This is a genomic window from Pseudoclavibacter sp. VKM Ac-2867, from assembly GCF_015351275.1.
In the GTDB taxonomy this organism is placed as follows: Bacteria; Actinomycetota; Actinomycetes; order Actinomycetales; family Microbacteriaceae; genus Pseudoclavibacter.
In genome coordinates, this window is record NZ_JADKSL010000011.1 from 1 (window position 1) to 54,798 (window position 54,798).

Annotated in this window: 55 protein-coding genes and 2 pseudogenes (1 of these 57 only partly in view); 16 read left to right on the plus strand and 41 right to left on the minus strand. The window is 66.8% G+C overall.

Annotated elements, in window-relative coordinates; all coding sequences use genetic code 11:
• Positions 1-673: 673 nt before the first annotated feature.
• From ITJ67_RS11855 to ITJ67_RS20450, 4 genes and pseudogenes are all read left to right on the plus strand, one after another.
• Complete coding sequence (locus ITJ67_RS11855) at positions 674-1,144, plus strand: hypothetical protein (protein WP_194677760.1); 471 nt, start codon at positions 674-676, stop codon at positions 1,142-1,144.
• Positions 1,134-1,454 (plus strand): transcriptional regulator, encoded by a 321-nt coding sequence (locus ITJ67_RS11860; protein ID WP_194677761.1) that lies wholly within the window; start codon positions 1,134-1,136, stop codon positions 1,452-1,454. Before ITJ67_RS11855 ends, ITJ67_RS11860 begins: the two co-directional genes overlap by 11 nt.
• Positions 1,455-1,670: 216 nt before the next feature.
• Positions 1,671-1,877 (plus strand): annotated as a pseudogene (locus ITJ67_RS11865) (IS1380 family transposase); the annotation flags it as partial.
• A 30-nt stretch (positions 1,878-1,907) separates the two neighbouring features.
• On the plus strand, positions 1,908-2,135 hold the full coding sequence (locus ITJ67_RS20450; protein ID WP_194677763.1) for a transposase: 228 nt from the start codon (positions 1,908-1,910) through the stop codon (positions 2,133-2,135).
• 369 nt (positions 2,136-2,504) lie between these two features.
• Here ITJ67_RS20450 and ITJ67_RS11875 read toward each other — a convergent pair whose 3' ends face one another.
• Entirely contained in the window at positions 2,505-2,891 is a 387-nt protein-coding gene (locus ITJ67_RS11875) for a GNAT family N-acetyltransferase (RefSeq protein WP_228502760.1), read from the minus strand.
• A gap of 166 nt (positions 2,892-3,057) precedes the next feature.
• Here ITJ67_RS11875 and ITJ67_RS11880 point away from each other — a divergent pair, with 166 nt between their 5' ends.
• Positions 3,058-3,879, plus strand: a complete 822-nt coding sequence (locus tag ITJ67_RS11880; RefSeq protein ID WP_194677765.1) for an ornithine carbamoyltransferase — start codon at positions 3,058-3,060, stop codon at positions 3,877-3,879.
• A 232-nt stretch (positions 3,880-4,111) separates the two neighbouring features.
• On the opposite strand, the gene ITJ67_RS11885 is transcribed toward ITJ67_RS11880, so the two are convergent.
• The 9 genes from ITJ67_RS11885 to ITJ67_RS11925 form a co-directional block, all read right to left on the minus strand.
• Entirely contained in the window at positions 4,112-4,813 is a 702-nt protein-coding gene (locus ITJ67_RS11885) for a hypothetical protein (protein ID WP_194677766.1), read from the minus strand.
• A 9-nt stretch (positions 4,814-4,822) separates the two neighbouring features.
• Positions 4,823-7,111, minus strand: a complete 2,289-nt coding sequence (locus tag ITJ67_RS11890) for a M23 family metallopeptidase (protein WP_194677767.1) — start codon at positions 7,109-7,111, stop codon at positions 4,823-4,825.
• A 47-nt stretch (positions 7,112-7,158) separates the two neighbouring features.
• A complete protein-coding gene (locus tag ITJ67_RS11895; protein ID WP_194677768.1) occupies positions 7,159-7,608 on the minus strand; it encodes an HNH endonuclease in 450 nt (149 codons plus the stop codon).
• Positions 7,599-8,390 carry a hypothetical protein gene (locus ITJ67_RS11900; protein WP_194677769.1) on the minus strand — a complete coding sequence of 264 codons (792 nt, stop codon included), beginning with the start codon at positions 8,388-8,390 and terminating at the stop codon, positions 7,599-7,601. The genes ITJ67_RS11895 and ITJ67_RS11900 overlap by 10 nt, the downstream gene beginning before the upstream one ends.
• 162 nt (positions 8,391-8,552) lie before the next feature.
• On the minus strand, positions 8,553-9,242 hold the full coding sequence (gene ssb, locus ITJ67_RS11905) for a single-stranded DNA-binding protein (RefSeq protein WP_194677770.1): 690 nt from the start codon (positions 9,240-9,242) through the stop codon (positions 8,553-8,555).
• A 192-nt stretch (positions 9,243-9,434) separates the two neighbouring features.
• Positions 9,435-9,866, minus strand: coding sequence for a hypothetical protein (locus ITJ67_RS11910; protein WP_194677771.1), 432 nt, complete (start codon positions 9,864-9,866; stop codon positions 9,435-9,437).
• A gap of 72 nt (positions 9,867-9,938) precedes the next feature.
• Complete coding sequence (locus ITJ67_RS11915; RefSeq protein WP_194677772.1) at positions 9,939-11,108, minus strand: hypothetical protein; 1,170 nt, start codon at positions 11,106-11,108, stop codon at positions 9,939-9,941.
• Positions 11,105-15,337 carry a DNA polymerase III subunit alpha gene (gene dnaE, locus ITJ67_RS11920; protein WP_194677773.1) on the minus strand — a complete coding sequence of 1,411 codons (4,233 nt, stop codon included), beginning with the start codon at positions 15,335-15,337 and terminating at the stop codon, positions 11,105-11,107. Before dnaE ends, ITJ67_RS11915 begins: the two co-directional genes overlap by 4 nt.
• A 7-nt stretch (positions 15,338-15,344) precedes the next feature.
• Entirely contained in the window at positions 15,345-18,476 is a 3,132-nt protein-coding gene (locus ITJ67_RS11925; RefSeq protein ID WP_194677774.1) for a hypothetical protein, read from the minus strand.
• An 833-nt stretch (positions 18,477-19,309) separates the two neighbouring features.
• Here ITJ67_RS11925 and ITJ67_RS11930 point away from each other — a divergent pair.
• The 5 genes from ITJ67_RS11930 (at position 19,310) to ITJ67_RS11950 (ending at position 23,563) form a co-directional block, all read left to right on the plus strand.
• Positions 19,310-20,968 carry a ParA family protein gene (locus ITJ67_RS11930; protein ID WP_194677775.1) on the plus strand — a complete coding sequence of 553 codons (1,659 nt, stop codon included), beginning with the start codon at positions 19,310-19,312 and terminating at the stop codon, positions 20,966-20,968.
• Between the two features lie 36 nt (positions 20,969-21,004).
• A complete protein-coding gene (locus tag ITJ67_RS11935) occupies positions 21,005-21,877 on the plus strand; it encodes a hypothetical protein (RefSeq protein WP_194677776.1) in 873 nt (290 codons plus the stop codon).
• 6 nt (positions 21,878-21,883) lie between these two features.
• On the plus strand, positions 21,884-22,273 hold the full coding sequence (locus ITJ67_RS11940) for a hypothetical protein (protein WP_194677777.1): 390 nt from the start codon (positions 21,884-21,886) through the stop codon (positions 22,271-22,273).
• A complete protein-coding gene (locus tag ITJ67_RS11945) occupies positions 22,270-23,214 on the plus strand; it encodes a hypothetical protein (RefSeq protein WP_194677778.1) in 945 nt (314 codons plus the stop codon). The genes ITJ67_RS11940 and ITJ67_RS11945 overlap by 4 nt, the downstream gene beginning before the upstream one ends.
• A gap of 94 nt (positions 23,215-23,308) precedes the next feature.
• Positions 23,309-23,563 (plus strand): hypothetical protein, encoded by a 255-nt coding sequence (locus ITJ67_RS11950; protein WP_194677779.1) that lies wholly within the window; start codon positions 23,309-23,311, stop codon positions 23,561-23,563.
• A gap of 84 nt (positions 23,564-23,647) precedes the next feature.
• Here the strand turns inward: ITJ67_RS11950 and ITJ67_RS11955 are convergent, their stop codons facing one another.
• The 9 genes from ITJ67_RS11955 to ITJ67_RS11995 form a co-directional block, all read right to left on the minus strand.
• The gene (locus tag ITJ67_RS11955; RefSeq protein ID WP_194677780.1) at positions 23,648-24,241 is read right to left on the minus strand and encodes a hypothetical protein; all 594 of its coding nucleotides are present in this window, start codon (positions 24,239-24,241) and stop codon (positions 23,648-23,650) included.
• Positions 24,238-25,125: a DUF2637 domain-containing protein gene (locus ITJ67_RS11960; protein WP_194677781.1), complete on the minus strand. Its 888-nt coding sequence runs from the start codon at positions 25,123-25,125 to the stop codon at positions 24,238-24,240. Before ITJ67_RS11960 ends, ITJ67_RS11955 begins: the two co-directional genes overlap by 4 nt.
• Complete coding sequence (locus ITJ67_RS11965; protein WP_194677782.1) at positions 25,122-26,987, minus strand: UvrD-helicase domain-containing protein; 1,866 nt, start codon at positions 26,985-26,987, stop codon at positions 25,122-25,124. The genes ITJ67_RS11960 and ITJ67_RS11965 overlap by 4 nt, the downstream gene beginning before the upstream one ends.
• A gap of 36 nt (positions 26,988-27,023) precedes the next feature.
• The gene (locus ITJ67_RS11970) at positions 27,024-27,374 is read right to left on the minus strand and encodes a WhiB family transcriptional regulator (protein WP_416362324.1); all 351 of its coding nucleotides are present in this window, start codon (positions 27,372-27,374) and stop codon (positions 27,024-27,026) included.
• Positions 27,371-27,706, minus strand: a complete 336-nt coding sequence (locus tag ITJ67_RS11975) for a hypothetical protein (RefSeq protein ID WP_194677783.1) — start codon at positions 27,704-27,706, stop codon at positions 27,371-27,373. The genes ITJ67_RS11970 and ITJ67_RS11975 overlap by 4 nt, the downstream gene beginning before the upstream one ends.
• Positions 27,703-28,119 carry a hypothetical protein gene (locus ITJ67_RS11980; protein WP_194677784.1) on the minus strand — a complete coding sequence of 139 codons (417 nt, stop codon included), beginning with the start codon at positions 28,117-28,119 and terminating at the stop codon, positions 27,703-27,705. The genes ITJ67_RS11975 and ITJ67_RS11980 overlap by 4 nt, the downstream gene beginning before the upstream one ends.
• Before the next feature lie 176 nt (positions 28,120-28,295).
• Entirely contained in the window at positions 28,296-28,601 is a 306-nt protein-coding gene (locus ITJ67_RS11985) for a hypothetical protein (RefSeq protein ID WP_194677785.1), read from the minus strand.
• Between the two features lie 58 nt (positions 28,602-28,659).
• Positions 28,660-29,298: a MucR family transcriptional regulator gene (locus tag ITJ67_RS11990; protein ID WP_194677786.1), complete on the minus strand. Its 639-nt coding sequence runs from the start codon at positions 29,296-29,298 to the stop codon at positions 28,660-28,662.
• Between the two features lie 117 nt (positions 29,299-29,415).
• Complete coding sequence (locus ITJ67_RS11995; protein WP_194677787.1) at positions 29,416-29,835, minus strand: hypothetical protein; 420 nt, start codon at positions 29,833-29,835, stop codon at positions 29,416-29,418.
• Between the two features lie 91 nt (positions 29,836-29,926).
• Here ITJ67_RS11995 and ITJ67_RS12000 point away from each other — a divergent pair, with 91 nt between their 5' ends.
• Both ITJ67_RS12000 and ITJ67_RS12005 read left to right on the plus strand, forming a co-directional pair.
• On the plus strand, positions 29,927-30,094 hold the full coding sequence (locus ITJ67_RS12000; RefSeq protein ID WP_194677788.1) for a hypothetical protein: 168 nt from the start codon (positions 29,927-29,929) through the stop codon (positions 30,092-30,094).
• Between the two features lie 124 nt (positions 30,095-30,218).
• Entirely contained in the window at positions 30,219-31,376 is a 1,158-nt protein-coding gene (locus tag ITJ67_RS12005; protein WP_194677789.1) for a ribonuclease HI, read from the plus strand.
• A 55-nt stretch (positions 31,377-31,431) separates the two neighbouring features.
• On the opposite strand, the gene ITJ67_RS12010 is transcribed toward ITJ67_RS12005, so the two are convergent.
• The 4 genes from ITJ67_RS12010 to ITJ67_RS12025 form a co-directional block, all read right to left on the minus strand.
• A complete protein-coding gene (locus ITJ67_RS12010; RefSeq protein WP_194677790.1) occupies positions 31,432-31,770 on the minus strand; it encodes a hypothetical protein in 339 nt (112 codons plus the stop codon).
• Between the two features lie 3 nt (positions 31,771-31,773).
• Positions 31,774-32,616 (minus strand): hypothetical protein, encoded by an 843-nt coding sequence (locus tag ITJ67_RS12015; protein ID WP_194677791.1) that lies wholly within the window; start codon positions 32,614-32,616, stop codon positions 31,774-31,776.
• Positions 32,617-32,677: 61 nt separating this feature from the next.
• Positions 32,678-33,691, minus strand: coding sequence for a hypothetical protein (locus ITJ67_RS12020; protein WP_194677792.1), 1,014 nt, complete (start codon positions 33,689-33,691; stop codon positions 32,678-32,680).
• A gap of 2 nt (positions 33,692-33,693) precedes the next feature.
• Entirely contained in the window at positions 33,694-34,374 is a 681-nt protein-coding gene (locus tag ITJ67_RS12025) for an SOS response-associated peptidase (RefSeq protein ID WP_194677793.1), read from the minus strand.
• Between the two features lie 77 nt (positions 34,375-34,451).
• Between ITJ67_RS12025 and ITJ67_RS12030 the strand changes: the two genes are divergently transcribed.
• Positions 34,452-34,592 carry a hypothetical protein gene (locus ITJ67_RS12030; protein ID WP_194677794.1) on the plus strand — a complete coding sequence of 47 codons (141 nt, stop codon included), beginning with the start codon at positions 34,452-34,454 and terminating at the stop codon, positions 34,590-34,592.
• Between the two features lie 818 nt (positions 34,593-35,410).
• Here the strand turns inward: ITJ67_RS12030 and ITJ67_RS12035 are convergent.
• Positions 35,411-39,313 carry a hypothetical protein gene (locus ITJ67_RS12035; protein WP_194677795.1) on the minus strand — a complete coding sequence of 1,301 codons (3,903 nt, stop codon included), beginning with the start codon at positions 39,311-39,313 and terminating at the stop codon, positions 35,411-35,413.
• A gap of 431 nt (positions 39,314-39,744) precedes the next feature.
• On the opposite strand from ITJ67_RS12035, the pseudogene ITJ67_RS12040 reads away from it, so the two are divergent.
• Positions 39,745-40,940: pseudogene (locus ITJ67_RS12040) on the plus strand (IS110 family transposase).
• Positions 40,941-41,139: 199 nt separating this feature from the next.
• On the opposite strand, the gene ITJ67_RS12045 reads toward ITJ67_RS12040, so the two are convergent.
• On the minus strand, positions 41,140-41,601 hold the full coding sequence (locus tag ITJ67_RS12045; protein WP_194677796.1) for a hypothetical protein: 462 nt from the start codon (positions 41,599-41,601) through the stop codon (positions 41,140-41,142).
• A gap of 476 nt (positions 41,602-42,077) precedes the next feature.
• Positions 42,078-42,398, minus strand: coding sequence for a hypothetical protein (locus ITJ67_RS12050; protein WP_194677797.1), 321 nt, complete (start codon positions 42,396-42,398; stop codon positions 42,078-42,080).
• Positions 42,399-42,441: 43 nt separating this feature from the next.
• Here ITJ67_RS12050 and ITJ67_RS12055 point away from each other — a divergent pair, with 43 nt between their 5' ends.
• Positions 42,442-43,017 carry a hypothetical protein gene (locus ITJ67_RS12055; protein WP_194677798.1) on the plus strand — a complete coding sequence of 192 codons (576 nt, stop codon included), beginning with the start codon at positions 42,442-42,444 and terminating at the stop codon, positions 43,015-43,017.
• Between the two features lie 232 nt (positions 43,018-43,249).
• On the opposite strand, the gene ITJ67_RS12060 is transcribed toward ITJ67_RS12055, so the two are convergent.
• The 13 genes from ITJ67_RS12060 to ITJ67_RS12120 form a co-directional block, all read right to left on the minus strand.
• Positions 43,250-43,792: a ribonuclease HI gene (locus tag ITJ67_RS12060; RefSeq protein WP_194677799.1), complete on the minus strand. Its 543-nt coding sequence runs from the start codon at positions 43,790-43,792 to the stop codon at positions 43,250-43,252.
• Entirely contained in the window at positions 43,789-44,019 is a 231-nt protein-coding gene (locus ITJ67_RS12065) for a hypothetical protein (protein WP_194677800.1), read from the minus strand. Before ITJ67_RS12065 ends, ITJ67_RS12060 begins: the two co-directional genes overlap by 4 nt.
• Entirely contained in the window at positions 44,016-44,873 is an 858-nt protein-coding gene (locus ITJ67_RS12070; protein WP_194677801.1) for a DUF6378 domain-containing protein, read from the minus strand. Before ITJ67_RS12070 ends, ITJ67_RS12065 begins: the two co-directional genes overlap by 4 nt.
• A gap of 479 nt (positions 44,874-45,352) precedes the next feature.
• Complete coding sequence (locus ITJ67_RS12075) at positions 45,353-47,080, minus strand: ATP-binding protein (protein WP_194677802.1); 1,728 nt, start codon at positions 47,078-47,080, stop codon at positions 45,353-45,355.
• Positions 47,081-47,246: 166 nt separating this feature from the next.
• The gene (locus ITJ67_RS12080; RefSeq protein ID WP_194677803.1) at positions 47,247-47,708 is read right to left on the minus strand and encodes a hypothetical protein; all 462 of its coding nucleotides are present in this window, start codon (positions 47,706-47,708) and stop codon (positions 47,247-47,249) included.
• Between the two features lie 35 nt (positions 47,709-47,743).
• Positions 47,744-47,971, minus strand: coding sequence for a hypothetical protein (locus ITJ67_RS12085; RefSeq protein ID WP_194677804.1), 228 nt, complete (start codon positions 47,969-47,971; stop codon positions 47,744-47,746).
• 75 nt (positions 47,972-48,046) lie between these two features.
• Complete coding sequence (locus tag ITJ67_RS12090) at positions 48,047-48,841, minus strand: hypothetical protein (protein ID WP_194677805.1); 795 nt, start codon at positions 48,839-48,841, stop codon at positions 48,047-48,049.
• A 1-nt stretch (position 48,842) separates the two neighbouring features.
• The gene (locus ITJ67_RS12095) at positions 48,843-49,244 is read right to left on the minus strand and encodes a hypothetical protein (RefSeq protein ID WP_194677806.1); all 402 of its coding nucleotides are present in this window, start codon (positions 49,242-49,244) and stop codon (positions 48,843-48,845) included.
• A 27-nt stretch (positions 49,245-49,271) separates the two neighbouring features.
• Complete coding sequence (locus tag ITJ67_RS12100; protein WP_194677807.1) at positions 49,272-49,859, minus strand: hypothetical protein; 588 nt, start codon at positions 49,857-49,859, stop codon at positions 49,272-49,274.
• Complete coding sequence (locus ITJ67_RS12105) at positions 49,856-50,275, minus strand: hypothetical protein (protein ID WP_194677808.1); 420 nt, start codon at positions 50,273-50,275, stop codon at positions 49,856-49,858. Before ITJ67_RS12105 ends, ITJ67_RS12100 begins: the two co-directional genes overlap by 4 nt.
• 52 nt (positions 50,276-50,327) lie before the next feature.
• Complete coding sequence (locus tag ITJ67_RS12110) at positions 50,328-50,690, minus strand: hypothetical protein (protein ID WP_194677809.1); 363 nt, start codon at positions 50,688-50,690, stop codon at positions 50,328-50,330.
• 34 nt (positions 50,691-50,724) lie between these two features.
• Positions 50,725-50,973 carry a hypothetical protein gene (locus ITJ67_RS12115; protein ID WP_194677810.1) on the minus strand — a complete coding sequence of 83 codons (249 nt, stop codon included), beginning with the start codon at positions 50,971-50,973 and terminating at the stop codon, positions 50,725-50,727.
• Complete coding sequence (locus tag ITJ67_RS12120; protein ID WP_194677811.1) at positions 50,970-51,284, minus strand: hypothetical protein; 315 nt, start codon at positions 51,282-51,284, stop codon at positions 50,970-50,972. Before ITJ67_RS12120 ends, ITJ67_RS12115 begins: the two co-directional genes overlap by 4 nt.
• Positions 51,285-51,573: 289 nt before the next feature.
• Here ITJ67_RS12120 and ITJ67_RS12125 point away from each other — a divergent pair, with 289 nt between their 5' ends.
• Entirely contained in the window at positions 51,574-51,966 is a 393-nt protein-coding gene (locus tag ITJ67_RS12125; protein ID WP_194677812.1) for a VOC family protein, read from the plus strand.
• A gap of 39 nt (positions 51,967-52,005) precedes the next feature.
• On the opposite strand, the gene ligA is transcribed toward ITJ67_RS12125, so the two are convergent.
• On the minus strand, positions 52,006-54,048 hold the full coding sequence (ligA, locus tag ITJ67_RS12130) for an NAD-dependent DNA ligase LigA (protein ID WP_194677813.1): 2,043 nt from the start codon (positions 54,046-54,048) through the stop codon (positions 52,006-52,008).
• Positions 54,049-54,363: 315 nt separating this feature from the next.
• Positions 54,364-54,798: the 3' portion of a hypothetical protein gene (locus tag ITJ67_RS12135; RefSeq protein WP_194677814.1), read on the minus strand. The gene runs 330 nt beyond the window's last position; only the last 435 of its 765 coding nucleotides appear in the window; its start codon lies off the right edge, out of view; its stop codon occupies positions 54,364-54,366.

Below are 54,798 nucleotides of genomic sequence, written 5' to 3' on the forward strand. Positions count from 1 at the left end.
AACACTTCATCGCCGCACGAACGCCCGCCATCAGACAGACGGAACGGGGCTAACCGAGCCTCCAACAAACCCGGGGCGATTCAACCCGCCCCCGCAGCGACACGCGACTCATTATCGTACCCACCCGGCAGAATCAGACCCGAACGAGCGCACCGACGCTCAACTCACCGCCGCAACAAGCCCGATGAAAGATCGAGGCTAAGAGCTGGCGAATCGCAACACCTGTTCTCTGCTCCACTTTCGCGCTCGGGGTGCTGCTCTCTCTGGTCTACGTGGCATCAGAACGGGTGATCATTCCCGCCATCCTCACCCACGTCGCGATCAACCTCGTCATCGAACCCGGGCTTCTCCATCACGCCACGCTGCGCGCCGTACGACCCGCAGCCAGCTGAACGGCAGGGGACGGCTCGCGACGCCAAGGGCCTTCCCTTTCAAGGGTTCGCCTTCAATGGGCGCGACATTCAGCGCAGCCGAGAAGAAGCCCCTCATCGCCGCAACTCACAGCCGAGGGGCCGACCTCGATGTGGAGTTGACCGCTCCGTGGCGGCCTTCTGTGATCGCTCAGTGTCTTATCACCGACGGCTGAGAAACGTCTGAGTGGCCACGATCTGCACGCAGATCTCAAAGACGAGTCGAGTTGCTTAACTGGGAGTCAAGTGTTTCACTCGTTTGTATGGACAGTTCGCACTCAGACTCGCGTGGCGCAGCATCCGCTCGCGAGGCGCTTGGTGCGATCGGTGCGGATCGCCGCCGACTGGCTGAGCGGTTCACTGCTGAAACTTGGTGGGTTGCTCCGGCGCAGGCTTTCGCGGTGGCCGCGATGATCGCCGCGCCGGCCGTAGGCGTTGCCGGTCTGATGAGCGTCGTAACCGGGCTTGCCGCCCTCGCTCTCTTCGGCATCGAGCACCAATTTCGCAAGCGAACCGGGATTTCGACCAACCGTCCAGCCGGCCCGGCAAGTCTGGCGGTGCTCATGGTGCTGTGCACGACGATAGCCGCAGCCTTCGTCGCCTCCCTGGTGCTCGCATCGAACGGCGAACTCTCCTGGATCATCGCCTTGGCGTCCGCCGAGTTCATAGTCATGCTCGTCGGCGTAGCGATCTACGACAGGTCCTACGCCCGGGACCTGCGGCGTGCCAACTGAACCACGCTTCGATGAGGCGATCCATGCTCTGACGCGGTTGCGACTCTGCGCGCTACTCCGACCGTTGGAGGCCGCCAACTTCGGCACCCTCGTCGGTGCCCTCAGAGTGAGTGAAGCGAACCTGTCGAAGACCATCCGCAACCTCATCGAAATCGGCTATGTACAGACCTCGAAGCAGGCATCGCTCGAACGGTCGGACTCCCGTCGCACCACCACCGTTTCACTGACCCCTCGAGGACGAGCGGCATTCGACGGGCACATTGCAGCGTTACGTGATCTCGCTGACGCGGAACCGCTCCAGCGCCCCTGAGGCGGACCCTCGGACGCCGCGAGGTGCACAGCTATCTGTTTCGGCGCTCGCGGCCGGCGCGTCTCGATCTCACCGAGTTGCAAGCCGGGCATAGTCTCGGGCTTCCGCGCTTGTCGGCTCTCTGTCCGCCGCGTGAGTGAGGAAAGTGCTCCTGATCTTGGAGAATAAGGCTTGTCGAGAGGCTTGATCGTCCGCAAAAAAAAGGGCACCTTCAGGGTGAAGAATATCGGAGCGTATCCACGCGTTCACGTCGACGCCGCGCCCATTGCCGCGGTCGGCCAGGCGGGCGGTGTGCTGCTGACAGAAACGGTTCCCGCGACGGGTCTGGATCGGGAGTTGTCGGAAGCGTTGGCGCCGTGGCGCAAACCGTTCGCGATCGACGATCCGGGCAAGATGATCGCGGACCTCGCGATCGCTCTCGCGTAGGGCGACGACGCTCTCGGGGACATCGGCGTGCTCCTCGTCGCCCTCGCCACCGACCTCACCGCACGGATGGGACTGCTCGCCCACCCTCACCAGAAAGCCCTGCGTTGGGAACCGAAACGGCTACGCCTAGGGCTCTTCTCGATCCCCGCCGCGATCGCGCGCACCGCACGCCGCACAATCCTGCACCTCTCCCACCGGGCCGCGTGGGCGGCAACAGCTCTAACCGCGATCAGCAGGCTCCGCGCTCACGCATGAGCCCCCGGCTGACGCCGGGAGCCCTCAGCCCACCCACGACCCGGAACACCACGGCCTGGAAACCCGCCCCCGCAGCGACACGCGACTCATTGTCGTACCCACCCGGCAGAATCAGACCCGAACGAGCGCACCGACGCTCGTCTCGCTGCAGCAACAAGCCCGATGAAAGATCGAGGCTAGCTCCCGGTCAAATGAATGCTCGTTCCAATAACGCACTATTGAGACCGAAGAATCTCCCGGAGACTGCGTTGTTCGGTCGATGCTGACCAACCCGACAAGATCTCCCGACCGGGGAGTGCTGCAAGATAGCGGTGAGCACGCACGGGCGATTGGTGCAGGGCTGGTCGAGACAGGAGTGTTCAGGACAGGCTAGGGCGGCGAGTCTGAGGCCTGCTCCGCGACGCACGCCCATCTGAGCCAGACTGCATCGGTCCCGGGCCACGGGGCCGCAGCCGCGCTGAATCCCTCTCCGAGGTAGAAGCCACGAACGCGTTCATTGCTCGACTCGTACTCCGTCAACAGATTCTTGCCCTGCACGCGCGCGCGGTCCTTCGCGGCGCGGACCAGCATTCTGCCGAGCCCGTGACGCTGTTGGCCTGGAAGGACGTAGAGCTTCCACAGAACCAGGTCGCCACCCAGCTCTTCCACGTGGGCCATGCCAACGATGCCGTCAGCCGACTCCGCCACGTCGACATCGCCAGCTTGGATGGCAGAGCCGATCGCCTCAACGCTCCAGAACTCGTCTAAGCCTGACATCACGTACGCGGCACCTTGACCGGCCCGTAGGTGAAAGGCCAGGTGACGGTCCCCACGTAGCGGACGTCAGGAATGTCCTCTGGCTGAGCAAGGCGGATCGTGATCGTCACACCCGCAGACTAGGTGCAGGTACCCGACAACCTCTAGCTGCACCTACGATCATTCGATGAGCAGCCTGCTACGACTCGACGATTGGTCACGTCCCCAAGTCGACGAGGTTTTCTCCCTCGCGGACGCGTATGAGACAGACTCGGGTCCGTCATTCAAGGGAACGGCCGTCATGTTCTTTCCGCCGTCGAGCCTACGAACACGTGTGACCTTCGAGCGCGGCGCATCCCTGATGGGCTTGCAACCGATCGTGTTCCCGAGCGAAACTCTCGACAAGCCGGAACGCCTCAGCGACGTTGCGCAGTACCTGGCGCTTTGGGCGGACACGCTCGTGGTCCGTCATCCCGATCTCAGTGTGCTGGAAGAGCTGGCGGCGACCCACGCCGTCCCGGTCGTCAATGCCATGACCCGTGAGAATCATCCCTGTGAGGTTCTTTCTGACCTCTACGCGCTTCGTGCAAGACGAGACCTCGATGGTCTTCGGTACCTGTTTGTTGGCGCCGATGGGAACATCGCCCGTGGATGGCAGGAAGCGGCTCGTGCACTCGACTTGGACCTCGTTCAGTGCTGTCCGGCCAACCTCGCGAGCCCAGGTTCCACGCACACAGAGGACCTCCGCGAAGCCATTCGAGCGGCCGATGTGGTTCTCACTGACGCTGTTGGCCAGCATGGCCGCGAACTTGCGCCTTATCGAATCACGGGTGCTCTTCTCGACACGGCTCCCGAGGGTGTCGATTTCCTACCCTGCCCGCCATTCACGCGGGGCAATGAAGTGAGCGCCGATGCCATTGAGCATTCCGCATTCGTCGGGCACCGGTTCAAGAAGCCTCTGCTTCCTGTCCATCAAGCGATCATCGCTTTCTGTCTACTGGCCAGCTAGGTAAAACCGTCGTCAGCCCTCAGCGCACTCAAGTCTTGCCCACTCGAGACACCCGAGTGCACACTCGATGTGCCCGAGGAAGTGGCTGCCTTCGGGCCCGTCAAACGTGCCTTCGGTGCCGTCGCGGCGTCAGATTCCTCCTCGGCAAGGCCCTCGGTCTGTCACCAGCAGATGCACTCGGAAACAAGACCCAAGAGACGCGCACCAGCACAGGACCGAACGCCAAGACGTCCTAGGGCGTGAAGTCGATGTCTGGCTCCCTGACAGACGTGGCTTTCCCGCTGAAGGCCATCGCTCCGCTGCTGAAGTCGACGGGAACGCAGATGATCCAGGAGTTGTCGCCGAACCGGGTCGCGTCGTTGCTGGAGCCGGTGGTCCAGTTGGCGGTGTAGTCGACGACGGTTTTGTAGCAGGCCTCCGTCATGAGGCCGGTCTCGTCTTCGGGTGGCGCGATCAGGGCGGGGTAGGTGACGTCGTGGACGGTGACGGTCGCCTTGTAGCCGGAGTTGGAGATGCCGAGGTCGCTGCGCGCAAGGAGCGGGTCCACGGAGATCTGTTCAGGCGTGAAGTACGGCTCGAGGCGGGCCGCGCGGTCTTCGGCGGCTTCGGTGGAGTCGAACGTCACCCATTCAGGCAGCGCGGAGGTGAGCCACGCGTCGATGCTGGCTTGGTCGGTGCCGGAGAGGAGGTCGCTCTTTGCGGAGTGGTCGTGGTCGTGTCCGGCGTCTCCCCCGGCTTCGGGTTCGACGTGCTCGACAGGTTCCCGGTTCTCATCTACCGGGGCGGCAGTGTCGGTAACGGTCGCGACCGGGGTGGGTACGGCGGTGGGCGGGAGCTGGTTCGCGCTGATCGCCCAGGCGGCGATGGCGGAGATGGTGACGATGAGGACGACGGAGGCGCCGACGATGATGAGGCGGAGTCTGGTGGTGGTCATGGTCGGGTCCTATCCGCAGGTCTGTTTCGAGGAGATGCCGGAGATCTTGTACGCGCACAGGTCGAGCCCCATGCCTTTCAAGGTGGTCACTGGGTTCACCTTTCCTCCCGCTTGGTCGTAGGTCTCGAGGTGCAGGTGCCCGCCGAAGCTGGACCCGGTGTCGCCGACGGTGCCGAGTTGCTGGCCGGCCGGGACCTTGTCGCCCACCTTGAGCGGGGACGGGGCGACCATGTGCCAGTACGACGTGGAGACGCCGTTCGCGTGTTGCACGGTGACGTAGTTGCCAGCGCCGGACCCGTACGCGGACTCGGTGACCGTTCCCGCGGAGATCGCGAAGATCGGCGCAGAACCTTCGATGCCTTGGATGTCGACGCCGCGGTGGAACGACGAGCCGACGCAGCAGCGGGGGCCGAAGAAGTCGGTGATCTGGTGGTACGGGTCATCCAGCGACAGTGGGTACGCGACCCCGCCAGTGACCGCGCCCACGGACGTGCCGGACTCCGCGCACGCGACCCCGCCTTGGCTCTTGCCTGGCAGCGCTCCGTCACCGCCGGCGCTGGGTGCACCGGTGAGATCGCCCGGGAGCGGGATGGCGGGTGAGGTCTTCTCGTACGCGTCCCAGAGCTTCTCGGCGAGCGGCTGCGCCTGGTTGTACTTGTCGTAGTACTGGAGCGCGTACACCTGCACTTCGTGCGCGGCTTTCGCGAGCTCCATCCCTTGCCATCCGGGCACGGCGCGGAGCACGGACAGGAACTTACCGGTCGCCCACGCGGGGGTGAGTCGCTGTTCGCGTGTGCCCCAGGAGTCCTGCTGCTGGTACAGGCCGATGGAGGTGGTGGGGCTGCCGTTCGGGTTGAGGACTCCCCCGGTCTCGTAGTCGCCGTAGCCGATGTTGACGAGCGTCGACTCCTGGTAGGCGGTTGCGATAGCGACGACGCCTGCCCAGCGGGTGTCGGCCGTCGGGAACATCGTCTTGGTCGCCCCGATGATGGCGCGCACGTTCGACACCTGGTCAGAGGTGAGCCCGTTGACGTCGACCGTGCCACTGCCGTCACCGGATGCGGGCGCGGTGATGGATCCGGCTCCTGCGTCGCCGCAGGTGTTGCCGATGGCGAGGGCCCACTCTCGAACGGTCGTGAACGCCGTCTTGGCCGTCCCCTCGTCGAGGTGCCCGGGCGGTCCAGCACTGAGGGCGGCGGGCGGAGCTGTCGGCGCTGGCGTCTCGGTGACTGTCGCTGCGGGCGTGCCAGTGGTGGTCGGTGTCGCCTCAGGGGCGGTGGCGGCAGGAGTCTCCGTAGGAGCGCCGGATGCCGTGGGTGTGGCTTCGGTCGTCGCCGTCGCCGTCGGGGACGTGGACGGGGTCGCCGCATCGACTGGCGCGGCGGTTCCGTCTGGGCCATAGAGCGCGAGGAGGGCCGCAACGAATCCGGTCTCGGCGGTCTCTTGCGCGGCCTCGTCCACGTCGGAGTCGCCGAGTTTGAGGCGTCCGGTTTCGCCGTCGCGCACGGCCCCGGCGATGAGCTCGCGGTCGTCGTCGGCGGGGATCTGCCGGATGAGTTCCGCGTCGAACGCGCGCGCGTCGAAGTCGACGTCGGGCTTCTCCCGCTCCATCCAGAGCGTCAGCTGCCACGGGGTCGCGGACCCTTCCGACGCGGCCCGGGCGTCGCGGATTTCAGACGCTTCAGCACCGGCGGCGGCCGCGGTGTCCTGGGACTGGCTGGAGAGGGCCGCGGCGAACGCATTCACCGTCGCGGAGACGAGCGCTCCCGCGAGGAGGGTGACCGCGAGGGACATGATCGCGAACATCGCGAGGATGCGCAGGAGTGTGTTCCGGCCGGCCTTGTTGTCGACGAGCCCGGCGGCCGCACCTCCAGCCGCGCCGATCGCGGCTCCGACCCAGCCGCCCTTTGTCGCGCCCTGGAGCGCCCCGGATGCGGCGCCTCGGGCGAGGTTCTTGGACGCAGCTTTCACGTCGTCGCGGGCACCGGCCAGGCCCCCGCGTGTGGAGGCGTTCGACTGAGGCTGCTTCGCGGCGTTCACGAGGCGGTCCTTGCCCTTGCTGGCCGCGTCGGCGGCGAGTCTCTTCGCTCCTGTCGCGGCGGTCTTCTCCGCCCCTGCTTTCGCGGCCTGAGCACCTGCGGCCTTGCCGGCAGCGGCAGCGCCGCCCGCGGCTTTGCCGCCGACGGCTCCCGCGACGATGGAGGCGGCTTCCTTGCCGAGGCCTTTCGCGGTGGCTTTCGCGCGTTCGCCGGCGGATGGCTTGTCGTCTGGTGCGGGTGGGGAATCAGGTGTGCTCAAGATGGACCTCCGCCAGCCCTATGCGCGCGAGCGACGCCAGCCGCAGCTCAGCGGCCGAACCACTGCCCAGCGGTGACGAGCGCGCGGTCCCTCATGTACTTGCGACGGCGGAACTGCAGCCTCGCCGTCTGGAAGCGGGACGGGACACGCGCGGACTTCGACCGGTTGTGCATGCTGCACAGGGCGACGAAGTTCGCGGCGCTCGTGGCCCCGCCTTTGGAGTGCGGAAGCCAGTGGTCGCCAGCGTTCGCGGGCCTCGTGCATCGCACGAACGGCAACCACTCCCCTTCGCATCGGCCACCGGCGCGGTCGAACCCGGCGCGACGGTCACGATTGCCGTAGAGGCGTTGCGGGTCCCGGGCTTTGCTCCCACCTCCCTGGGGGCCGGTGAGGACTTTCAGGACGAGCACGACGAAGACGACGACGCCGATGAGCAGCGCCGGCTGTTCGGTCGCGAGGATGGTCAGCTGGTCGACGATGGACTGCACTAGCTGCATACGGCTCCCGACGTGGAGTAGGAAACGGACACGGACTCGTCGGCGCTTCCCGACGCGGAGAACGACTGTCCGGGGTTCCCGGATGCGGTCACGGATGCCGACCCGGCGCCGGTCGCGGACTGCCCCGCAGCGCTCAGCTCGACCGTGCCGCCGCCGGACGCGGTGAAGGTGATCGAGAACGCGGACGGCGCCTGGCAGGAGACAGAGATGGACTGGGATGCGCGCTCGGCGGTGGGCGCGGACGGCGCCTGAACCGGGGCATCTGCTTGTGGCTGCGGTGCTGGGTCCTGCTGCTGCGGCTGCTCGGCGACGGGAGCGGCGACGACGCCCTGCCCGTCGGCGCTCGTGCTGCTCGCAGCGGTGAGCGCCTGGACACGGAAGGCTTGGTTGTGGCCGGAGAGGGTGGAGTTCGCGGTGATCAGCTTCGCCTCGCTCGTCGCCGGGTCATCGAGGAGCGCCTGGGCTGTGTCTCGGGCGGTCTTGAGCTCGTCGATCATCGCCTGGTCCGTGGTCGGGGCTGGGTACTGGGCGAGGAGCTGGTCGGCGAGCTTCACCTGCTCGGTGACCGCGTCGCGCGCGGCGGAGCTCGCCGGGGTCGCGGGCGCCGGGGTCGTCGCTGACGGGGAGGCTTCGGTGACGCGGATGGTGGATGCGGGCTCGACCGCGGTGGACGTGTTGGCCGCGACCGGTGCCGTCGGGGATGGGGGGAGCATCCCGGGGACGATGAAAGCCCCGACCGCGACAGCGACGACCACGGCGAGGGTGCCGACGAGGGTGAGCATGCGGGTGCGGGGATGACGAAGGTGCCACGCCAGCTCACCGGCTCGAGTTCTCTCGATTCGGATCTTGGTCTGCTGGCGTGGCACCGTCGGTGGCCCTCTCACGGAGGTAGGACTGAGGGCCACCAGGCGGGGGCATGCTTGGTGGCCCTCAGCGGTCAGGAGTTAGAACATGCCGTCCGTGGCACCAGCGCCGAACGGGTTCGCACCGGCTGCGGGCACGCCCGCGGGGACTGCCTGCTGCTGGGGAGCGGCCTGCTGCTGGACCGGCTGGCCCTGCTGCTGCTGCGCGTACTGCTGGCTCTGGTCGTACTGCTGAACCGGAGCCTGCTGCTGCACAGGCGGCTGCATCTGCTGCGCGGGCGGGGCCTGGTACTGGCCAGGAGCCTGCTGCGCGGGCTGGTAGCCCTGCGCCTGAGCGGCCTGCGCCTGCTGCTGGACATTGCCGCCCTGCTGGCCGTACTGGGCCTGCGCCTGAGCGTTCTGGTCCGGACGAGCCGACTTGCGGAACTCGGTCGTGCCGAAACGGAGCGAGGCGGCGACGTGCTCAGCATCGAGCTCGAAGCTGGTGCGCTTGTTGCCTTCCTTGTCGGTGTACTCGCTCTGCTTCACCTTGCCGACGACCATGACCTCCTGGCCCTTCCGCATCGACTGCGCGAAGTGCTCGGCCAGGTCGCGCCAGACGGAGAAGCGCATGAACGTCGTCGGGCCGTCCTTCCACTCGTTGGTCTGGGGGTCCCGGATACGGTCGTTGACGGCGACGGTGGCGTTCGCGACGGCAATGCCGTTCTGCGTGTAGCGCAGCTCCGGGTCCGCGGTGAGGTTGCCGACGAAGATCGAAGGGAGAAGTGCCATGATGCTGTTCCTTTGGTTGATGCTGTGTGGGTTTCCGTGGCGGCGGAGGTGCTGCTGCGGACGGCGAGGCCGGAGCTTGCCTGCTCTCCTATGCGGGGAGCGTGTTCGGCGGGTGATGCTTCGGTGCCTGGTTCCTCTATGCGGGGACCGGTTCTGGCGGGGTGATGCGTCGTGCTTCGGCGCCTGGTCTCCCTACGCGGGCACTCGCGTTCGGCGCAGCTGGGACTGGAATGCGCGGGCGAGGGTGCGCACATCCAGGGCGCTGATCCCGAACGGCCGCTCGCTGGGGCTGACCGTCGTGACACCGTTCACCGCGAGGCCGAGCGTGCGAGGCAGCCAGGCATACAACTGCGGGTGGGTGTCCCCGGTCCGGACGATCAGGTCGAGTCCGGGGGCTGCCCTGGTGGTGAGCTCTTCCGCGATGCCGAGGTCGATCGCGGCGAGCCCCGGGAAGATACCGTCCCCGAGCGGGTGGTCGTTCACCGCGCCCGTCGGGCGGATGGACTGGGAGAACGACCACCGCTCTCGCCCGTGCGCGTCCAACCCGACACCCGCCACCTCCCACGGAATCGGCGAGCCGGCGGCTTGCACGTCGAGGATGAGGTGGTGGATGCGGTCGGGCATGAGGTGCGCTCCTGGGGATGGAGTGGAAGGGCGGTGTGCCCTCCCTATGCGCCCGCGTCCTCGTACCGGCCTTCACGGGCTTTCGCGCGCGCCTTTCTGCTCCCGCTGGCGGGAGGTGAGCTTGCCGGTGATGGCTTCCAGGATCTGCGCGCGGTGGAACTTGATTGCCCGCGTCGGCGTCCGGTGCCCGGTGTGGCACTGGTGCATGTCGGCGGTGTCCTCGTTGATGAAGCGGCGGCATTTCGGGCACTCGACCACGTCGAACCGGCGGCGCTTGCCCTTGATGAGCGCCGCGTAAGCGCGTCCCGGGTTGCTGGACGTGAGCATGTTCTTCGCGACGTCCGGTGGGACCTTGTACCCGTACTGGCGGCCGGACAGGTTGAACGTCATCTCGGCCGAGTACTGGTTGTAGCCGATGCCTTCGATGAACGTCGACGCGTACTTCGGCGGGGCCTGCTTCGTGCCGGCCGCGAAGAGTCGCTCCCGGCGCCGCTCGAGGAGGTCCTGCGTCTGCGCGAGCGCGAGCGACGGCCGGCGGTCTTCGAGGATCGCCTGCACCGCCTCTGACACGTACTCGTTGCGGCCGTCGGGCATGCGCACTCCCGACACGCTCCAGGTGCCGTTCGGGCCCGGAGTGATCCGGACGTGCCCCATGACGGTGCCAGCGGGCGTGTTCGCTTCCACGGGCACGTCGAACGTGCGCCCCTTGAGCTCTTTCGCGTACTTCCGGATGCTGGTCGCGCTCGGCATCCGCAGCTGGACTCCCGCCCCTTCGTACTTGATGCGGTGCGTGCGGCGGTTGCCGGAGAGCGCACGTCCTTCGGTCATGCCGGGTGTGTAGTCGTCGGGCATGATGTCGTACCCGCCGCCCTTGGCCTGCTCGGCGTGCGCGAACGAGTGCGCCCACCATTCCGGGCGGTGTTTCGTGGTCTCCGGGTCGAACGGGTCCGGCGTCGCCTGCGCGTCCGCGTACCCCTCGGCCCGGAGGAGGTCCGCGCGGCGCTGGATCGAGGCGCGGCTCTGCTCCCGCAGCTCCTCGCGTTCGTTCGCCTCCCGCTCCTCCTCGCGCAGCTGCTCCTCGAGCGCCGATTCCTGCTCCGGCGTGAGCGCGTCAGGGTCGGCCATGAACGCGTCAGAGCTGGGAATGGAGTGCTGCTGGTAGCCGAACTGGGAGGCGCCGGCGACGCCGTGGCCTCGCGCGGCTTCACGGGCGAGGCGCTGCTGCTCGGAGAGCTTGGTCATGAGATGGCCCCTTCCAGGAGCGTCGAATCGGCAGGTTCTCCGGCACTGTGTGCGGCAGATGTTGAGGCGGGCGCTGATGCGTCTGCCCGTGCGTCACGGTCGTCGGGTGTGGGCTCTTCGGGCGAGGCGACGACGTACGCGACGACATCCCCCGTCCGGTCATCTCGGATCGGGAACCCCTGCAGCTCGCTCACGCGCACCTCCCCCGCTGCGATCTGCGCAGCGAGGTCGAGGTCGATCGCGAACCCGGCGTTGCGCAGCCGGAGTCGCACCATGGCAGAGCTGAGGTTCGCGTCGACGGCGACGACCGGGACCGCGGCGCCCGTGCGGACGTCGACGAGCGGCACGGTCGCGTGCTCGGCGAGTTCGGCTTCGCGTGCGGCGACTTCGAGTTGCGCCTGCTGGAGCTGCTCCAGTCGGGCCACTTCGGCCGCCTGTGCTGCTGCAGTGGCTTCCGCGTCGGCGGTGGCCACGGCAAGCACGTCTGGGTCTTCGGTGCTCGGGAACCGGATGCCCATGGACGGGGCTTCCGGGAGCGAGTAGGTGCCGTCGTCGGCGACGCGGATCTCTTCCAGGTAGGAGACGGTGAGCTCCCGCTGGATCGTCGTCGAGACTTCCCCCGATTCGCGGTCTTCGATCTCCACCTCGCGGATGGACACCTTGCCGCGGGCGAGCACGAGCGCACCCGCCGGCGGCAAACCCTGCGGCGACTCGAGGTGCTCGGCGAGCCGGTCGTTCCACATGACCCCGTTGATCCGCGCAGACGAGCCTTCGAGGGTGAGCTGCGCGAGCTTCCCGCCCCGATACGCCCGCGTCGACACCGACGCCAGGAGCGCGAGCGTGGAGATGCGGGCGCCATTCACGTCCGGCAGCGCCTGCACCGGCAACAGCGACGCCCGGAACTGCCCAGGGTTCATCGTCCCTTCCGGCACCCACGAGCGGACCTCGTTCTGGTGGAGCACGAGCGGGTGCGTGCCGAAGCTGATGCCGATGCGGGCGCGCTGACGGATCGCGCGCTCCAGCGTTGACCACTCGAGCTGCGGCACCGGGAACGGTGCGGTTGCGAGGGCGCGGCTGACGACGTTGATGCCGAGCCGCGGCCCGTACTCGTCCATCGCGCCGGCTTCCACGAGCGCTTCCAGCATGCGCTTGCCGAGCGTCGCCCGGTTCGCGGTCGGGTCGATCGCCCGGTAGATGGACGGCAGGTCCGGGAAAGAGCCGCCGTGCGCTTCGCGGGCCCGAATCAGACCCTCCGCGTCGGAGCCAGCGTCCTTGATCTCGCCCAGGCCAAGACGGACGGCAGGACCCTCGGGCTTGGTGCTGAACCCCGACTGGTTCACGTGCGGCGGCAGCACCTCGATGCCCTCGGCAGCGATGCCTTCGATGATGCGCACGCGACGCTCTGAACTGTCGACAGTCGCGAGCAGCGCGGCGCCGTAGGCGGCAGGCCAGTTGGCCTTCACGTAGGCGGTGTCGAAGGTCGTGCGGGCGTACGCGTAGCTATGCGAGGCGTTGAAAAGATAGGACGCGTTGCCCTTGATGGCCTCCCAGAGTCGTTCTGAGGTGACTCTGCTGAACACGGGCGAGATGATCTCGCCCGCGTCGTCGCGGTACTCCTGGGTGGCCCGTTGGACCCACGTCAGGCCGATGGTGTCCATCTCCGCCTGGATCTTCTTCCCCATGGCCTTGCGCAGCTTGGAGCGCTCGGCAGCGTCGAAGCCGGCCACCACTCTCCCCAGGGACATGATCTGCTCCTGCATGACCATCAAGCCCTGTGTGGTGCCGAGCACCTCTCCAATCCACCGGGCCTCCTCGGGGTCCTCGGTGAGGTAGCCGTAATCTATGGCTTCGAGGCCGTGCTTGCGGGCGCCGTAGTGCTGGTGCATGCCGATGGCCATGGGGCCGGGGCGGTAGAGAGCGAGGATGGCGGAGAGGTCGTCCCAGTCCTCCGGCTTGATGTCGGCGGTGAGGGTCGTGATGCCGTCGGATTCGAGCTGGAAGACACCACTGGTCTTGCCTTCGCGCAGCAGCCGGTAGGTGGCGTCCACGCGCGGGTCGCCCTTGGTGTTCGGGTGCGGGATTTCGTCGTGCGCCAGCTCGATGCCTTCGAAGTCGCGCAGGTACTCGAACGCTTTCGCGAGCCCGTCGAGGTTGGCGAGCCCGAGAATGTCGATCTTGCACAGGCCCAGCGCTTCGACGTCGCGCCCGTCCCAGGCGGTGTAGCGCAGGCCGTCCTCGTTGACGCGCACCGGCACGAGCTCGGCCACCGGCACGTCGGAGACGAGGAACCCGCAAGCGTGGACGCCGAGGGTGGACACGAGGTCCTCGAACGCTTCGGCGAGCTCCACCACGCGGGCGGCGTCTTCCCCGCCGACAGCGACCGCGGACCGGAACGACTCAGCGTCGGTGCGTGCGGGGTCGCGGAGCTTCTCGAACGTGAGCGGCTTGCCGCCGTCGATCGGGACTTCCTTCGCGAGGGTGTCGCCGACTCGGGTGAGTTCCAACACGCGGGCAGCGTCCTTGATGGCCTTCTTGGTGCGGGCGAATCCGAACGTGCCGATTCGAGCGACGTACTCGTTGCCGTACTTCCGGCCGAGGTACGCGAACACCTCGTCACGGCGGGCCGCCTCGAAGTCGGAGTCGATGTCGGGCATGCCCTTGCGGCCAGGCTCCAGGAACCGCTCGAAGAGGAGGTTGTGCTCAAGCGGATCGATGGTGACGATGCCGAGGCAGTACGAAATCATGCTGCCCGCAGCGCTACCCCGACCGGGGCCGGTGAGGATGCCTTGCGAGCGGGCCCACGCCATCATGTCGGCGACGATGAGGAAGTAGTCGGTCATGCCCATCTGCGCGACGACGTTGAACTCCTCCTGCAGCCTCGCGCTGACCTCCGCGGGTCGGTCGGGCCCGTAGATGCGGGTGGCGCCCTCGTTGATGAGGCGCACGAAATACGCGGTCGTGTCGGTTTCGCCGTCCGGGAGCGGGAACTTCGGGAGGCGGATCTTAGACTCGGGAAGCACGCCTCCCGAGGCGAGCGCTGCGATCTCGCCGGCGGTCGTGACGGCGTCCTGCCACCACTGCTCAGGGCGCTTGGCGCGCATCTCCTGCTCGGACGCGAGGTGGAACCCGGCACCGTGGAAGGCGTACTTGGGATTCGCGAGCGTCGACTTCGACTGGTGCGCGAGCCATGCGGCGTGGGCGGTGTCTGCATCCGGGCGCACGTAGTGCGCGTCGTTGGTTGCGACCACGCGCACCCCGTGCTCAGCGGCGAGAGCAGCCGCTTCCGGGAGCACGCGGGATTCGGCGTCGATGCCGTGCTCCATCACTTCGACGAACACGCGCTCGGTGCTGGCGATCTCCACGAGTCGGCGGAGGGTGTCGGATGCGCGGTCGCGGTCGCCGCGGCTGAGCGAGCCGAGGAACGCGCCGCCGAGGCAGCCGGTGAGGATGACGAGGCCCTCGTGGTGCTCAGCGAGGAGCTGCAGGTCGATGCGGGGCTTGCCCTGGTGCTTGGACAGCTCAGCGGCGTTGGAGAGCGCGAGGAGGTTCGACCAGCCGGTCTCGTTCGTCGCGATGAGCGTCAGGTGCTCGTGGAAGCGCTTCTTGAGCTTCCGGGGAGGCGCGAGGAATGTGGCACGGAGGCCAGAGAGGGCGGTCAGGGCGTCGCCGAGCGTGACCGGAGTCTCCCCCGTGGTCTCGGCCGGGCCCAGGCCAGACCCGGCGGCCAAGGCTCGGAAGGCCTCGCTATTTTCGGTGAGCTGCGAGTAGTCGGAGAGGAGCTCGACCGTGACGTCCCCCTCGTCGGACCGGAGGAGGGTTTCGATGACGGAGACCTGTCCGAGTGCTCGAGCTCGCTCCTCCTCGCTCAACTGGTCGAGGGTGAACGCATCGCTCGTGTTCGCCTTCTCGCCCGTCCCGGACTTCCCGTTACCTTCGTCCGCGGAGGAATCGTCGGCGGGGATCTCGATGAAATCGCGGTCGAAGCGGGACCCGACGGCCACGTAACTCTCCAAGCCAGCGAGGACTTTCATGCCGTGCTTGCGACCGGCCTCGGTCATCTTCCAGAGACCCGCGAGGGTGCCGTGGTCGGTGACCGCGACAGCGTTCTGGCCGATCGAGGCGAGGTGGTCGAACATGTCGTTGCTCGCCATCCCGTCCAGAAGCGAGTACTCCGTGTGGACGTGGAGATTCGCGAACGGGACTGGGGCGGCGGTGCTGGTGTCGGTCATGGTTGTCCTATGCGGCCGAGCTGGTGTCGGCGCTGTCTGCGTCGCCGACGCCGAAGAATCCTTCGGCGTCGAGGATCGCGTCGAGCAGGACTGGGACGCCGGAGCCGCGGGAGCTCTTGGTCGTCTGATCGGAGTTGCCCGGCGATCGGAGGGTGGCTTGGACAGTCACCGTTCCTGGAGTCGCCCGCTTGACGAACAGGCTCGTCGCACCCTGGTCCCACATGTCTCGCCACCCGACGGCGGCTCCCATGCCTGGCTGGATGAGGGTTGGGTGGTGGCGCTTGGCCTCGCTGAACGCGTTGTCCCGATTGAGGAATGCCACGAGCTGAGACTGGCCATCCCTGTGGAGTTCGAGGAGGAACCCGATGCGCATGCCACGGGGAACCCAGGCACCGTCAGCGCCGCGGCTCGCGTCGAAGACCCAGCCGAGCCGTTCGTTGAGTCGGTTGTTCTCGAGGCTGTTGGCAGGGAATGGAGGCATGCCCGCCTGGTCGGGGTTCGCGAGGTGCGCCTTGCCCGAGCCAAGCGTGTTGTCGAGCGCACGGAGGAGCAGTTTGCCGGGTGACGAGTTTCGACTGCTCTCAACAGCGTCCCCGAAGAGTGCGTAGATTTCCCTGGTAAGGGATGCGGGGCTGGTGACGTTGAGCGCTTGCATGACGTCCTCGTCGGCACCGAGCCCCGCCCAGTGTCCGAGGGTGTGCATGACGTCAAAGACCTGCGCGAACTCGGCCGCGTTCTCGCCCTGGCGAGTGGAGTCGGCGTGGGACATGCCGAGGCGAAGCATGTGCTCGGTTGCCGCTCTACGCATGCTCTCGTAGATGTCGTCCGTGACGTGCTCGTGGATACCGGGCCAGTCCAGTTTCGCGTAGTCCTCGTGCAGGTGCCACAGGCGGATCATGGCCGCGGACATGCGCGCCTGCGTGAGGTCGCTGGTGAAGAACGCCTTGAGGGCTCGCACCGCAGCAGGGTTGTCGCCGAACACGCCTCGGGCACCGACTTCCAGCTGGAGGGTGCGCTGGCGCACCGAGTCGATCTGGAACTCGTTCTCGCTGGTGATGATGAACTGTGCGCGCGGGTCGTTCGTCGCGCGCTGCACAAGCTCGGCGCTGCCGCGCCCCTTGCCTTGCCCGTTGAAGATGCTGCGAATGAAGTCGGAGAGCTTCTGCTCCTGGGCGACCGCTGTGCGGGCGTCGACGGCCGCGGCGAGGTCGTCGGCGACCCAGATCGGGGTCCGTGAGACGTTGAGCTCGGTCGCCACGAACGTGTCGTTGGCACCTCCTGGGAGGGAAGCACGCCACGCGTTCGCTACCTTCTGCCAGGCTCCCATGATGGCCATCGCGAGGTAGCTCTTGCCGGACTTGGGAGGACCGAACAGGGACAGCGTGACGCTGGGGCGGGTGGGTAGGGTCGGCCGGAACATCGTCGCCCACGCGACCGCGCCGAACTTGCGGTGCGCGAAGGCTCCGGAGGCGAACCAGTGCGCGTACATGCTGCGCAGGTCGTCGCGGATCTGTCGCTTGTACTCCTCGATCGACAGGTTCCGGTACGTGTCGACGACACCGAACCGTGGGGCGGAGGCGAACGAACCTGCCGTGACACCGGGGAGCGTGGACTGCTCCTCGTTGGCGCTGGGCCCGACTCTGACGTCTCCCGCGATGAAGACGGGGTGCCCACTGGCGGTGGGAACATATCCCATCGTCTCCCACGCGTCCTCGTGCACGATCTCGTCGCGGCGGTTGGATTTGATCGCTTTGAGATACTTGCTGCCGAGGTCGCGGCGGAAGTCCGGATGGCTCGTGAGCTCCTGGGGGATGTCGACCTGCTTGCGGAAATGCCCGCTCGTCCAGTCGCCTGGGTTCGCGGCGAGCATCTCACCGGGGCCTGTAGCCGTTGCGATGAAGGTTTCCCCGTTCTCGACCCATTTGAACTCGACGGCCGCCTCCACTCGCACCGCCCGGCCGTCTACGTCGGCGTCGATCGTGCCGGTCTGCTGCTCGGTCAAGGTCGGCACTCGAAGGGTGCGCACGGACTTGATGCGTCCGCCGATTGCGACAACCGGCTCCCAGTAGAACTCCTGAGTGAGGGCGCTCTGCACGTACTCCTCGACGAAGACGCCCACTTCGGACACGCGGTAGTCGCCTTTGCGGTAGCCGGCGTCTTCTGTGGCGACGGGTGCGTCGGGGAGGATCTCCGCCACGCAGGAGAGGGCGTCGTTCCAGGTGCCGACACGACTGAGGAAGTCGTCCATGCCGAGACGCTCGCCACCGACGTAGTTGACCGATTCCATGCGGAGCACCGCTTCGGGCCCGTCGAGGTCGATGAGCTTGGGGCTGCCGTGCTTGCGTTCGATGAAGTCGTAGAGCTTCCGCGCCTGGTTCCACACGTTGCGATTGCGGCGAACGTCACCGTCGAAGGCGATCAGTCCGGTGCGGTTGTGGAAGACGATCTCCACGAGCCCTTCGACGTTGTTCCAGTTACCGACGCCGATGAGGCCGATCACCAGGACCCGCTTCGCGCTCGGCACTCGGTCCAAGAGCGTTCGCAGCGCTAGCCGGTCCGCGCGGCGGTCCCCACTGGTCTGCGACAACTCCGCGTCGGTGACGCCAGCGCTGCGGAGGATCGCGGTGAGCGTGGAGTCGGCCTTCAGCGCGCCTTCCACGAACAGGATCGTTGGCGCGTCCATCAGCCAGCTCGGGGGCACCGACGGCGACATGTCGAACGTGGATCGGCCCTTTGCTTCCAGGAGGTACTTGCGGGCCTTGCCGTTCTCAATCAGGGGTGTCGAAGGGCGGTACTGAAACTGGAGCGGCATAACGTCGACGCCCGCGGCGTTCACGTCCTGCAGGTCGTACCAGGGGATGACGAGCGTGTCCTCGCCGGCCGCTCCGCGCTCGAGCATGTCGGTCTGCTGCTTCGGTGGTCGCCCACGCCCGCTCTTGCGCATCTTCCGGACACGCTTGAGGTCGTCCTCGTCGACGACGGTGTCGTAACCGCGGGCGGCCGCCACGAGCGGGGCGACACCGGAGTCCGCGAGCTTGCGAGCACCGGAGCCTCGTGCAATGACGTGGAAATGCTCGGCCACCCATGGAGTGAGGGGCTCGAGCTCAGACAAGTTGGCGATGGGCGTGGGGTTCGTCATGCGGAACCTATGCGGGCGACGGGTCCACTCGGTCGCCCACACTTTCGGTGACCGCGCCGTTCCAGGAGACACGCCGGACGTCACCCCGGGGACGCAGCTCAGGTTTCGCGACCACGTCAACGACGCGCCCGAGGGACGATTGGCACAGAGCCTCGTCGGCGTGTCGCCTGCTGGGATTTTCCCGTGAATCCACCGATGGGCGAAAATCCCTGGAAACGGCGAAACATAGTTGGAACTAGGTCGCCAACTCGAGGCCTAGTGCTCGGATTCCGCTTTTGACCAGGAGTTTCTTGACAAAAACTTGCCCTCCCGGCCCAACTAGCGATCCCCGAAACGCCTATATAGAGAGATCAATAATAAAAAGGTGAAAAGGAGTCGAATTAACCCATATATAGATATATCTATATATATAGACCTTTTCCTTTTCCTAGTAGTAGTAGTAGTAAGGGGTTTCCCCTACTGCCGACTGGGAACTCGACCTAGGCGAGGTTCTAGGAGCGCCTAGGAATCCGGCCTCGCAACTATGCTTCGCCCAAAATCGGGCCTCGAAACCGGTCTTTCGGCACCCGCCGCGGACCCCGCCAGACCGGCCCGACGATCACCCAAAACCGCCTCCGATGCCCGGAACGGCGCGGGTCGACGGAAAAATCACGACCGACCGCCGGGTTGCGCCGCCCGCAGGTCCGGGGTAACTTTTCGACAGCTGGGACCAGCCCACCGGTCTGTCGAGTCAGAGCCACGCCCCAGCCCCACACGCACCACCCACGCCCGCCGCGAGACACCCCTCGCCGCGGGCGTTCGTCGTTTCCGGCCGGTCCCCGCATAGGGTGCACATGACCGCCACTGCTCCCGCCTCTGTCTCCCACGCCCTCGGTGTCGTCGATGCCCCTCAGCTCGCCGACGCGCTCCGCGACCTGAACTTCGACGTCGTCGACGCTGCTGTGGAGACCCTCGAGCTGGAGCTCATGTCCGCCGCAACCTCTCGCGGCCCGTTCCGAGTCCTCGTCGCCGCCCCGCTCGGTGGCGTCCCCACGGATCCCGGGGCGTTCCTCGCGCGCATCGTCAGCCAGGTCACCGTCGCCGTGCTCCACGCGACCGACGATGACCTGGCAGCGCACTCGCTTCCGGGCGCGCACAACCTCGTCCGCCCCGTCACCCTCGATCAGGTGTTGGCTCTCCTCGGATACCAGCAGCTCGGCGACGCTCGCGGGGCCACGCCGCTGGACGCATATGTGCCGCCGGCCCCGGAACCGGTCGCACTGCCACTCCCGATGCCCCTCCCCCAGCCGCGGGCGCTGCCAACCGCAGCGCCCGCGGCAGCGCCAGGATTCGTGCTCCCTGCACCTGCACATGCACCTGTACCTGAGCTCGTCACTGCACCTCCGGCGGCGCCCACCTTCGCTCCCCCTGCACCAGCCCAAACGGCACCAGGACCTGTCCCTGTGCAGCCGTCCACCGCGCCCACCTACGAGCCGCCTGCAGCACCAGCCCCGGCGCCGGCCCCTGCACCTGCTCCCGCGCGCGACGACATCGGCGACGATCTCTTCACGTCCATCGCACCTACCGTCACGCGATCCCCGATCCACCCGGCAGGCGCGGAGATGCCGCGGGAGACGCGGACGATCATCGTGTCCGCCGGCAAGGGTGGTGTGACGAAGACGACGCTGAGCCTGCTCATCGCAGCGCTCGCCTCCGAGGTGCTCGGTTCGGACGCGCGCGTGCTCTACATCGACGGGAACCGCGGCCAGGGCGACACCCAGGTGCTCCTGAAAATCCAGCCGAACACGATCCCGACGGTGTACGACATGGCGCACACTCGCCCCGCCGATGTCGCCTCCACCCCGTCGCAAGCGAACGCCGCCCGGGGGCTGCTCGGCAAGAGCCGCCCGATCGGGTTCCACTACGTGCCCGCTCCCCCGCGAGGGTTCGGCGGCGCGGACCGCACGCCCGCCTCGTCCTACCGGGCGCTGCTGGATTGGGCGCAGGGCCGCTTCGACGTCGTCGTCATCGACACGCAGATGCTCGAGGACTCCCTCACCGACCTGGAACGCGACGTGTGGATTCCCGAGTACCAGCGCCGCGGCGCGTGGCTCGTGGCCCTCACGGACGAGTCCCGCATGGGCTTCACCGGGCTCCAGCGGATCCTCGACGCGTACACACACGGCTCCGACTCAAGCCGTGCCGTGTTCGTGAACGCGCTCCTCGCTCCTGAGACGGAGTTCACCGACGACACCGAACGCCAGTGGCGGGCAGCGCTCGCCGGGCGCGCGGACCACTTCGGCGGCACAACCGCGGAAGACCCGAGCTTCGAGGGACTCCTGAACGCAGGCGCGTTCGACCCGCACCACCCGGCTGTCTACGCCACCGTCGCCAACCTGCTGCACCTCGCCACGGGGCGCGACGAGTTCGAGGTCCCCGACCCCGACGAGGACACCCACGACGGCGCCGGCGCGCGCGGAGGACTGTTCCGGAGGCTGTTCGGGAAGCGGTAGGAGGCCGGGAACCATGCGCTCGCGCATAGGTTCCCCATGCAAGCCGCCACCGCCACTGACGCCGCCCACGACACCCGCACGCCCGTCACCCATCTCCTCGCGCGAATGCGCGTCGGCTCCGACCTTGCCCGACTGGGCCCGTCGACCGCCTCGATCTCAGTGGCAGCCATCCTCCCCAGCTTCGCGAGCATCGATGACCGACCCGCCTGGGTGACCTGGAGCGGCCCCGACCAGCTCCGGTCCGTGGCCCCGCGCGGCGCACGCCTGACCTGGTCCGTTCGCGGGTCAACGTCCACGACCGTGCTGAGCGGAACCGGATTCGTCGACGAGCTCGGCGCCTGGACGGGAGACCTGCCGCCGGGGACCATCAATCCTCGGGCATTCTCCCCGCACGCGCAGGCACTGGCCTCGTTCGCGGCCGACGCGGCGATGGCGCAGTGGGAGCTCGTCCAGCACCTGGCACCTGGCCTCCAAACGCTCGCCCGTGCGTACGAGCGAACGCAGTACGTCGTCCTGGACACGGACGCGCTCGTGCGGCATCTCCGGTTCGGCATCTCGTGGCGGTCGGCGCCGTCCCCGCTCGGCAATGCCCTTGCTGAGCTCGTCGCCACCGATGACCTCGCGCGCTCCGACGTCGACGCGGTGGTGCGGAGTCTGCTGCGCGACCTCGCACATCGAAGCGTCGACGGAGCCCTCGCCGACATCGACCTGGCCCCTGTTCTCACCCGCATCCGGGAGTCGCCGGCACCGTCGCTGGCCGAGCTGATCCAGCTGTGGTCGATCGCGAACCCTCGCTTGGAGCTGCGGCCGCAGGCGTTCGTCGCCGCGATCAGTCACGCAACCCCGCTGCCACCAGCGCTGGGGACCTCGCTTGCCCAGGACGCGGCCCGACTCGGCCGGGCCGGGTGATCGCGGATGGATGCCCTGCTGCTGAACGAGCGCAAGGGTGAGATTCGTCAGCTCCGGGCCGCTGAGCTCACCCGTCTCGCCGACCGCACCTCGAACCTCGATGACCTCCTCGAACGTGCCAGCCTGCCTGCCGGAGCACCGCTGCGACGGCTGCGGATCCTGCAGGTGCTCGTCACCGCCGGGGTCGCGAACGCGGCCGCATCTCGAGCGCTCCGCCTTGCCGTCGACCAGGTCGAAGAGAACGTTGGCCGCCCGACGGCGCTGACGCTCGCGTGGCTGATGGACGCCCGCTCCGGGGAACGCCGCCTAGACGCGCTCGGAGACGCGCTCACGGACCGGCAGGCCTCGCCCGGTCGAGGTTTTCCGTTCGCGGCTCCCTCGCGGGTGCGGCGATGACGGCGCGCACGAGGACGGCCCGGTCGCGTCCGGAGTTCGATGAGCGGACCCTGTCCCGGCAGATCCTGCAGATCGTGCACGCCACCGATACCGACGAACGGCGACGCCTCGCGGCCGCGGTCGCGGATCATGCGGTGCGCTCCGGGATCCTCAAGTCGTGGACGGAAGTGTTCCTCGCGAAAGGGCAGGCGCTCGGTGCGAACGATGAGACGACGGCGCTCATGTCGAAGCTGGATGTGCAGCAGATCGTCGCGGAGTCCCTGCTGACCCGCCTCATCGCGGTCACCCCTGCCGACTACGTGAAGGTGCAGAAATGGTCCGGCTGGCTGTTCATGAAAGCGCGCGAGGCCATCCGGGACAAGCGCGAGTCGTCCGAGTACACGTACGCGTCCGGCATGGTGACGCTGCTGCGGCGCCGCAAGATCATCCAGACGCTCACCGGCCACCTCACCCGCGATCTCGGGCGGGAACCGACCCCCGCGGAGGTCATCGCCGCGTCGAAACGGCGTGGCAACGAAGCCTCACGACGACGCGCTGGGATCGAACTCACGCCCGCCGACTTCGACGACGCCGCCGTCACCCCCATGGCCGTCACCGCAGACGGCGGCGACCCCTTCGCTGACCTCGCATCCGAGGGCGAGACGCCTGAGGAAGCGGCCCAGGAGTCCGAGAGCGACGCCAACGCTCGGATGCTCGCAGCCGAGCTGCTGGAGCGTGCACTGGCGCTCGCAGGAGCCGCTGGTGGCCCCGTGCCGGCGGAACTCGACACCGTCGGCGCAGCCTGGCTCGACCTGGTGCTGGAAGGCGTCCAGCAGCCCCGCACCACGGAGCTCACCGAACGCACGGGACTGGATCGCCGCTTGGTCGACCCGGCCTTGAAACGGTGGCGGACGCTACTCGTGCAGGCTCGGGCGCAGCTGACGCTCCCCGCGGCGTCGTAACCCCTCTGCCGCCGACATTCGGGTGCCTTTCAGGTGCCCCGGTCGCTTTGCGATCTAGACTCGCGGCAATCTGACAACGACGTGGGAGGCACTCATGAAGCTCAGGACCAAGCTCGGGGCCGCTGTGTTCGCGGCAGCCCTGGTAACCGGGGTCGGCGCGACCTCCGCTCAGGCGGCGTATCAGACGGGTCACCTCGTTCAGGGGTCGACCCTGGCTGCCTGCCAGACGAGCCTGAACAACGCGGTCAACACCTACGTCAACGCCGGCAAGACGGTCACGCACATCTCGAAGTGCGTCCGGAACAGCGCAACGAAGTACACGGGCGCGGTCTTCGTACGGACGTACTGACCTCGGCGCACGCAACGCCCCGATGTAGGGATGTACATTCGTACACTCCTGCATCGGGGCGTTTGTCGTCTTGGCGGGCGTGCCCTAGAAGATGCGGTCCTCGAACGGGTTCGGGAGGTAGAACCGTCCGTGCCGGTCTTCGGCGATGTCCTTCTGGTCGGTGCTGCGGGGCGAGAGGAACGCGTGGCCGTCGGTGACCCAGTAGATGGTCGTGCCGATGTCGCCTTCGGTGAGGAGCTGCTGGCCGGCTTTGTCCCAGTCGATGAGGTTGAACGGCCAGTCGGTCAGGTCGAGCACGGGCCGGTAGGTGCCGGGGATGTGGTCGAGGTTGTGGTGGACCTTGAACGCGATCGCGCGGGCGAGGCCGGCGAGGGTGTCGTGCTTGCCGAGGTAGCGCAGCCACAGCCCGGACAGCCAGGCGCTGGAGGTGAGGTCCTTCGTCGCTGCTTCGGTCTCGGGGAGCGGCTCGTACTTGAGGAGGTCGTCGACGACCTGCTCGGTGATGGGCAGCGGCCCGTGCACCTGCTCCTGGAAGGTGAGGTGCTCGAGGAACGAGGCGCCAGCGCCGGGGATGCGCACATCTCCCATGTCGATTTCGGGCTCGGGCGGCAGGTGCGCGTCTTCGATGCCATCGGGCGCGTAGTCGGGCGTTGGCGAGTGGAAGGATGCGTCGGTCATGGCTGGGCGGGGCTTTCAGCGTCGGTGGCCGCCGTGGTGGCGGGCGGGTTGGCGGGTTCGAGGTTGCCGTCCGGGGTCATGAACGAGTAGCGCTGGCGGCCAGGCTCGTTTGAGTCTTCCACGGCGGCGTGATCCTCGGCAGGAGTGGTCTGGGCTGTCGGCTCGGGGTCGCTGACCTCGGCCTGCGCGGTCTCGACGATCGCCGCCTCGGCGTCCGGTACCTGCTCCCCCGTCTCGTCGCGGTCGGATGGGGGTGTGAAGATGAGGCGGGTGATCTCTTCGGCGGAGAACAGCGCGGCGAGGGGCGCCCCGACGGCAATGAGGGCGCCGAACCAGGCTTCGCGCTGGGTGAAGTCCCACTCCCAGTAGCTCGCGGCGTGGGCGAAGTTGATGGCGACGCTGACGGCGGTGAACCCGCACAGCACGAGCATGGTGCGCATGACGCTCTCGCGACGCCAGCGGAGGATCGCGAGCGACAGCGTGTACCCGAGGATCGCGCCGTCGATGAACACCGGGGCGAGCCACTGCACGGAGCTGGGGATGCCCGTCCAGATCGCCGCTTCCGCGATCGCGGCGTAGGAGAACACGTAGGACGCGCCCATGATCATGATGATGAGCAGGATCGCGAACGCGCCCACCCCGTACCGGTCGGGGCTGATGCGCGCGGCGCGCAGGACCTTCGAGGGCGCCGCCGGTGCCGCCGGTGGCGCCGCAGCGACGGAAGGCGTCTCGACCGCGGGGGCTGTCGCCTGCGGTGCTGGAGCTACCTGCGGTTCGGGGGCGATGGTCTGCTGCTCGGGCACGGCGATGGCCCTTTCCGGGGTCGGCTCGGCAAGGCCTGGCTCGTACTGGGTGACGGCGTGGGGTGTGGCGATGGTGGTCATGAGGCGCTCCTCGTCGTGGCCTGCGCGCGCTGGCGAGCGGCGACTTCGGCGATCTTCGCGATGGTGGTGGGCAGCTCGTGCTGGACCCAGAGGGCAGTCATGGCGCGCAGCTCTGCCTCGGGCACGGCGGCGGCCGCGTCACTCAGCGGCACGGCCGCTGCGCTGACAGGCGCATTCACGACCTGCGCGATGAGCTCCTGCAGCACGATCTGGGATGCCGACGCCTGGGCTGGCACTGCAGCGATCGGTGCTGCTGGTGCGGACGCCGGCGCTGGGACGAACGCTTTCGGAGTGAGAGTGATGACCTCGCGCGGCTCGGGAGCCGCGGCGATGGGCCGGGGCACTTCGGCGGCGGGGCCGCTGGAGGTCTCGATACCGCCCTGCCAGTCTTTCGCCCAGGCAAGTTCGGTCGCGTCCAGGTGGTCCTTGGCGCGGGTGACGGCGACGTACGCGAGGCGCGCTTCCTCGCGGCGGATGGGCTTCGGGTTGCCGTCGTCGGCGTGGCCGGGCTCGTAGAAGTCGTTGTGGATGCGAACGCGAGACCATTCCAGGCCCTTCGCGACGTGCGCGGTGGACACGGTCACGTCCGCGTCGTCGGGGCTCGCCGTGCAGGACTCGATGGCCTTGATGACGGTGCGGGCGTTGTACTGGTCGATGATCTTCACCAGCGGCTCGAGCTCTCGCAGCTCGCCGGACTCGACGAGGTTCTGCACCTCTCGCCAGCTCCCGAAGCTCGACAGGTCCCGATGACTCGTCTTCCCGCGCTCCTGCAGCTGCTCACAGGCGGTCGCAAGCTCCAGCAGCGTCTTCGCCTGGTTCTGGCCGGCGACGTGCACCTTCTTGCCGCGCTCCTGCTGAGTCATGATCGCGCGCAGGCTTCCGCCGTTGGAGCGGGCGAGGATCCCGTCGGGAGTGCCGCTCATGCGCCCCATCTGTCCGGACTTGCCGGGCAGGCCCGTCAGTCGCAGGCTCGCGTCGAGCCCGTCGAGCCACCAGTTGGCCTCGGTGGCGATGGTCTCCCCGAACCGGAACGAGGTGGTCAGCTGGAGGATCTGCCCGCCGAACGCGTCCATGCTCATGGAGGCGCCACGCCAGCCATAGATCGCTTGCTCCCTGTCTCCCACTGCCACAATTTGCGTGTTCTGCTGGGCTTTCAGCGCCTGGATGATCACGGGGTTCGAGTCCTGTGCCTCGTCGAGGAAGATCGTGTCGTAGGGCAGCTGCGGGCTGCTCAGTGCCCACTGCTTGAGGTAGGTGTCGTGGGTGAAGGGGAGCTTGCCGTCGTTCCAGACGAGGTCCTCCCACGCGGCGATCGTGCACGTGTGCAGGTGAGCTTCGAGGAAGGCGCGGTCCTCTGCGACGATCAGGTCAGCCCAGGCGGGTAGGGCTGGGGCGACCTCGATGATCTGCGTGACGCCGGAGTTCAGGAACTTGTTCAGTGTCTCGGTGACGAGCTTCGTCAGCTGCTCACGCGAGAGGGTGCGGCTGGGCTTGTCGGCGCCGTCGACGAGGCGGACGGTCATGGCGTCGTCAGTGCCGTAGATCTTCGAGCGCTGCGCCCACGGCATCATGCGAGGTCCCGTGTTCATCCGCTCCTTGCGCGGCGCTCCATGGCTTGGGTATGCGAGGGAGTGCATCGTCTTCGCGACCACGCGCGTTCCGGCGAACTTCTGCGCCGCGTCGGTGGCGATCGCACGGTTGTAGGCGAGGTAGAGGCTGCGGCGATGCTGGGTCGCGTCAGCGATGAAGGTGAGCGTCGCGGTCTTGCCGGTGCCCGCTCCCGCCTCGATGGTGAGGTTCTGGCCGGTAGAGGCGGCGGCGATGATGGCGGCCTGCTCGGGGGTGGGGGTTCGCGCGGACATGCGGCTCCTGAGATTCGACGGGTTGGGTCGCTCTCCCTATGCGGGCATGCTCCTGCGGGTCCGGCGCTTGAGGCTGCGCCGCTCCGACTCGTCGAGCCCGCCCCACACGCCGTCGTTGTGCCGCTCGGCGAGGGCGAGTGCCAGGCACTGCTCCCGCACCGGACAAGGCCGGCACACGCGTTTCGCTTCGGCCCGCTGCGCCTTGCCTGCAGGGGTGGACGCAAGATCCTCGGGGAAGAACAGGTCCGGGTCTGCATCTCGGCAGGCGCGCAGATCACGCCAGTTCGGCCCGTACGCTCGGATGACTGGCGCGGCCGGTGCTGGCAACCGAGCCGGGGCGGCAGCAGGTGCCGGAGATGCGCGGGTCGGCATCAGGATCGCCGTCATGCGCCGGTGGCAGGTACGAGGCGCAGGTCGGGGCGTCCGTGCTCGGCGGGTGACTGCTTCACGCGTTCCGCGTCGGCCTGGCGTCGATGCTCTTCTTCGTGGAGTCGGGCCCGGACCACCTGCACGTGCTCGTCGAGGGAGATGAGCAGGCGCGCGAGTTCTGTCGCGTCGTCGAACTCCAGGCGCACGGGTTCGGACCCGCACACGTCGATGACGACGGACCCGCCGACGATCTTCGGGGTGCGGTCGATCTCGATGGTCACGGCCGCGCTCGAGCCGATGGCGGTCGTTCCGGCGAACTCACGGAGGCTGCGGTCGGTGATCGCGCTCATGCGGCTGCTCCTGGGGTGAGGTCCTCGGATGGTCGGACCCACAGGACCAGTGTGGTGGCGACCATGAGTGCGTACCAGCTGAGGCTCGCGACGACGTCGCCGTGGACGAAGCCGGCACGGACGCCGAAGATCGCGGCACCGATCATGACCAGCGCGGCGAGTACAAATGTCGCTCGGTCCACGAGCCGGTCGAACGCTCGGCTGTTCGCGGCGGATGTCGTCAGGAGGCCCGTCAGGAGCGCGAAGGCGAGGATGGCGGTGAAGCCGACGTTGGCGCCGATCCATCCGTAGGCGAAGAGCGTCACCGTCTGGATGACGGCGGTTGCGAGGATCAGTGCTCGCACCGCTCCGGGAGCAATGCGGCGGAGGGCGTCCGGAGCGATCGGCGGGCGGAGAGCTGTGGGGAATCTCATGCCGACCCTATGCGCGGGATGCGCAGGTCCGCGCCCCGGTGACGGCACCGCCGGGAGCATCACCGGGGCGCGGACCTGCGACGAGCCAAGTGTTGGTGCGCCCCAGGACTGGCCCGTCCCGGCAGACGGTACACAGATCCGGCAAGGCTGTGGGGCAAAAACGGCGAATCGCTGTCTTAGAGCGTCGGCGTCAGGTGCCGGGTCGAAGTCGGCACAGGCCGCAGCGCGGCCGCGGGCGTGAGCGGGGCATCTTTGGCGTCGGCGATTTCCGTCAGGAGCCTGTCGAGCGCATCTCGCAGATCCGTGACGTTGGAGAGGTCGATGACGAGCACGGGCGAGTCGGCGACGCGGATTTCCGCGATGCCCTCCTCACCGAAATGCGCTTCCGTTGGGGTCGCGTCGACGCGGGCGTGAATGGACGCGTCGTCGGCGAACACCTGGATCGTGTGGGAAGGGACGGAAAGTGCGCGGACGTTCGACATGGGGCGGTGTTCTGAGGTTCTCCCCCTCGCGCCGGCGGCGCAGGTGGGCTCAGCGCACCTATGCGGGCGGGGAGAACGTGCGCCAGTCGTTCCAGCCGGGGAGGTGCTCATCCAGCCAGGCGCGCCTGGTGTCGTCGAGCGTGCCGTGCTGCGCGAGGACTCGGTTGCGTTGCATCCATTCCGCGTGCTGGCGTTCAGCAGCGTCGTCGCTGCGTCGCCGCGGAAGGCGTTCGTTCTGGCGCGTGAACGCGAGGTACTCGTTCGCGGAGGCCGTCCATTGCTGCGCACGCGTCGAGCTCCGCCCCTCTCGGGCACTCTCGGCTCGCCCGAGGCGTGCGTGTTCGACGCCGGCTGGAGAGATGCGCGGCTTCAGCTCCCCCGAGCGAAGCCGCTCATGGACGTCGATCAACGCCTGCTCCCCCGCTTCTTGGAACCTCGCCCATGCCTCTGTGCCCTGGGCCGCTTTCGCGGCGGCGGAACGGCGACGTTGCAGCTCCAGGCTCGAGAGCGGTTGCTTGCGGGCGAGGCCGTGCTTGTCCCGATATTCGTCGCTGGTCATACCGTGGGTGTGCTTGAGGTGGTTGGGGAGCCATGCCAGGCGCTCTCCGCATTCGTGGCAGAGGATCGTGTGCTCATCTCGGTCCACTTCCCCGTAGATGCCGAAGCCGGATGGGTCGATGCCCACTCTCGGTGTCATACGAACTCACCCTCGTCGTCGGTGCTTGCCCGCGCGTGTGCGCCGTCACGGTTGCGGACAACGGTAGACGCATCGGACGCTCGCGCATAGCCCCCGAATGGTGAGTTCTGCCCGGCATCAGACGGAGACGGTGGCGCCGAAGCTGTGGGAACGGACGAGCTGCTCCGCGGCGGTGAACGCGGCTTCTGCACTCTCGTACCAGCGCGCTGTCGGAGCGATCTCGAGGTTGATGAAGTTGTCGTCAACGAAGGCCCCGTCCTCGTCGTACGCGGTCACGCCGAGACGCGCGTCGATCTCGTAGCGGCCGTCGCCGTTGTCGTACAGATGGGCCGCGATGTCCTGCGAGAGCGCGCGAGTGCCCTCCAACGGCGCAAGCTCGCGCGACCTGGAGACGAATCCCAGCTCCCCTTCGGGACCTTCGGCGAGATGTCGGGTCGGTTCGGTGACTTCGGCGAGCACGAATAGCCCGGTGATGGCATCGATGTGGGTTTCGAGGACGTGCGGGCGGTACTTGGGCTCGGTGAGCGTGGCCGACATGGTGGACTCCGATCGTGACGTGAGGGGCGATGCCTGGCTATGCGGGCTTCGCTTCTGCACTGTGTGCGGTGCCTGCCCGCATAGATCGGTCATGAACTTCCCACCGCTGTGCTGGGCCGCCCTCGTGGCCGGCGCCATCCTCCTCGTGTCCTCATCCATCGCGGGCGTCTTCAACGGCGCGAGTCTCATCGGCGTACTGCTGGTCATCGGTCCCCTCCTGGTCCAGATTCCCTCCTCCGCCAACCTGGGCGGTGAGTGACGTGGAGCTTACGAACCACCACCAACGCGGAATGTCTGTTATCAGCGAATGGGGTTCCATCGTTGCCGAAACGCGACAAAACCTCGGATTTCATCTCGCGGGTGAGACAACCGCCGAGCCGTGCATGCGACATTCCGGTCACGACCGCCTCCGCCTCTACACGCGCGACGCCGTCCTGCAGCAGCTCCCCGACGTGGTTCCAGCCGGGTCTGTGCACACGCTCCGCGCGACGTTCACGAGGTCCCCGGTCACCCCGCCGCTGTTCGGCGAACGAGAGCAGCTGCTCTGCGCGGGCCTCGACGTGCAGTTGCGCATCTTCGACCTCGACGGTGCGCCGGCTCGCGCGTCGTGGGAGGTGACCCAGCGCACGGTCCAGGGTCCGTCCGAGCATGAGACAGCTGCGATCGTCCTCGCCGGCGTCCTCGACGCCGCCCATGAGTTCCTGCGACGCAACCGCACGGCCCGCCTCGAGCTGCACCTGCCCGACCGGCTCCTGCGCATCTTCGGACCAGGCGACCTCGGCCGCCTCTCGCTGCTCGTCGCCGAAGACCCTGACCAGGTCACCGCGAACCTGCGCGCCGCCGCGGTTGCCCGCTGGCTGGATGAGCTGAAGACCCTCGGCTTCGAGCGACGCGCGGCCCTCCTGGCGCAGGCGAAGACCAGCGCGGACCAGGTGCCGATCCCGCACCGCTCGGAAGTCACGTACGCCACGGACGCGTCCGTGCATCCGTGGCCGAGCCGGTACGGGAAGGCGAGAGCCGCGTGGGTGCGGGAGGACGGACGGTTCTTCGTCTCGCCGGCGCAGGGCACGATCAACGTCCTCGCCGTCGAGCTGCGCGCGATCCTCGCAGCGCTCACGCACGCTGCCACGCACGAACGCATCCGCGTGCTCACCGACAACCTCAACGCCGTGGAGCTGCTCACCCCCGGCAAACGCCAGAACGCGGTCGAGCACCCGAAGGTCGTCACCACGGCGCTGGCCTCCATCCGGGAACGCCTCGACCAGTTCGAAGTGCGCCCGCTCATCGAGCACGTCCGCGGTCACTGCGGGCATCCGCTGAACGAAGCCGCCGACGGCCTCGCCCGCAACGCTCGCATGGCCGACAGCGCCGAGCTCCCCTTCGCGCTGGATCTCGTCTCCCGCGCCTGCACCGACTACGCGGACCTCCGCCGCGCCTCATCCCCGGATGCAGTCACCACGCCCGTCGTCGCGCGGGTGCCTCGTGCTCGGGTGCGGCAGCGCGTGGAGAAGGCGCTCGAGCTCCTCGAGAGCGCACGATAGCCGCACACGACAACGGCCCCCACGAACTTCGTGGGGGCCGTTGCTCTGCGCAGGCTCAGTCCGGCTGGACGATCACCAGGCGCCGACCGGCGAACACTGGTGCGAGCACGTACGACGGCGTCCCGTTCGGGTGCTCACCCACCGGCGAAGGCGCCCACAGTCCGTACCGGACCTTCTCGTGGCGGCGCTCGTGGTCATCGATCGGGTAGAAGACGGTGCCCACCTCGAGTGTCTCGAGGAACGCGTTCAGCCGGTCGGCGACGGAGAACTCCACCGTCTGGCACCGCTTCGCCTCGGCGAGCTCGTTCCCGTTGATGGGCGCCTCCGCACCTGTTGCGAGGACGTCGCCGACGGTGGACAGGTACGGGTTGATGCCGGTGGTCTGCACATGCATGGGTCATGCCGCCTTTCGTTCTGCGGCGACGCGGATCGAGTCGCCGACGGTGAGGTGGTTGGAGTGGAGCCGCTCGAATCCATCGAGCCGGTCCCCGAACGTCAGGAATGCCTCGCCGCCGACGTGCGCGTACTCGGTCACGACTGCATCGCCGCCGACCATGGCGTCATCGCCGCCGACCGCGGACCCGGTGAGATGTCCGTGCCCGAACCCTTGGAAGCGGTCGAACACGGATGCGCCGTCGTCGAGGCGGAAGTGCTCGGACAGGCGGACGTGGTTGTGGGTCTTCGCGTCTCCGGCCACGATCACGTCCCCGGAGAGGTCTCCCCCGGCGAGCTCCGCCTGGTCGGCCGCTCTGGCGCGGTCGCGGAGGCGTGTGGCGCCGTGCAGGTGGGCACGGTCGAGGGCTCGGGAGTCGCCTTCCATGACGACGTTTCCGCGGACGGTGGCTGCGTGGCGGGCCTGGGCGCGGTGACGGAGGACGGCGTTGCCGTGCACTTCGGCGTCATCGAAAACCCACGCGTCGTCCTGCAGGCGCAGGGCCCCGTCGGCCAGGTGCGTGCTTTCCACCCACCCGCCGAGGTCCCCGGCGGAGACGCCGGCGGCGGGGATGTCGCGCACGGCTCGGATGCGGCGCAGGCTCACGCGCCGCCCTTCGGGATTGCGGGAGGCGACGCGTGACTCGTCTGTTAGATCGAAGCTCGGCTCGTCCTTTGAGCCAGCTAGTCGGTATCCCGGTGGCTGGCTCGCTCGCGAGGCCTGGCGCTTGGCGCCCGATAACACGTCGAGGTCAACGGTCGCCTTCGCCGCGGCAAGCGGTGGTGTTGAGAAAATGGTGTGCTTCAAGGTGGCTCCTCGCGTGAGGTGTGGATTGAGTTGCCACCTCTATGCGGGTCCGCCGCGACCGTCAGTTGCGCGAGAAGGCCGCCCGACTGTGTTCGTCCTGCAGGAGGCATAGCAGACCCGTCACCATGGCGATACTGAGGAGCGCGTTCCGCTTTGAGTACTGTCGGGCTTCAGCCCCGTGCACCGTCGCATGACGGCTCAGCTGACGCGGAACCTTTTGCCGCGGCTTCCCGTGCTTGTGCGCCTGGCCCCTGAATGGACGGTTGAAGACGGCATGGATCGGCGCGAGCACCGGAAATGCCCGCCGCTCCAGCTTCAGCAGGCCATCGTGTGGTTTCCGGCTGTCCAGGATGAGCCGCTCAAGTTCAATCGGTGCGTCGATTGTGAAGTGTGTATCCATGATGGCGATCGCCTGCGCCTGTGCCGGCCCATGCAGACCGGCCCGGAACGCCTGAACCGCCTGCCACGCGAGGTCGGCCTTGTGATTGAGGTGCCAGGCGCTGATCGAGCCGAGGCGTTCCTCGCAGGTCGAGAGGATCCCCGCGCGCCGTGACCACACGCGTTCCTTGCGCCCGCTCGGGGTCGGTTGTTTGAGGACGGAAGCCACCGTTTCTTCAGGCATCGCGTAGGCAAGGGGAATCGCCTCGTTGAGAAGGACATCGTGCAGGAGATCTCGCTCCTGCGGCGTCATGGCGACCGCCCTCAGGTTCGGGGGAAGAAGATCTGGTGAGACCCGCTCCCACTCGAGGGACACGGCCGAAATACGAGCAGTCAGCAGGGCGAGAGCCGGCACCACGTTGGCTGCAAACTGCTCAATCTCGAACGTCGGCCAGGTGATCGCGCTGAGCGCTCGACCCAGCTGCAGGACACTCGCCGAGGTGTCGAGTTCTAGCCGCCTTCGACGCTCATTCAGGCTCTGCATTGCCGTTACCAGCCCTTGCGCCTGCTCAGCGGTGAGCCCCTCGCCAGCATCCTGGTCCAGCTTCACGTCAACATGCTCTCGATATTCGTTGGCGTGCGAACGCTCCGGACCGGCAGCCGCCGCCGAGGCCGTGACCACGCCCTTGCCCGCCATTCTCAGAGCTTAACCTCGTCGATTAGTGTCGCGTCCGTCCAATCGAGCCCCTTCACGCTGTTCACTCGGCGGCTCACCGGCCGGGTGGTGATCGTGGTCGCCATCTTGACGCTGGTCGCGTCGAGCTGGTCGAGGAGCCCGTCCTTGTCGGTGACCTTTCCTGGTGACAGCCAGGTGTCGAGGAAATCGGCCTCGAGGAACACGGGCATGCGGTCGTGGACTTCCCCGGATGCGTCCCGCGCCTCCCGGGTGATGATCGTAAACGTGGACTGCCATTCGCCGTCACCGTCTTGGTACTCGGCGCGGAGGCCGGCGGCGGCGAGCACTGGAGTTTCTCCGTGGATGAACCAGGGCTGCTTCTGTCCGTCGGTCTCTTCCCATTCGTAGTACCCGCTCATGGGCACCACGATGCGGTCGCTGGATAACGAGCCGCGGAACATGGGCTTGGTCGCGATCGTCTCGATGCGCGCGTTGATATTCGGCGGTCCGCCGGCTTTCATCCACGAGGGCACGAGCGACCACTTGGCGAGCGCGAGCTGCCGTTCGTCATCGCGGACGCGCAGGATCGGCGCCCGGTTCGTCGGGGCAACGCTGAACGCGGGCTCCCAGCCGAGGTCTCCGCTCGCGGCGAAGTCGCCGAGGAGCTGGAAGTCGGTTCTGGCCATGACGTAGCGTCCGCACATACGCGTCAGGATATGCGCGCGATGCCCTGACACATAGGTCTGAGCGCGGTGTCGGAGGTCGGTGTCAGACTGGGCGGATGCCTCTTTCGCTGCTGGATCAGATCGAGGTCAAGCTGGATGAGGGCGGTCAGCCAGCCCGCTTCTGGTGGCGACGGTTCCCGGACGCTGTCAAGGGACAGCGTATGCGGTCCTACCGCCGCCGCCCGCAGTGGTCGTAGGCGGGGTCGGACGCGCTAAACCGCATCGACGCGGAGTTCTGCCGCATTGCCCCGCACCTTGAGGGCGCGGGCGGGAAGGCCAGCATGTACGACTTCTGTCATGGTGAGACGGGACGGCAACTCGTGCAGGTCTGGTCGGACGATGTCGAGATCGACTTGGACCGGGAGCATCTGGAGCTCGATTCAGAGTGGGAACATTGCTCGCACCGCTGAGCATGCGACATGTCACCGACATGGGTTTCGCACTGCTCACCACCGCGACCGATGACCTCGAGCCGCGCCAAGGCACCGCGCGGGAACCCGTATCGGCGGGCGCTCTTCATCCATCGGTGACGCCACGATTGGTGCGCTCGTGCAGACCCGGGTGAAGAGGAACACGAGCGCATTTAATCTAAGTGCAGCGGCGCGGTTGCCTGGCTTCAGCGCGTAAACGCGACTCCGCAGGGCTGGCTATCGACCATCCAGGCTTTCCCCTGAAGTGGAGGTCAACGACCGCCAGACAGTCGTCATCCCGTCATGGACGACGCCGATATGACCGTCACTCAGCGGTCCTTCACGGTCGAGCCTCCAGCGGAGGAAACATCGAGGCTGATCGGCCGCCTCATGCGGGGAGAGCGCCGCTGCCGCAGGCGCCTTGCATGCCCCTGGAGCTCACACTCTGCAAAGCTCCGGCATGGCTTCGTGTCAGTGCCGGTTAGAAGGCCTTGGAAGTCGCGCTCCGAGTGCGAAAGCTACCGATGGTGCCGCGGCGTGCAGACACGTCCTAGTGACGGACGGCATGAGCCTCAGCCTTATGCCGTAGCTGCTCAGGCCCGCAGTCAGAGCAGTTCGATCCGTGTGCGGCTCGAGTTGCTTCCGCTGGCGACCCTGACATGCCTGATAGCCCAGGCTCCCTTGAGCAGACTACTCAGAGTGTCCGACGCAGGAACACTGAATATGCGCCCGTTCTCCGCTGAAAAGCCCTCGAAGTCTCCACCATGACTACTCAGAAGCTGGAGCATTTCAGCACTGGGTAACTCGTCTTTCCGTAAGTTCAGCTGCCACAGCACGTCTGTTGTGGCCCCATGAGGTGCGATCCTTCTCAGGTCTGCCAATGTGAATTGGATCTTCCAAGCGTGTGCCAGGCGAGCGGCCTCGCCAAGAACTCCGGGGTCGTCGATGGGTATGTAGGAAGCGAGATCTTCCAGGAGAACCGCCCGTGTCGCCGTCGGGATCGCTTCGTTGCCAAGCACAGCCGCGGCGTGCGTGCCGATGAGATTCGGACTCAGGAAGTCTTGCGCCTTGGTGGAGGCAGCAAGAGCCTCGGCCAACGCCGGCCACCCGATTGACTGAAAATGCATGAACGTCTCGAGGTCGTCTGGAACGAGCTGCGACTTGAGTAAATGCCTAAAGAGCGCGTCACCGGGCGTAGCTGCGACGTGGGTTCGCACCTCGGGAGCGAGCCTGAATTCGGGTTCCAGCTCGAGCACGACCTTGACCCGCTGCCCTGCCTCGAGCACATGGCCTGCGTTCAACACCTTGGTAATCATCGTTTGCAGGTCCGAGGGATTCAGGTCTTCCACGCCTTGAATACCAATGCACGGGCCGTTCGGCTCCGGAAAGAGGAACTGGGCGACAGCTTCGTCAACCCCCTCGGCTTCGATGTAGGTGAACAGATTGTCAGCCGTTGGCGTGACGCGGTTCTTCGCGACAAGGGCCGACCAGCCTTGCGGATCAGCGGAAGCGAGCTCCGGGATCGCAGCATTCTGTGAACTCAGCGTCAAGGCCCTTTGCAGCCCCTCGACTGACCAGACTTCGAGGTACCTATCGAGCACGGCAAGGAGCATCTTGGGCGAATCTATGCCGTGCGGCGTATCCGGGTCTTTCTCCACGATGTCAAAATACGCATCTATTTCGTCCAAACAGTAGTTCGAAACGTTGGGCCGCTTGAGTGCTGCTTCCAACGTGATGGACTGCAACAGCCCCTCGCTCACCCCATCATTGAGAGTCGGGACAGTGGCGAAGCCCAGCGCGCTGCGAATATTGGGGGCGCTAAGGACGTACGCGCGCTCAGAGACCACTGTGTCTTTCAAACTTGGAGAGAGATCAACGATTGAGTTGAACTTGAGCCTGTGCTCCTTTACGAATTCCTCGATAAAAACTTTCGGCCCGAACTTTTGCGCCTTGGTGAACGCACTCAGATCAGAGTACCGCTCAACGATCTCCTCTCGCACGCTCCGATCGATCGAGAATCCTTCAGGATCCCGCGCACTCGTCAGTGCGACGTCCAGTAGTTGACTCTTTACATCTTCCTCGAGCACAGTCCCTTCGGCCATCAGGTACTTGAATAAGTATGGCCAGGGATGCTCTGCGAGCAGCTCAACGAGCTCCTTAAGTCGCGATTCAGAATCACGAAAGAAAGATGAAAGGAACCTCTCTCCATCCACAGTGTGCTCGTCGACAATGAAAGCCACCACCTCGCGCGCAAGCTTCTTGTCACTTTGCTCAAGGAGATGATTGACGATCTTGATGTTTAAAACACTCCGGGAGCGAGTAAAATCGGCCGGGGCGAGCTCCAGAAGGTTACTAACTGACGCAGAAGAAGTAAAAGCGAACTGAGGGTCCATTTCGTTCGGCCAGATGCAGACATTGAAGAACTTCGCCACGTCAACACCCCGGAACTCTCCGTAAAAAGACGCTGAGTACTCCGCGAAATAGTGTTCGATGTAGCCTCGGCGGACCAAGTCTCGGGCCAGGTCGGAACTCAATATCGTCGTGAGATGGTCCTCGAACGAGTGCTGATCAACTCTCAACCGATGATCCTTCAACAGCTCACCGAATCCAGCACCCCGGAGCCTGGCCACGGTTCTGTCGATCTCTACCCTTTCCCCGACAAGTTCTTCTGGCTTCTGCTTCTCCCATTGCCCCTGCCGAGCTGCTTCCGGGAACAGTGCATCAAGTTTGGCTCGGTCGAGGTAGTTGGAAGATTTCTCCAGAGCACCATAGGGTTTACGCACCTCGTAGTTCACGGTGAGCGTGTCGGCACGCTGAAGTTGTTTCCAGAAATCTGGAGTTTTCGCGACTGCGGGGTTTTGTGGGGACTGGCCGTCCAGCTCCAACGACAAGATTCGATGCTGTTGCATCGCTGACGCAGCCTGGAGGCGATCACTCAATAATTCGGCTGTTTGCCGCTGCTGGCGCTGGAGTTTGTTAACCTCATGGAGATTATACTTGTCCTCGTAGAGCTGTTTGACACCTTCGCTGATGAACTTCCGATGCACCCTAGCGAGCTCGTCGAGATCGCTCCCTCGGTGCGCAAGCTTCTCGAAGTCACTCGGGTGGAAGTTCTTGTAGACCACTATCGCGAAAAGCTTGTCCGCGGTCATGCCTGGAGCCGGGTTCTCGCACCAGAGGAGCCGTTCGGCGAAGACCAGGAATTCGTTTCGAATGTTGATTAACAAACGCATGTCCGTCGTGTGGCGCGCGACGAGGTCAATGAGGCCACGGCTCACGCTGGCCGATTCTTGCAGCTGGAGGTCGTCGAGAAGGTCCTGCAGCAGGTCGGCGGCGTTATTGTGAGATAGGAATGGGACAATGGGGACAACAATTTCGAAGAACTTCGTGCGATTAGCTCGCTCAATCGCGGCTTGCGTTGCTTCCAAGTTCTTGGAAAGAACAAATGCTGAATCCTGCGAAGATCCCTCACCCGCATCGAGGTCTGCGCTCGCCTCCTCGGAAGGCTCCATGTCTGCGCCCGAACTCGCAGGAGAATTCCGAGACGCGGGAGAGTCCTGGCCGATCTTCTCGAACACACTGTCCTTGATTGCGTATATAAACCGGATTGGCTCACGGTCAGCCCAATGTGCCGACTCGTTGATAAGAGTATTCAGCTCACGTAGGGAATCGAAGATTAACGGGTCCTCGAACCTGTCGAGATCCTCGAAGACAACGATGTCCGGTTCCGTGGCCTCGAAGAACGCCATGATCTCGTCGAGGAACTTGTCGAAGTAGGACTCGGTCTTCTTCTCCAGCGTGATGGATGTCCCGCCTGTGGAGAACTGAGAAACGAAGAGAGCGCCCAAGAACCATCTACCCGCCCAGGTTCCCCCGAGAACGAGCGAGAAGAAGGCGACCAGTGACCAGAGAGCATTTCCGGTGCCGAGAGCGTTGCCATCAGGGCGGACGCCGAAGATCCACAGGAGCCCGACGATGATCACAGTGAGACCGAAGGCCTGACCGAAGGCCAGCCCCGGAGTGAGGTCCGCCTGTCGCGCAAACTCGGACCTGCGTATCTTGCCGGGCTCGGGGCGGTAGATGAGCTGCTTGACGAGCTCCTTCTGGATGCGGTTGGTCAGCCCCTCAGTCTTCGCATCTACACCCAGTGTGTTGATGCTGATGCGCAACGTCTTGCGATGTTGTGCTCGCTGCCCCTTGATGAACTCGTCCAAGATGCTGGACTTGCCTGCACCGTAGCGGCCCGTGAGGGCGATGTTCTTGTTTCGATGATCTGCGACAGCCAAGTCGAGATGCTCGACGTATGTCTGGTGATGCTCGTCTTTGTACGCTGGCGCCAGGGAGCGTAAGACGTTGTTCTTGTGCGGAGCCGCCTCAGGGCCACTCCTGGGTGGGTCTTGGTCGTCTTGTCCGGTGGAGGTTTCCGCGATCGGAACAGTTCTGAGATTGCTCGGTTCGGGGAGGGCACTATCCGGCAGTGCGCCTAGCGCACTCGGGGGCATCGACATGAGGACATTATGGCGGGCGAACACAGGCTCTCAGAGACTCTGTCCGAGGCGATAGGGCTTCTGAGAGTCGCTCGTGCCCTCCCGCGCCCATGGCTGGCTGGCATCGAAGTCAGTCTTTAAGCGGCTCCAACAGCCAGCACATCAGCGCGTCTCGGATGTTGTCTCCCGCCGTTACTTTCTTGCTGCCCGGTTGAGGAGTGAGCCTTGGAGGATGTTGGCCATCCCGGGCTCGGCATGACTCTGTGCCCCCTGTCGTTGATGATCTGGGGGTGTTGTCACCGAGCCTGATTTGGCGGTCTGGGAATCGCTGATAGGACAGGGCCCGGACTCGTCCGAGTGTCGTTCGTAACGTGGATGTCGAGTTCCGCCGCTTCTTGGTTCGGCCAGCACTGCAACCGAGTTGGGAAGGGGAAGGGCTGATCGAATCCAACATCATCATCGGGCACGACAAGGTCGACGTGTTCATCGGTGTCGCTGACGGCAGAGGCGAGCATCACGTGGTCGCGTTCGACCGCTCCGGGAAGCGCCTGTTCGACAAAGCGCTGCCCAACGACGAGGGCAGGTTGCGCGCCCTCATTGACGGCTTGACGGGCCAGGGGCCGCTGCTGTTCGTGGTGGATCAGCCGGCCACGATCGGCGCGCTGCCGATCGCGGTCGCGCAGGACGCGGGAGTCCTCGTTGGGTACCTGCCGGGGCCCGCGATGCGCCGCATCGCGGACCTCCACGTGGGGTAGCGAAAACGGACGCGAGAGACGCGACCATCATCGCCGAAGCCGCCCGGACCCTCCCTCACGCGCTCCGGTCGATTCAGCTCGCGGACGAGCAGGTCGCGGAGCTGACATGCGCTGCGGCTTCGATGACGACCTCGCGGGGCAGGTCACCGCGACGAGCAACCGCATCCGAGGTCTGCTCACGCAGATCCACCCGGCGCTCGAACGAGTCCTGGGTCCGCACCTCGATCACCCCGCGGTCGTTGATCTCCTGCAGCGGTACCCCGCTCCACCCGATCTCGCGAAGCTGGGCCTGACTCGTCTCGCCCATCGGCTCGTGAAGCTCGCGCCGCGCATGGGCAAGCGCCTCGCGGCCGAGCTCCTGCAGGCACTCTCGGAGCAGACGGTCGTGGTCGTGGGCACGAACGCCGCGAGCCTTGTGTTGCCGCGCCTCACGAAGCAGCTCGAGGACCTCCGCACGCAGCGCGCGGAGATCGCGGTCGCGGTTGAGTGGCTCGTCGATGCGCACCTTCGTCAGCCGGTCCTGACGAGCATGCAGGGAGTCGGCGTCAGGACCGCAGCGAGGCTCCTCACCGAGGTTGCCGGGAAGTCATTCGCGTCAGCCGGTCACCTCGCGTCTTACGCGGGTCTTGCGCCAGTCACGAGACGCTCGGGGTACTCGATCCGGGGCGAGCATGCCTCCCGGTGGTGGAACAAGATCCTGAAACGGGCCCTGTTCCTGTCAGCATTCGCAGCACTTCGGGACCCAGTTTCGAGGTCGTACTACGACCGGAAACGCGTGCAAGGCAAGCACCTCAACCAAGCCCTCATCACTCTCGCGAGAGCACGCTGCGACGTTATACGCAATGCTCCGAGACGACACCATGTACCAGCCGCCTCTAGCCCTTGCCGCTTGACAAGAACCATGGTCCCCCTTCGACACCGGTGGCGGCTTCGATGCGGCGGCGGCTTCGTCGAGGAACGACTGCTGCGCCTTGCGTTCGTCCTTGAGCACGCGCAGCTGGGCGCGGATGACGGGGAGGGACTCGAGATAGTTGCGGGACTGCCGTCGGCTGCTGGCTTAGGACTGCAGCTCCGCGTCGGTGGCTTCGTCTATCAGGACGACGTTGCGCGCGCCGGTGCGATGAAGTAGGTCGCCCTTGTCTTGACCTGCCGGTACTCGTAGGTGTCGCGGTCGTAGGAGAACCGAAACCCGCCTTCGCGCCAGATACGGTCGGGGCGGGCGAGCTGGCGCGCGACGTAGCTTTCCAGGTCGGACGCGTACTTCGGGTGCTGCCTGACGGGCTGGTCGTGACCCTCTTTGTTCTCGTCGAAGTTCCGGCTGCGGACGTCGCCGACGATGCGGCTACCGGTGCGGGCGCGGTTCATGCGCTCCCGCTGGAACGCGGACCAGGTGGGGCGGCCGTCGTCGATGGCGAGGTCTTCGTCAAGGACGAGGTGCACGCGCGGGTCGGCGGACCCGGCTTCGCTGAGGCGGTTGAGGGAGCCCTGCCCGATGGCTGGCGCCAACAGGTCTGCGCGGTCGATGGTCGCCTGGACGATGAGAGAGATCCGCATCGCGTGGCGCTGGGCCGCGGTCGCCGACTCCTCTGCCCGCTCCCAGTTGCAGGTGCCGGCTCCCGAGGGGTCCCGTCCCGGCCGATGAAGAACCTGGCGAACCGCTCCGGGCACGGGATGAGTTGGGAGCCGATCGTCATCTCGGTCGCGGTAAAGCAGTAGACGCGGTCGTCGTTGCGGACCAGGATCCAGACCTGGTTGTTCTTCTCCTTGAGGTCAATATCGGTGAACAGGTCGCCCGTGCTCATGTCCGCGCGCCTCGGGATCAGCGCGACCAGGCATAGCCGCGTCGGCAGGATCTGCGCGAGGTCCTCGGGCCTCGCCAGGAGCCACCGGTCGAACTCGTCGATGTCGCGGTAGCTGGTACCGCCGTGCTCCGCCGCGAGCCTCGACTCTTCGTCCAGGGCGAGCACGGACTGGGAAATGGTGAGGGGGGGGGCTTCGCCGTCGGCGTGGATGGTGACGAACTGCTCGCGCTAGCCCAGATACAGACTGCGCGCTGCGATGGCTCGGTTGAGTCCGCGGACATGCTCGAGCAGCGGCTCCATCTCCGGGTTCATCGCCCGCATCTGCGCGTCGAGCTTGGCCTTCTTCCGGTCGACCTCTGCCTTGCGAGCGTCGATGAACTCTTGCGCCTGAGTCCTGAGCTTTGCGGCTTCCTCGCGTTGCGATCGCAACTGCAGATCACGGCGGACAGGTGCTTCGCCACGAGCGAGGCCGGAGGTGTCCTCGACTGAATCGTGGGCGGCGAGGCGGGCAAGGTCGCGGAGCTGCTCGAGCTGGTCTTCGGCTGTCATGCCTGATCTATGCGGGCGCCTGCAACCCGGCTAGCATCTGGCCATGGCGGACACAAAGCAGACGAAGTCGGTCGGCGAGCACTGGGTCGCGAGCGAGCTCGCGCGTCGCGGGTGGGCGCCGGCATTCACCAGAGACGGACTGGCGCGAACCGACATTCTCGCCGTGCGTGCGACGCCAGAGCGGCCGATGATCGAGGTGCAGGTCAAGGCCGCGGTCGGTGCTGAGCCGAAGGGGTCCTGGCTGCTGGGTGAAAAGGCGCAGCTCCCGCCGGCGAGCGATCGCGAGTGGTTCGTACTGTGCCTCATCGATAAGGACGTGACCGTGACGGTCCGCGGGTTCGTCGTCCCACGCGCGCACATCGCAGCGGCCGCCTGGATCCAGCACATGGACTGGCTGACGGACGAGTCCGTACCTGCCGACAAGCGGAACGCGCCGGTCGATCGTGCACGCGTGTACGTGCCGTCATTCCTCGCCTACGAAGGCCGCTGGGACCTCCTAGAGGAGTCGGCGTACGACGCGCCAGTGCTGCTGCCTCCGCGATTCCGAGAGCTCGCACTCGAACCACGCGTGGGCCTTCCCCCGAAACACCCCTGGCTGGACCGTATGCCGGACTGGTAGCGAACGCACGACACCCCCGCACAGCGGCGGGGGTGTCTGCAGGGCGGGGACAGGTTAGTGCTGTCTCGATCCGCACGGTAGCAACGATCGCGGCGTCTGTGGGACGAAAACGGCCAGCGCGTGCGGAAGGTGCGCCTGGATGCACAAAACTTCCGCTCCCGTGTGGGTCTCGCGGGGGTTTCGGCGAGGCGGGTAGCCGGGGCTGCCTGCACGTTCCAGGGTACGGGGCCGGTCAGCGTCCCGCTCGTGATGCCGCGCCGCGCAGCTCCCGGTCGATGAGGACTTCGCCTTCCTCGCGGGTGTCGCCGCGGATGGTGCTCATGCGGCTCGCGAGCTTGTCAACGGCGGTATTCAACGGGTGCCGGTTGTCGCGGGCGTGCGCTTTCACTTTCCGCCAGAACACGGCGGCGGTGCGGGCCTCGAGGATGTCGATGATCTCGAAGATGAGGTCGACGTTCTTCTTCGTCGACCAGACCGCCTCGCCCTGACGCCGCCAGTTCGGTCCCCACTCGGTCACGCACTTCTTCGCGTACTGCGAGTCGAACTCGATCGTCAGTGCGGTGTCGGGGAACGCGAGGAGCACCTCCTTGATGGCGGTGAGCTCTGCGATGTTGTTCGTCGTCTTCCGGAACGATCCGGCACCGTAGCGCGCGGGCTCCCCCGGCACGGACTCCTCGGCAACCCACGCCCAGCCGCCAGGGCCTGGGTTCGGGTTGCAGCCGCCGTCGGTAGCAACAGTGAGCACGGGCGGGATGCCGGTGGTCGTCATGGTCATGCGGTGGGGTCCTGTTCGGTCGGGGTGGAGTCTGGGCGTGCGATGGCCTGCAGCCAGCGCTCGAACTTAGCTGTGTCGTCGACGATGATGCCGGTGTCCTGGTCGATATATAGGCGACGGTGCGTGTAGTTGTCGCGGTCCTCGTTGGCTTCGGGATCGTACTCGTAGATGAACGCTTCGACTTCCTCGTACGTTCGGGGCTCATCCGCTGCCGTCGTCAAGCTCACGCTCCTGCCTCCTGCCCGTCGAAAGCGGCTTCGGCGCCGAGGCCGCTGTAGCCGGCGATGTCGACCCAGGAGTCTCGGTGTGTGGGCGACTGGCCGAGGCGGACGAGCTTGAACGCGATCATGGCTTGCGCGACCTGCGCCGCGGTGACCGGTACGCCGAGGATGATCTCCCAGTGCCGCCCGATAGCCGTGAACGAGTCGGTCGCGCTGCCATAGGCAGCCTGGCGAGGGCCCGCGATGGTGTCGAGCGCCTCGGTGAGGATGCTAGCGCTGACGGGCGGAGCCGCGTCGAACGGGTTCGGCTCGGTCGTGCCCGGGGTGGGCTCGGTCGCGTCTGCAGCGGGCCTGAACCAGGCGGCTTCCAGCGCAAGGTCCTGTCGGCGTGCGGTCACGTCCGCGTCATACCTGTCCCACCGCACGCTGAGCACTCCGTCGCTCCCCTCGCCGAGGACGCGTCCGGTGCTGTGGTGCTGGTCGAGGTAGCCGCCGTGTTCGAGGGTCGATTCTCCGATGAACACGACGCGGCTGCCGGTGGCGATGTGCTGCTGTCCGGCGAGGACTCCGTTCCGATGGCGCAGGTCCTGGTTCTCGGCGACCCAGTCGGAGAGCGTGAACGGGGTGACCTCGGACGGGTCGACGCGGCAGTGGCCCGCTTCCGGACGGTCCCAGTCGACCATGAAGCCGCGGTCGTCCGAGGACAGTCCGGAGGGCCGCTCAACCGTCCCGGCGTCGCCCGCGCGCATGCTCGGGCGGTAGCCCTTGAATCGTTCGTTGGCTCGGACGCGCCCGCCGGGGACGAGCTCAGGCACGGGCGCCGCCTCAGCGGCGGGGGCTGATCTGGATGGTCTTGGCATGAGGTTCCTCCTGAGGGGTCAGAACTCCTATGCGGGGCTCGTTTGCGCCGTCAGGGGAGCTTGGCGCTCCGAGGCCCCCGAAGAACCGCTTGCTACCGCGTTCGCGATGAAGGAGTAGAGCTCGGCGATCCGAGCCACCGACTCACGAAACATAGCTCCCTCGCTCTTCCGGGCCCCATAGCGCGCCATGTGCCCAGTGCAGCAGGTTTCGAGCGGGCCGGGTCCGGAGTCGCTCGGCACGGGATACGACCGCGCGTACCGCTCTTGCCGGACCTGGTACTCCGCCAGTGCCGTGAGCAGCAGGTTCCGCTGCTCCTCCGTGACGGCGAGGCGGACGAGCCCTGCAGGTTCTGTCTCTGGTGGTGGTGGTGATGCGCTGGACGGGTTGATGGTTGGGCTGGGGTGACGGGCATAGTGTCCTCCTGGGGTCCTGAGCTCTATGCGGAGCCGCTCGGACCTGATGGTCAATCGACGGCCGGCTACGTCCCCTGCGCCTCTCCGAGGGTGTCGCTGACGTGCATGCCATCGCCGCGGCCGTAGATGAGTTCAAGGGTTCGGAGCTTGGAGAGCGCGTTCTTGAACCCGCCGGACGTCGGCGAGTAGTTGGTGGCGGCCGCGAGCTCGTCGTGGGTGAGGTTCTCAGGGAACACGTCGAGGAGGGCTCCGAGGATCGCGCGCTGTGCTTTGTCGGCCTTGCCGAGCCAGTAGTCGACGAGCGCTGGGCCGGTCGTGAGGGTGTCGTACTGGCCGTCGATCGCGTCGCGTCCGTCGGCGCTGATGACCATGGAGGTGCCGCGGCCGATGAGGTGGCCTGCGGTGCGGAGCTTGGAGAGTGCGTTCTTGTAGCCGCCGGACTTGGACGAGTAGCCGCTGAGCATCGCGAGCTGGACGTGCGTGAGGGGCCGGTCGTGTGCGGCGAGAACGCTGAGGATGGCTCGCTCCGCCTTGGACAGGCCCGCTGCTGCTCCGTTGGGCTCTGGGGCGGGTTCGCGGACGCGCGGGGGTGGCTTCGGGCGGGAGATGGGCTCCTGGCGGCTCGTCGGCGCTGTGGCGGACACGGCCCTCAGGCCCTGCGCCGCGGTCACCGCCTCGGTGAGCGGCGCCATGGCTTCCGCGATCCGAGCTCGCACCTGGTCGGCCTCCGCGAGCAGCTCGGCCAGCCGGTCGAGGTCCTCCTCCGTCAGCGCCGGCACCGTCACGACTTCCGGGGCCACGGGCTCGGGCGCCGCCGCCTTCACGGTGCGGAGTTCGGCTTCGAGGTCGCTGATGCGTTTCCGCATCCGGGTCGGGTCGGTCTCGTGGGCGCGTTCCACGGTCGCGGCGATCTGCGCGCCGAGCTTCGCGATGTCCACCTCGGCCATCGCAGCCGGCACGATGCGCCGCTCCCCCACCTTGGGCGTGGCGGAGGAGTCGAACGTGGTGCGGCGTCGGATGCGGACCTTCTCGAGCAGCTCCAGCCATCCGGGCGACCACACCCACGCGGTGCCGGTCGGGAGGGATGCGAGTGAGGCTTTCACTTCGCGGGCTTGCTCGTCGTCGGCGTTGAGGCGGATCCACTCGTCGATCGCGGCGACGTCGCGGGGGCCGGTCATGCCGTGCGCGATCAGGACTTCTGCTTGGGTGAGGACGTCTTTGTGGATGACGGCGGGGCGCTGCGTGACGAGCGTGCAGCCGAGGCCTCGCGCACGTCCGCGGCGCACGAAGTCCTCCATCGCTCCAAGCAGTCGTCGCCCTTCCGGTTGCGGCCGCTGCGGCGCGAACTCGTCAGCTTCGTCGAACACAACGTGGAGCGGTTCCCGGTTCACTCGGTACAGCTGCTCGACGAAGTCGGCCGCAAACCGGCGCATGCCCGCTTTCGACAGCCGGGACAGGTCGAGGACCGCGGGCACGCGCAGCTGCACCAGCGCGTCGGCGATGACCCTGCCGGCGGTGTCCTCGAGCGGGACGTCGGCATGGTCGCCGCCGAAGATCGTGACCGCAAGGCCCGGGCCCTTCCCGTCGGCGGAGGAACGCAGGCCCCACCAGACGCCGACGGTGTCGAGGACGATGACGGGCTGGGCCGCGCGGATCAGCTCCTCAGCGAGCACGACGGCGGTGGACGTCTTGCCCTTGCCGCGCTTGCCGAGGATCGCGAACGTCTCCGTGACCGCGTCGAGCGGGAGCGTGGGGCCGCCGTCCGCGGAGATGGTGAGGTGCTGAGCGGTCATGCGGGTGCTCCGTTCGCGTCGGCCACGGTGTCGATGCACTGCGGGCACCAGAGCGGTGGCTGGTCCCCGTTCATGATGCCGAAGCTCGTCGGCCAGTACCGGCGGTTCGAGGGCGTGGACAGGTCGGCAGGGCGGGTGAACCGGCCGCAGCGCTCGCACTGGGGAGTCATGGCCTGGATGCCGCGTCGGGCGATGCTGAGTCCAGGAGCACGTCCACGACGAGGTCCAGCGAGCGGCAGTCGTCGAGACTCACATGCGGGTGGACGCGGTCGCGCAGCGCGGGGATGTGCACGTGAGCGCCTTGGGCATCCTCGTGACCGGCGTCCATGAAGATATTCCCCATCATGCTGATCCCGAGGTCTGATCGGCTTTCGGCGTCAGTGACGCGGCATCGCGCAGAGTCCGGGAGCGACTGCCGACCATGCACTCGAGCCCAGCCTGGGCTCGGCTCAGAGGCGGGCGAGCCGGTCACTGACGGGCGTGCGGCTGGAGCGATCGCTCGCAAGGCGCGCGAGTACGGGTGATCCACGCCGCGCCGTTGCTCCGTCGAGAGCGCCGCGGACGCGAGGGCACGTGCGATCGTCTCGGTGTCGAGGTCGTCCGGGATGGTAAGGGTGAGTTCGGCCATGCCCACCTATGCGGGGCCGTATCCGACGGGCTCCGTCACCACCCGCGCGCGGACAGAGCTGCGTCCCGTTCCGCGTGGGCCTCGACCGCCTTCGCGCGTTCTGCGTCGCTGCGGTCTCGTTCGACCTCGTAGTCCTGGATCAGCTCCCACGCGTCGTCGAGGCTCGCATCCTCGTAGTAGCCGAGCTCGAGCGCAATCAGGGACAGCTTCCTCACCCGTGTTTCGGCGAGGTCCGCGTTCTCGACGGACCCAGCGATGTCCATGCGGTTGCTCGGCGCGATCCGGATGCGTGCCAGCTACGGGAAAGCCACGTGCACATTCGCGCGCGGCTCGGTCGTCTAGCCACGGCGGCGTCCTCTCCGGCGGGGCTGCGTTTTCTCGCGGTTGAACGCGCACGCCCACCCGACGATCGCTTCGTCCGCAGGTGGTGTCAGGAGGTGCGCGGTGAAGGTGATCTCGACCTCCGCGGTGGGGTCGATTGTCGCGTTGACCTTGGCGACGGTGAGGCTGTCGTCGGAGGATGCCGGTGCGAGGTACGCGACGACTCTCGTGGGGTCGGCCCACGGGTCGGCGAGTTGCGCCTGCTCTGCCGCGGCAACCGCTTCCGCCTGGGAGGCGTACCTTGAGTACGAATACTGGTCGGGGCCGAACCGGACGACTGTTTCGACCTCATGGCAGACCGTGGTGAGGGCGACTGCTGTCTCGTCGAGGATGCGGCGGCTGATGGTGGTCTCGCCGGCGAGGAACTCTCCCGTGCGCGCCCGGTGGGTGCGCAGCAGATGGCGCACGCGTCCACTGGGATTCAGGTGGCTGGCGGGGACAACGATCCTGCGCTCGATCGTCTCGTCACCCTCGTCGTAGGTGCTGTCGAAGACAGGGAAGATCGTGGCTTCGGTCTCACTCGGATGCCACGGGGTTGGTGCCGCCGCTTCGTCGGTGAGGGTCCGGTACCAGCCGTGAGGGGCGAGCTCTGCCCACCGGAACGAGGTCATCCCGGTCGCGAAGAGGTCCTCGAAGCGGGGAGCACCGCGGTAGTCGCGGTATCGGCGGAACGTCCGCTCGAGCTTCCCGGGACGCTCAAGCTTCGGGTCGTACGGCCAGAAGATCGTTCCGATCTCGAACTCGCGAGCCATGTCAGCGCGCGCTCGTCGAGGCCGGCGTGAGGGTGATCCGGGCGAGGTCGGTGCTGCCGTCGTCGTTGAGGGACTCGACGAGCACCGTCAGGCCCGGCAACACCTGGCTTGGGGTCATCGGCTGGATGCGGCCGCCGGCGAGGTCTCGCAGGAGCCGTCGGGTCGCGCCGGGGACTGCCCACTCCTCGAGGAGGTGCCCGCCGGTGCGGACCATGCTCGCGACCGCCGTTGCGGTGGGGTCCTCGGTGCGCCAGCGGAAGAGTCCGGGGCCGACGCGGCGCGCGGTGCGGGTCCAGGCGTGGCGGGTGTTCGCGCCGATGATGAGGGTGCGGTTGGCGCCGGTGCCGACGAACGAGGCCGTCATGGCGTTCGAGTGGGCGCGGGCGGTGCGGGAAGCAGTCATTGCTTTGGTCCGTTCGTGATGGTGGGGTCAGTGTGCCCGCTCGCGCATCCAGGCGTCGAGCGTCGGGGTGCCGGAGGCGAGGGCTTGGGAGAAATCGGCGCGAGCCTGCGCGATTGTCGGGTACGCGCGCTGCATGTTCGACAGGGTGAAGGTGCTGGTGGACTCAGCGTCGTCGGTGGTCGCGACAACGTACGCGCCGTCGTCCAGCCGACTGAGCTTGTGCGCCAGCCCGAGGTACTCGAACGTGCCGTCGCGGCCGATGACGAACGCGGGGAGGCGCCGTTCGTCGGTCAGCGACGCTCGGCCCTTGGCGGTGATCTCCCACCGGTTGCGGCTGGCAGGGAGCAGGTCGGCGAGGTGGAGCGTGCGGAGTCGCCAGAGCACGGTCGCCGCCTTCATGGGCATCGTTGCGCCGAGGGCTCCCCCGGCCGGTGTCGAGCTTCGCCGGGACGTGCGCTTCCAGCCTGCAGAGTCTGGCCAGAGGATGCGCGCGAGCTGCGCCGGCGTCGCCTTGCCGGCGGGTGTCTGCGTGTCACCGAGGGGTTGGTCGCAGGCGTCCCGGAGCGCTCTGAGCGCGTTGTACTGGGGCCAGGTCAGGCGCTTGGTGGCGCTCATGGTCGCCAGCTCCGGATCGCGATGATGATGGCCTTGGACGGCACGGTTGGCCTGCCAGTCTCGGCGTCGAAGAATCGGGCGAGCTCGAGGAAGTCGGCGAGCTGGCGCGCGGTCGCGAGCGTGTGCTTGCCGACGCTCGACGGGACGGGTGAGCGGAGCCCGGAGGCCACGTGGACGACGAAGAACGGGTGCGCGATTGGCCGCATCCGCGGGGTCCGTGCTTTCGCGAGGCAGTTGTCGACGACGACGAACTGCCCGTGCCTGGTGCGGTGCACGACGGGGAGTTCGGTGTCGATGCCGTCCGCGAGGCGGACGGGGAAGACGTCGACGGTGATGTCGAACTCGGCAGCATTGGTGTCGTCGACGGGAACGTATCCCTGGAGTTCGGTGTCAGCAGCCGTGGCGGTGGCGGCCATGAGGGGTCCTTTCGGGTGACGGGGCGGGCCGCGTCTCTGCGGGGTCGCGGGGTCAGTTGGCGAAGTTTCGGTAGTACGTGGCACCGCCTGCCGCGAAGTCCGCGCCGGAGCTGGTCCACCCGGATGCCGCGGTGAACCGCACCGTGCGTTCCGCGCCGTCCTCTGCGATCAGGTCGCGGCGTTCCTGCTCGCTGTATGTGTGGTCCCAGACGGGGAAGGACCCTTCGAAGTGATCGGGCGCGTGGCCGGTGTCGAGGGTGACGATCTGGAGGGGCATGACTCGGACGGTCTTGCCGGACGCGGACCGCCAGACGACGACGTAGGGGTATCGGTCCGACGGGTAGCAGAGCGTCATGCCGTCGCCGACATGAAGCACGTTGCCCCCAGTGGGATGAGTGGCGGTGGTGGCGGTCATGGTGCGAGTCCCTTGGGTGGCAGATATGCCACCTCTATGCGGGCACGCTCTCTGTCGCCCGGGCCTTGCGCAGTGCCGTCGCTCCGACCACGCCTGTCCCGGCGAGCCAGGCGACGCTGGTGACGGTGATCGCGGCTCCCGTGTAGACCTGCTCGAGCGTGCCGCCGAACAGCGTGGCGACGGTGGCCATCGCGAGTCCTCGCGCGAGCCCGTGGACGCCGATCGCGGCGGCGAGGATGAGGAGCACGGCGGTCGTGGCCTTCGCTGCGCCCGCTGCCGTCACTGGCCGAAGCCGATGAAGTTCGGCGTCGGCCCGGACGCTTCGTCGTCGTGCTCGTCGTCGGCGAGGTCGTCATCCGCCTGTCCGTGGAGTGGCGCCGTCGTCGGAATGCCGTGTGTGAGGAGCAGGAGGGCGAGGTCGTCGAGGGCCGTGGTGTACCCGGTCGCGTCGTCCCCGTTGTCGAGGGCTCGGTCGCGGGCTTCGGTGAGCTCGCGATGCGCAGCACGAAGCCCGGCGCGGTAGCCGTCGGTGTAGTCGAGCGTGGGCAGATCGGCCAGATCCTGGGCCGGCCTGTCAGTAGTGAGGATCGTCATGCGGGTGGTGCTCGCTTCCGAGTCGCGGGGTGGTGTCACCGACCTATGCGGGTAGAGGACGCGGACATGCCAAAAGCAGGACTGCTGGGCGTTGGCAGTCCCGCTTTCGGGTCGGGGCGAGCGCTGGGCAGGTCTCTGGCAGCAGAGAAATGCCTCGCTGCCCATCCGTCCCGGCCCGAGCCCATGTCTGAGGCGCGGCGGGTGAAATTGACGCTCGGCTTATCTATGCGGGGGCGGCGCCGGGTCTGCTCTGTCGTCGCGATCAGGACAATCCTGCGACGATGTGGCCATGGCAGGTTTTCACCACGTTGAGATCTGGGTCGCCGATTTCACGGTGGCGCAGCCGGAGTGGAGTTGGCTCCTCACCGAGCTTGGCTTCACCAGTGTCAGCGATTGGCCCGATGGCGAGTCCTGGGCAGCTGGCGGCGCGTATCTGACGCTCACAACCTCCCCGAATCTGAAGGGGACGGCGCATGACCGGAGAACGCCGGGTGTCAATCATCTGGCGTTCAAGGCAGACGCGCCTGAACGTGTGGACGCGATCATGGACGCCGCTCCGGAGCACGGCTGGCACCCGCTGTATGTCGATCGCTATCCGCACGCCGGAGGTCCACAGCACTATGCCGGTTGGCTGGAAAACTCCGCCGGGTTCAAAGCGGAGGTCGTCGCCGCGAAGTCGTAACGCGGAACAGGGTACTGGGCGCGTCCGCCCAGCCTCGCCCTAGCTACGCCCGACCATCTCGGCGAACTCTTCGGGCGTGACGATGCGGATGCCGAGGGCGGTGGCCTTCGTGAACTTGCTGGAGCCATCCTCGCCGCGCACGAGCAGGCTCGTGGCTTTGGACACCGAGGAGGAGGATGCGCCGCCGGCGGCTTCGATGAGTTCGTTCATCTCGGTTCGGTTGAGCCCGTCGAGTGGCCCGGTCATAGCTCCCGTGACGACGACTTTCATGCCGTCGAGGGGCTTGGCATTCGCCCAGGCCTCAGCATCATCCACCGTCTCCTCGACCTTGGTCGTGACACCGAGCTCGCCGAGGCGCGCGATGACGGCTGCGCGGGCCTGGAAACCCTCGTGGAATAGGCGTGCTCGTTCGTCGCCGACCCCTTCGATGGCGAGGAAGTCTTCGGGCGCCGCGGTGAGGAGCGCGTCGAAGTTGCGGAAATGGGCGGCGAGGCGGCGGCCGAAGGTGCGCCCGGACTTGCGGATGCCGAGCGCGGTGATGACACGGGCGAGCGGTTGGGACTTGGCCTGGTCGATCTGCTCGGCGATGCCTGCCGCGCGAAGCTCACCGAGGCGGCCGTTGCCGATGGGGAGCTCGCGCAGGTCCGCGCGGTTGAGTGCGAACAGGTCGGCGAGGTCGCTGACGTATCGAGCTTCGACGAGGGCGGTTGCGACTTCCTGGCCGAGTCCGTCGATGTCGAGCACGTCGCGGGATGCGGCGTACTGGATCAGGCTGCCGACGGACGCTTCCGGGGACGTGGATCGCCAGATCTTGCCGCTGGTGTCAAGCGGCTCCCCGCTGATCGGGCAGACGCGGTCGGGCTCGTAGGGTGCGACTTCGCCCTGGCGCAGCTCGGGGAAGCTCTTCACCACGCGCGGGATAATGTCACCGGCCTTGTAGACCTCGACGGTGTCGCCGATGCGCAGGTCGTTGTCCTGGATGAAGTCGAAGTTGTGAAGCGTCGCGCGGGAGACCACGGACCCATCGACGAGGGTCGGCGTCAGGTTCGCGGTGAAGCTGATGTTGCCCGTGCGACCGACCGCCATCGCGATCGACTCGAGCGTCGTCACGCCGCGCTCGGCCGTGTACTTGTACGCCTTCGCCCACTTCGGCGCGCGGGAGCCGGTACCGAGCCTCGCGCGGACCTCGCTGCCGATAGCGTTGATGACGACCCCGTCGGTCGGGAACGGATAGTCGTCGCTCTTGCGGTACTCGCCGAACGCGTCGATGGCCGTGCGGAGAGACTCGATACCGAAGTGGAAGCGGGCGCGATCCTGCTCGACCATCGTCCCCACAGTGAGGAAGTCGCTGGCGGACGTGAAGGTCAGGAGCGGCGCGCCCTCGGGGACAGAGTGGGCGACGAACGTCAGCTCCACGTCGTAGTCGCGGGTGGCCGCGCGGACACTGCCGGCGGTGGCGTTGCGCGGGTTCGCGAACGCGGGCTTTCCGGCGGCGACGCGGTTCGCGTTGGAGCGCTGGAACTGCTCAGTCGACATGACGATCTCGCCGCGGACTTCGAACGTCACGTCGGCGTTGATGTCGGCGGGCATGCCGGCGATGCTGAGCCGCTCGGACGAGAACTGGGCGGAGAGGTCTTCGCCGATCACGCCGTCGCCGCGGGTGATGATCTGGACGCGGCGCCCGTGCTCGTAGCGGACGGCTACGGCGATCCCGTCGAGCTTCGGCTCCAGCGTTACGAGGTCACCCGTTCCACCAGCGGCCACAACCTGCTCCAGGAACGCCCCGAGCTCGGCGAAACCGGTGGCCTTCTCGAGCGACAGCATGGGCGAGCTGTGCTTGATGTCGCCGCCCGAGGACGCACCATCGCTGACGGCCGTAAACAGGCCGTGCTCCGATATCTGGTCGGGGTGGGCGGTCTCGAACGCGGCGATGCGCTCGAGGAGCGCGTCGTACGCGTCGTCGGTGATCAGCTCCTCCTCCCCTGCTGCGTACGCGGCGGCCGCGTTGGTGGCAGTCTCGATGTCGGCCCTGTACTGGTCTGCGGGGCTGATCGAGGTGGTGGCGGTCGTGGTGGAAGTCATCGGGTGTCCGTTCGTGCGACGTCATGTGGTGATGCTTCTATGCGGGGCCTGACTGCAGTTTCATTCTCATAGAGCTGAGTGGTCGATCGTTCCTTGAGACTCCTGCGTTTCCGCTCTTCGAGTCGTACTACCAGTACTGCTGCATCTCATGGAGCAGCGACGTCGGCTCGGCACCGCCGAGCCGACGATGCCTTCGGGTTCCCCGGTTCAGCAAGGTCCCGAACGCGGTGGTTACACAGTCAATGCTGAGCGGGGGCGATGGTCTGAGCGGCGGGATGGATCTCGACCGCGAACGAAGGCAGCCACGGGCTGGAGTCATGCCACGCCGTGCGCAGCCGCGCCCGCCTCGAGGTCCCAGCCGGTGGGCGACGAGACGATTGCTACGGCTTCATCCAAAGTCGTTGAAGAAACCACTTCTTGGATCTGCGCGATCAGCTGCTCGTGGGCTGCAGAGTCGAAGGTCTTGAAGTCCCCTATGAACATGGGTGCACCTCCGAGCCTCACGCAGGACTCCGTTACACGCCAGGCTTCAGCCTGTTCTGTGGCCCGGTGTGAGAGCGCCGCAAGCGAGGCATGCAGCGGTAGGTGGACGCGAAGCTCCCACACGGCGTCATCCAGCACATCCGGCGCGATTCGCATGCTCCGAGCCCTGATGAGTTCGCCTATCGCCGCCGAGCGGACGTCGCGCCCTTCGCGGGTGAGGCGCATGGCGAGACTCGTCACCCAGCCGAGAAGGACGACGCGCAGCCC

Bases quoted from the DNA above. Each gene is read 5' to 3' on its own strand.
- ITJ67_RS12045 (WP_194677796.1), bottom strand. From the start codon at position 41,601: ATGCGGATCTCTCTCATCGTCCAGGCGACCATCGACCGCGCAGACCTG.
- ITJ67_RS11940 (WP_194677777.1), top strand. From the start codon at position 21,884: ATGGATGCCCTGCTGCTGAACGAGCGCAAGGGTGAGATTCGTCAGCTC.
- ITJ67_RS11915 (WP_194677772.1), bottom strand. From the start codon at position 11,108: ATGACCAAGCTCTCCGAGCAGCAGCGCCTCGCCCGTGAAGCCGCGCGA.
- ITJ67_RS12025 (WP_194677793.1), bottom strand. From the start codon at position 34,374: ATGTGCGGACGCTACGTCATGGCCAGAACCGACTTCCAGCTCCTCGGC.
- ITJ67_RS12125 (WP_194677812.1), top strand. From the start codon at position 51,574: ATGGCAGGTTTTCACCACGTTGAGATCTGGGTCGCCGATTTCACGGTG.
- ITJ67_RS12000 (WP_194677788.1), top strand. From the start codon at position 29,927: ATGAACTTCCCACCGCTGTGCTGGGCCGCCCTCGTGGCCGGCGCCATC.
- ITJ67_RS12030 (WP_194677794.1), top strand. From the start codon at position 34,452: ATGCCTCTTTCGCTGCTGGATCAGATCGAGGTCAAGCTGGATGAGGGC.
- ITJ67_RS11885 (WP_194677766.1), bottom strand. From the start codon at position 4,813: ATGACCACCACCAGACTCCGCCTCATCATCGTCGGCGCCTCCGTCGTC.
- ITJ67_RS11950 (WP_194677779.1), top strand. From the start codon at position 23,309: ATGAAGCTCAGGACCAAGCTCGGGGCCGCTGTGTTCGCGGCAGCCCTG.
- ligA (WP_194677813.1), bottom strand. From the start codon at position 54,048: ATGACTTCCACCACGACCGCCACCACCTCGATCAGCCCCGCAGACCAG.
- ITJ67_RS11900 (WP_194677769.1), bottom strand. From the start codon at position 8,390: ATGCTCACCCTCGTCGGCACCCTCGCCGTGGTCGTCGCTGTCGCGGTC.
- ITJ67_RS12080 (WP_194677803.1), bottom strand. From the start codon at position 47,708: ATGGCCGAACTCACCCTTACCATCCCGGACGACCTCGACACCGAGACG.
- ITJ67_RS12005 (WP_194677789.1), top strand. From the start codon at position 30,219: ATGCGACATTCCGGTCACGACCGCCTCCGCCTCTACACGCGCGACGCC.
- ITJ67_RS11990 (WP_194677786.1), bottom strand. From the start codon at position 29,298: ATGACACCGAGAGTGGGCATCGACCCATCCGGCTTCGGCATCTACGGG.
- ITJ67_RS11875 (WP_228502760.1), bottom strand. From the start codon at position 2,891: ATGTCAGGCTTAGACGAGTTCTGGAGCGTTGAGGCGATCGGCTCTGCC.
- ITJ67_RS11965 (WP_194677782.1), bottom strand. From the start codon at position 26,987: ATGTCCGCGCGAACCCCCACCCCCGAGCAGGCCGCCATCATCGCCGCC.
- ITJ67_RS11995 (WP_194677787.1), bottom strand. From the start codon at position 29,835: ATGTCGGCCACGCTCACCGAGCCCAAGTACCGCCCGCACGTCCTCGAA.
- ITJ67_RS12120 (WP_194677811.1), bottom strand. From the start codon at position 51,284: ATGACGATCCTCACTACTGACAGGCCGGCCCAGGATCTGGCCGATCTG.
- ITJ67_RS12110 (WP_194677809.1), bottom strand. From the start codon at position 50,690: ATGACCGCCACCACCGCCACTCATCCCACTGGGGGCAACGTGCTTCAT.
- ITJ67_RS11945 (WP_194677778.1), top strand. From the start codon at position 22,270: ATGACGGCGCGCACGAGGACGGCCCGGTCGCGTCCGGAGTTCGATGAG.
- dnaE (WP_194677773.1), bottom strand. From the start codon at position 15,337: ATGACCGACACCAGCACCGCCGCCCCAGTCCCGTTCGCGAATCTCCAC.
- ITJ67_RS11975 (WP_194677783.1), bottom strand. From the start codon at position 27,706: ATGAGCGCGATCACCGACCGCAGCCTCCGTGAGTTCGCCGGAACGACC.
- ITJ67_RS12085 (WP_194677804.1), bottom strand. From the start codon at position 47,971: ATGGACATCGCTGGGTCCGTCGAGAACGCGGACCTCGCCGAAACACGG.
- ITJ67_RS12100 (WP_194677807.1), bottom strand. From the start codon at position 49,859: ATGAGCGCCACCAAGCGCCTGACCTGGCCCCAGTACAACGCGCTCAGA.
- ITJ67_RS11955 (WP_194677780.1), bottom strand. From the start codon at position 24,241: ATGACCGACGCATCCTTCCACTCGCCAACGCCCGACTACGCGCCCGAT.
- ITJ67_RS12095 (WP_194677806.1), bottom strand. From the start codon at position 49,244: ATGACTGCTTCCCGCACCGCCCGCGCCCACTCGAACGCCATGACGGCC.
- ITJ67_RS12075 (WP_194677802.1), bottom strand. From the start codon at position 47,080: ATGACCGCTCAGCACCTCACCATCTCCGCGGACGGCGGCCCCACGCTC.
- ITJ67_RS11960 (WP_194677781.1), bottom strand. From the start codon at position 25,125: ATGACCACCATCGCCACACCCCACGCCGTCACCCAGTACGAGCCAGGC.
- ITJ67_RS12090 (WP_194677805.1), bottom strand. From the start codon at position 48,841: ATGGCTCGCGAGTTCGAGATCGGAACGATCTTCTGGCCGTACGACCCG.
- ITJ67_RS11970 (WP_416362324.1), bottom strand. From the start codon at position 27,374: ATGACGGCGATCCTGATGCCGACCCGCGCATCTCCGGCACCTGCTGCC.
- ITJ67_RS11910 (WP_194677771.1), bottom strand. From the start codon at position 9,866: ATGCCCGACCGCATCCACCACCTCATCCTCGACGTGCAAGCCGCCGGC.
- ITJ67_RS12010 (WP_194677790.1), bottom strand. From the start codon at position 31,770: ATGCATGTGCAGACCACCGGCATCAACCCGTACCTGTCCACCGTCGGC.
- ITJ67_RS11980 (WP_194677784.1), bottom strand. From the start codon at position 28,119: ATGAGATTCCCCACAGCTCTCCGCCCGCCGATCGCTCCGGACGCCCTC.
- ITJ67_RS11880 (WP_194677765.1), top strand. From the start codon at position 3,058: ATGAGCAGCCTGCTACGACTCGACGATTGGTCACGTCCCCAAGTCGAC.
- ITJ67_RS11930 (WP_194677775.1), top strand. From the start codon at position 19,310: ATGACCGCCACTGCTCCCGCCTCTGTCTCCCACGCCCTCGGTGTCGTC.
- ITJ67_RS11925 (WP_194677774.1), bottom strand. From the start codon at position 18,476: ATGACGAACCCCACGCCCATCGCCAACTTGTCTGAGCTCGAGCCCCTC.
- ITJ67_RS12055 (WP_194677798.1), top strand. From the start codon at position 42,442: ATGGCGGACACAAAGCAGACGAAGTCGGTCGGCGAGCACTGGGTCGCG.
- ITJ67_RS11935 (WP_194677776.1), top strand. From the start codon at position 21,005: ATGCAAGCCGCCACCGCCACTGACGCCGCCCACGACACCCGCACGCCC.
- ITJ67_RS11895 (WP_194677768.1), bottom strand. From the start codon at position 7,608: ATGCAGCTAGTGCAGTCCATCGTCGACCAGCTGACCATCCTCGCGACC.
- ITJ67_RS12070 (WP_194677801.1), bottom strand. From the start codon at position 44,873: ATGCCAAGACCATCCAGATCAGCCCCCGCCGCTGAGGCGGCGCCCGTG.
- ssb (WP_194677770.1), bottom strand. From the start codon at position 9,242: ATGGCACTTCTCCCTTCGATCTTCGTCGGCAACCTCACCGCGGACCCG.
- ITJ67_RS11855 (WP_194677760.1), top strand. From the start codon at position 674: ATGGACAGTTCGCACTCAGACTCGCGTGGCGCAGCATCCGCTCGCGAG.
- ITJ67_RS12105 (WP_194677808.1), bottom strand. From the start codon at position 50,275: ATGGCCGCCACCGCCACGGCTGCTGACACCGAACTCCAGGGATACGTT.
- ITJ67_RS12035 (WP_194677795.1), bottom strand. From the start codon at position 39,313: ATGTCGATGCCCCCGAGTGCGCTAGGCGCACTGCCGGATAGTGCCCTC.
- ITJ67_RS12020 (WP_194677792.1), bottom strand. From the start codon at position 33,691: ATGGCGGGCAAGGGCGTGGTCACGGCCTCGGCGGCGGCTGCCGGTCCG.
- ITJ67_RS12050 (WP_194677797.1), bottom strand. From the start codon at position 42,398: ATGACAGCCGAAGACCAGCTCGAGCAGCTCCGCGACCTTGCCCGCCTC.
- ITJ67_RS12060 (WP_194677799.1), bottom strand. From the start codon at position 43,792: ATGACCATGACGACCACCGGCATCCCGCCCGTGCTCACTGTTGCTACC.
- ITJ67_RS11985 (WP_194677785.1), bottom strand. From the start codon at position 28,601: ATGTCGAACGTCCGCGCACTTTCCGTCCCTTCCCACACGATCCAGGTG.